This is a genomic window from Streptosporangium sp. OZ121 (assembly GCF_051918885.1).
GTDB lineage: Bacteria > Actinomycetota > Actinomycetes > Streptosporangiales > Streptosporangiaceae > Streptosporangium.
Map to the genome: position 1 here is coordinate 1 of NZ_JBPXMC010000024.1, position 57671 is coordinate 57671.

Annotated in this window: 45 protein-coding genes; 17 read left to right on the forward strand and 28 right to left on the reverse strand. The window is 71.6% G+C overall.

Going from position 1 to position 57671, the window contains the following annotated elements; genetic code table 11:
• The 6 genes from ACTOQ1_RS31835 to ACTOQ1_RS31860 all read right to left on the reverse strand — a co-directional run.
• Window positions 1–413: hydantoinase B/oxoprolinase family protein (locus tag ACTOQ1_RS31835; RefSeq protein ID WP_440071666.1), on the reverse strand; the 413-nt coding region annotated here is incomplete at its 3' end.
• A complete protein-coding gene (locus ACTOQ1_RS31840) occupies window positions 410–2467 on the reverse strand; it encodes a hydantoinase/oxoprolinase family protein (protein WP_440071667.1) in 2058 nt (685 codons plus the stop codon). The genes ACTOQ1_RS31835 and ACTOQ1_RS31840, both read right to left, overlap by 4 nt.
• An 8-nt stretch (window positions 2468–2475) precedes the next feature.
• Window positions 2476–4581 (reverse strand): dipeptide ABC transporter ATP-binding protein, encoded by a 2106-nt coding sequence (locus tag ACTOQ1_RS31845; RefSeq protein WP_440071668.1) that lies wholly within the window; start codon window positions 4579–4581, stop codon window positions 2476–2478.
• 6 nt (window positions 4582–4587) lie between these two features.
• Window positions 4588–5559, reverse strand: coding sequence for an ABC transporter permease (locus ACTOQ1_RS31850; protein WP_440071669.1), 972 nt, complete (start codon window positions 5557–5559; stop codon window positions 4588–4590).
• Window positions 5559–6569: an ABC transporter permease gene (locus ACTOQ1_RS31855; RefSeq protein ID WP_440071670.1), complete on the reverse strand. Its 1011-nt coding sequence runs from the start codon at window positions 6567–6569 to the stop codon at window positions 5559–5561. Before ACTOQ1_RS31855 ends, ACTOQ1_RS31850 begins: the two co-directional genes overlap by 1 nt.
• Window positions 6570–6572: 3 nt before the next feature.
• A complete protein-coding gene (locus ACTOQ1_RS31860) occupies window positions 6573–8252 on the reverse strand; it encodes an ABC transporter substrate-binding protein (protein ID WP_440071671.1) in 1680 nt (559 codons plus the stop codon).
• A 566-nt stretch (window positions 8253–8818) separates the two neighbouring features.
• On the opposite strand from ACTOQ1_RS31860, the gene ACTOQ1_RS31865 reads away from it, so the two are divergent.
• On the forward strand, window positions 8819–9004 hold the full coding sequence (locus tag ACTOQ1_RS31865) for a hypothetical protein (protein WP_440071672.1): 186 nt from the start codon (window positions 8819–8821) through the stop codon (window positions 9002–9004).
• A 263-nt stretch (window positions 9005–9267) separates the two neighbouring features.
• Here ACTOQ1_RS31865 and araA read toward each other — a convergent pair whose 3' ends face one another.
• The 4 genes from araA to ACTOQ1_RS31885 form a co-directional block, all read right to left on the reverse strand.
• Complete coding sequence (gene araA, locus ACTOQ1_RS31870; RefSeq protein ID WP_440071673.1) at window positions 9268–10764, reverse strand: L-arabinose isomerase; 1497 nt, start codon at window positions 10762–10764, stop codon at window positions 9268–9270.
• Window positions 10761–11429, reverse strand: a complete 669-nt coding sequence (locus ACTOQ1_RS31875) for an L-ribulose-5-phosphate 4-epimerase (RefSeq protein ID WP_362676980.1) — start codon at window positions 11427–11429, stop codon at window positions 10761–10763. The genes araA and ACTOQ1_RS31875 overlap by 4 nt, the downstream gene beginning before the upstream one ends.
• A 115-nt stretch (window positions 11430–11544) precedes the next feature.
• Complete coding sequence (gene araB / locus ACTOQ1_RS31880) at window positions 11545–13236, reverse strand: ribulokinase (protein WP_440071674.1); 1692 nt, start codon at window positions 13234–13236, stop codon at window positions 11545–11547.
• Between the two features lie 179 nt (window positions 13237–13415).
• Window positions 13416–14405: a LacI family DNA-binding transcriptional regulator gene (locus ACTOQ1_RS31885; protein ID WP_440071777.1), complete on the reverse strand. Its 990-nt coding sequence runs from the start codon at window positions 14403–14405 to the stop codon at window positions 13416–13418.
• Between the two features lie 600 nt (window positions 14406–15005).
• On the opposite strand from ACTOQ1_RS31885, the gene chvE reads away from it, so the two are divergent.
• The 4 genes from chvE to ACTOQ1_RS31905 all read left to right on the forward strand — a co-directional run bounded on the left by chvE (window position 15006) and on the right by ACTOQ1_RS31905 (window position 20309).
• Window positions 15006–16142 (forward strand): multiple monosaccharide ABC transporter substrate-binding protein, encoded by a 1137-nt coding sequence (gene chvE, locus ACTOQ1_RS31890; RefSeq protein ID WP_440071675.1) that lies wholly within the window; start codon window positions 15006–15008, stop codon window positions 16140–16142.
• 99 nt (window positions 16143–16241) lie between these two features.
• Entirely contained in the window at window positions 16242–17771 is a 1530-nt protein-coding gene (mmsA, locus tag ACTOQ1_RS31895) for a multiple monosaccharide ABC transporter ATP-binding protein (protein WP_440071676.1), read from the forward strand.
• 8 nt (window positions 17772–17779) lie between these two features.
• Window positions 17780–19066, forward strand: coding sequence for a multiple monosaccharide ABC transporter permease (mmsB, locus tag ACTOQ1_RS31900; protein WP_440071677.1), 1287 nt, complete (start codon window positions 17780–17782; stop codon window positions 19064–19066).
• A gap of 163 nt (window positions 19067–19229) precedes the next feature.
• Window positions 19230–20309 carry a TerC family protein gene (locus tag ACTOQ1_RS31905; RefSeq protein ID WP_440071678.1) on the forward strand — a complete coding sequence of 360 codons (1080 nt, stop codon included), beginning with the start codon at window positions 19230–19232 and terminating at the stop codon, window positions 20307–20309.
• 189 nt (window positions 20310–20498) lie between these two features.
• Here ACTOQ1_RS31905 and ACTOQ1_RS31910 read toward each other — a convergent pair whose 3' ends face one another.
• Both ACTOQ1_RS31910 and ACTOQ1_RS31915 read right to left on the reverse strand, forming a co-directional pair.
• Window positions 20499–21215, reverse strand: a complete 717-nt coding sequence (locus tag ACTOQ1_RS31910; RefSeq protein ID WP_440071679.1) for a maleylpyruvate isomerase family mycothiol-dependent enzyme — start codon at window positions 21213–21215, stop codon at window positions 20499–20501.
• A 173-nt stretch (window positions 21216–21388) separates the two neighbouring features.
• Window positions 21389–22948, reverse strand: coding sequence for a serine/threonine-protein kinase (locus tag ACTOQ1_RS31915; RefSeq protein ID WP_440071680.1), 1560 nt, complete (start codon window positions 22946–22948; stop codon window positions 21389–21391).
• A 403-nt stretch (window positions 22949–23351) separates the two neighbouring features.
• Between ACTOQ1_RS31915 and ACTOQ1_RS31920 the strand changes: the two genes are divergently transcribed.
• Window positions 23352–23960, forward strand: a complete 609-nt coding sequence (locus tag ACTOQ1_RS31920) for a flavin reductase family protein (RefSeq protein WP_440071681.1) — start codon at window positions 23352–23354, stop codon at window positions 23958–23960.
• A 128-nt stretch (window positions 23961–24088) separates the two neighbouring features.
• Here the strand turns inward: ACTOQ1_RS31920 and ACTOQ1_RS31925 are convergent, their stop codons facing one another.
• On the reverse strand, window positions 24089–24658 hold the full coding sequence (locus ACTOQ1_RS31925) for a dihydrofolate reductase family protein (RefSeq protein WP_440071682.1): 570 nt from the start codon (window positions 24656–24658) through the stop codon (window positions 24089–24091).
• Between the two features lie 40 nt (window positions 24659–24698).
• The gene (locus ACTOQ1_RS31930; RefSeq protein ID WP_440071683.1) at window positions 24699–25286 is read right to left on the reverse strand and encodes an NADPH-dependent FMN reductase; all 588 of its coding nucleotides are present in this window, start codon (window positions 25284–25286) and stop codon (window positions 24699–24701) included.
• 150 nt (window positions 25287–25436) lie between these two features.
• Here ACTOQ1_RS31930 and ACTOQ1_RS31935 point away from each other — a divergent pair, with 150 nt between their 5' ends.
• From ACTOQ1_RS31935 to ACTOQ1_RS31945, 3 genes are all read left to right on the forward strand, one after another.
• Window positions 25437–28895 (forward strand): BTAD domain-containing putative transcriptional regulator, encoded by a 3459-nt coding sequence (locus ACTOQ1_RS31935; RefSeq protein WP_440071684.1) that lies wholly within the window; start codon window positions 25437–25439, stop codon window positions 28893–28895.
• Window positions 28896–29065: 170 nt separating this feature from the next.
• Window positions 29066–29797, forward strand: coding sequence for a TetR/AcrR family transcriptional regulator (locus ACTOQ1_RS31940; protein ID WP_440071685.1), 732 nt, complete (start codon window positions 29066–29068; stop codon window positions 29795–29797).
• Between the two features lie 36 nt (window positions 29798–29833).
• Complete coding sequence (locus ACTOQ1_RS31945; protein ID WP_440071686.1) at window positions 29834–32137, forward strand: SDR family NAD(P)-dependent oxidoreductase; 2304 nt, start codon at window positions 29834–29836, stop codon at window positions 32135–32137.
• A 139-nt stretch (window positions 32138–32276) separates the two neighbouring features.
• Here ACTOQ1_RS31945 and ACTOQ1_RS31950 read toward each other — a convergent pair whose 3' ends face one another.
• From ACTOQ1_RS31950 to ACTOQ1_RS31965, 4 genes are all read right to left on the reverse strand, one after another.
• Window positions 32277–33170 carry a hypothetical protein gene (locus ACTOQ1_RS31950; protein WP_440071687.1) on the reverse strand — a complete coding sequence of 298 codons (894 nt, stop codon included), beginning with the start codon at window positions 33168–33170 and terminating at the stop codon, window positions 32277–32279.
• Window positions 33167–35782 carry a DUF7824 domain-containing protein gene (locus ACTOQ1_RS31955; protein WP_440071688.1) on the reverse strand — a complete coding sequence of 872 codons (2616 nt, stop codon included), beginning with the start codon at window positions 35780–35782 and terminating at the stop codon, window positions 33167–33169. The genes ACTOQ1_RS31950 and ACTOQ1_RS31955 overlap by 4 nt, the downstream gene beginning before the upstream one ends.
• A gap of 292 nt (window positions 35783–36074) precedes the next feature.
• Window positions 36075–36758 carry an ArsR/SmtB family transcription factor gene (locus ACTOQ1_RS31960; RefSeq protein WP_440071689.1) on the reverse strand — a complete coding sequence of 228 codons (684 nt, stop codon included), beginning with the start codon at window positions 36756–36758 and terminating at the stop codon, window positions 36075–36077.
• 5 nt (window positions 36759–36763) lie between these two features.
• Entirely contained in the window at window positions 36764–37252 is a 489-nt protein-coding gene (locus ACTOQ1_RS31965; RefSeq protein ID WP_440071690.1) for a cupin domain-containing protein, read from the reverse strand.
• A gap of 307 nt (window positions 37253–37559) precedes the next feature.
• On the opposite strand from ACTOQ1_RS31965, the gene ACTOQ1_RS31970 reads away from it, so the two are divergent.
• The gene (locus ACTOQ1_RS31970) at window positions 37560–39608 is read left to right on the forward strand and encodes a hypothetical protein (protein WP_440071691.1); all 2049 of its coding nucleotides are present in this window, start codon (window positions 37560–37562) and stop codon (window positions 39606–39608) included.
• A gap of 106 nt (window positions 39609–39714) precedes the next feature.
• Here ACTOQ1_RS31970 and ACTOQ1_RS31975 read toward each other — a convergent pair whose 3' ends face one another.
• Complete coding sequence (locus ACTOQ1_RS31975; protein ID WP_440071693.1) at window positions 39715–40689, reverse strand: GNAT family N-acetyltransferase; 975 nt, start codon at window positions 40687–40689, stop codon at window positions 39715–39717.
• A 73-nt stretch (window positions 40690–40762) separates the two neighbouring features.
• On the opposite strand from ACTOQ1_RS31975, the gene ACTOQ1_RS31980 reads away from it, so the two are divergent.
• Window positions 40763–41962, forward strand: coding sequence for an SMI1/KNR4 family protein (locus tag ACTOQ1_RS31980; RefSeq protein ID WP_440071694.1), 1200 nt, complete (start codon window positions 40763–40765; stop codon window positions 41960–41962).
• A gap of 97 nt (window positions 41963–42059) precedes the next feature.
• Here ACTOQ1_RS31980 and ACTOQ1_RS31985 read toward each other — a convergent pair whose 3' ends face one another.
• The 4 genes from ACTOQ1_RS31985 to ACTOQ1_RS32000 all read right to left on the reverse strand — a co-directional run bounded on the left by ACTOQ1_RS31985 (window position 42060) and on the right by ACTOQ1_RS32000 (window position 44970).
• Entirely contained in the window at window positions 42060–43283 is a 1224-nt protein-coding gene (locus tag ACTOQ1_RS31985) for an MFS transporter (protein WP_440071695.1), read from the reverse strand.
• A gap of 486 nt (window positions 43284–43769) precedes the next feature.
• Window positions 43770–44111, reverse strand: coding sequence for a VOC family protein (locus tag ACTOQ1_RS31990; protein WP_362677032.1), 342 nt, complete (start codon window positions 44109–44111; stop codon window positions 43770–43772).
• A gap of 62 nt (window positions 44112–44173) precedes the next feature.
• The gene (locus tag ACTOQ1_RS31995; protein ID WP_440071696.1) at window positions 44174–44527 is read right to left on the reverse strand and encodes an ArsR/SmtB family transcription factor; all 354 of its coding nucleotides are present in this window, start codon (window positions 44525–44527) and stop codon (window positions 44174–44176) included.
• Window positions 44524–44970: an SRPBCC domain-containing protein gene (locus tag ACTOQ1_RS32000; protein WP_440071697.1), complete on the reverse strand. Its 447-nt coding sequence runs from the start codon at window positions 44968–44970 to the stop codon at window positions 44524–44526. The genes ACTOQ1_RS31995 and ACTOQ1_RS32000 overlap by 4 nt, the downstream gene beginning before the upstream one ends.
• A gap of 78 nt (window positions 44971–45048) precedes the next feature.
• Here ACTOQ1_RS32000 and ACTOQ1_RS32005 point away from each other — a divergent pair, with 78 nt between their 5' ends.
• The 3 genes from ACTOQ1_RS32005 (at window position 45049) to ACTOQ1_RS32015 (ending at window position 48719) form a co-directional block, all read left to right on the forward strand.
• Window positions 45049–46128, forward strand: a complete 1080-nt coding sequence (locus ACTOQ1_RS32005; RefSeq protein WP_440071698.1) for a hypothetical protein — start codon at window positions 45049–45051, stop codon at window positions 46126–46128.
• A 115-nt stretch (window positions 46129–46243) separates the two neighbouring features.
• Window positions 46244–46807 carry an N-acetyltransferase family protein gene (locus ACTOQ1_RS32010; protein WP_440071699.1) on the forward strand — a complete coding sequence of 188 codons (564 nt, stop codon included), beginning with the start codon at window positions 46244–46246 and terminating at the stop codon, window positions 46805–46807.
• 382 nt (window positions 46808–47189) lie between these two features.
• Window positions 47190–48719: an RICIN domain-containing protein gene (locus ACTOQ1_RS32015; protein ID WP_440071778.1), complete on the forward strand. Its 1530-nt coding sequence runs from the start codon at window positions 47190–47192 to the stop codon at window positions 48717–48719.
• Between the two features lie 105 nt (window positions 48720–48824).
• On the opposite strand, the gene ACTOQ1_RS32020 is transcribed toward ACTOQ1_RS32015, so the two are convergent.
• Entirely contained in the window at window positions 48825–49061 is a 237-nt protein-coding gene (locus ACTOQ1_RS32020) for a hypothetical protein (protein ID WP_440071701.1), read from the reverse strand.
• 87 nt (window positions 49062–49148) lie between these two features.
• Between ACTOQ1_RS32020 and ACTOQ1_RS32025 the strand changes: the two genes are divergently transcribed.
• Window positions 49149–49739, forward strand: coding sequence for a hypothetical protein (locus tag ACTOQ1_RS32025; protein ID WP_440071702.1), 591 nt, complete (start codon window positions 49149–49151; stop codon window positions 49737–49739).
• 93 nt (window positions 49740–49832) lie between these two features.
• On the opposite strand, the gene ACTOQ1_RS32030 is transcribed toward ACTOQ1_RS32025, so the two are convergent.
• The 3 genes from ACTOQ1_RS32030 to ACTOQ1_RS32040 form a co-directional block, all read right to left on the reverse strand.
• Window positions 49833–50075, reverse strand: a complete 243-nt coding sequence (locus tag ACTOQ1_RS32030; protein ID WP_440071703.1) for a DUF397 domain-containing protein — start codon at window positions 50073–50075, stop codon at window positions 49833–49835.
• The gene (locus ACTOQ1_RS32035; RefSeq protein WP_440071704.1) at window positions 50072–50929 is read right to left on the reverse strand and encodes a helix-turn-helix domain-containing protein; all 858 of its coding nucleotides are present in this window, start codon (window positions 50927–50929) and stop codon (window positions 50072–50074) included. The genes ACTOQ1_RS32030 and ACTOQ1_RS32035 overlap by 4 nt, the downstream gene beginning before the upstream one ends.
• A gap of 652 nt (window positions 50930–51581) precedes the next feature.
• A complete protein-coding gene (locus tag ACTOQ1_RS32040) occupies window positions 51582–52733 on the reverse strand; it encodes an HNH endonuclease (protein WP_440071705.1) in 1152 nt (383 codons plus the stop codon).
• A 310-nt stretch (window positions 52734–53043) separates the two neighbouring features.
• On the opposite strand from ACTOQ1_RS32040, the gene ACTOQ1_RS32045 reads away from it, so the two are divergent.
• Both ACTOQ1_RS32045 and ACTOQ1_RS32050 read left to right on the forward strand, forming a co-directional pair.
• The gene (locus ACTOQ1_RS32045; RefSeq protein ID WP_440071706.1) at window positions 53044–53295 is read left to right on the forward strand and encodes an AbrB/MazE/SpoVT family DNA-binding domain-containing protein; all 252 of its coding nucleotides are present in this window, start codon (window positions 53044–53046) and stop codon (window positions 53293–53295) included.
• A 3-nt stretch (window positions 53296–53298) separates the two neighbouring features.
• Complete coding sequence (locus tag ACTOQ1_RS32050) at window positions 53299–53709, forward strand: type II toxin-antitoxin system VapC family toxin (protein WP_440071707.1); 411 nt, start codon at window positions 53299–53301, stop codon at window positions 53707–53709.
• A 135-nt stretch (window positions 53710–53844) separates the two neighbouring features.
• Here ACTOQ1_RS32050 and ACTOQ1_RS32055 read toward each other — a convergent pair whose 3' ends face one another.
• Window positions 53845–57339: a BTAD domain-containing putative transcriptional regulator gene (locus ACTOQ1_RS32055; RefSeq protein WP_440071709.1), complete on the reverse strand. Its 3495-nt coding sequence runs from the start codon at window positions 57337–57339 to the stop codon at window positions 53845–53847.
• Window positions 57340–57671 lie beyond the last annotated feature (332 nt).

Below are 57671 nucleotides of genomic sequence, written 5' to 3' on the forward strand. Positions count from 1 at the left end.
TTCCAGTACGGATAATTCAACAACACCACATCACCCGGACACAGATTCTCCCGCCCCACATACTCCACACCCTTGCGCAGGGAGAAGTCGTTGGCGCCGAGGAAGAAGGTGAGCCCGGTGGCCTCGGCGATCAGCCGCAGGTCCGCGTCGTACATCGACATCCCGAAGTCGTGGACCTCGTAGATGACCGGGTTGAACGACGTGCGGATCAGCGTGGCCCGCATCTCCTCCGCCGCCGCGAGCAGGTAGCTGCGCACCACCTCGGCGGTCGCGCCGTCCAACCGAGCGTCGTCCGGCCGAGCGTCGTCCGGCCGAGCGTCGTCCTGCCGGGCGCCTTCCTGCCGGGCCCCGTCCGTGCGCGGGCCGTCCGGGTTCCCGTCGTCCTGCCGCCCGCCATTCAGCCGCTCCGTCATGACGCCGCCTCCACAAGCCGTACCAGCAGGTAGCCGTGTTCCTCGACCTCGACCCGCTGCCCCGAGGGGACCACGGTGGTCGAGGTGCCCTCGTCGATCAGGGCGGGCCCGTCGAACGCGTCGCCCGGCTCCAGCAGCGCGCGGTCGTAGACGGCGAACGAGGCCGTGGCACGGGTGCCGAAGTCGTAGGCGTCCCTGCGGGCGAGCAGCGCCCGGCTCGCGTCGCCGTCGCCCGGCGGGCGCACCACCAGCTCGGGCCTGTCTGTACGGCCGACGCCGCGCACCCTCAGGTTGAGGATCTGCACCCGGTTGTCCATGGCGTGCCCGTACCGCGCCGTGTGGGTCTCCTCGAACGCCCGCCTGATCGCGTCCCGGTCGAGGTCGCGGCCCGCGGTGACGATGAGCGAGTGCTCCTGTCCCAGGTAGCGCAGCTCGAACTGGCGCTCTAGGACCATGCGCCCGGCCGGGACCCGCTGCGCCTCCAGGGAGGCGACCGCCTCGGCCTCGACGCCCTTGAACACCGCCTCCAGCCCGTCGAGGTCGGCGTCGTCCAGGGTGGCCATCACCGTACGGGAGAAGTCGTCGACGATGTCGGCGCTGAGCATGCCCCAGGCGGAGAAGCCCGACGGGGCGAACGGCACGATGACCTCGCCGATGCCCATCTCCGCCGCGAGCAGCGGGGCGAGCAGCGGCCCGGCCCCGCCGAACGCGAGCAGCGAGAAGCCGCGGGGGTCGTGTCCCCGCTCGACCGTGATCTGCCGGACCGCGCCGACGGTCCTGGCCAGCAGCACGTCGAAGACGCCCGCCGCCGCGGCCTCCGGGCCGAGCCCGAGCGGCCCGGCCACCTGCTCGTCGAGCGCCGCGCGGGCGGCGTCGGCCCGCAGCTCCATCGCCCCGGCCAGGAAGCGGTCCGGGTCCACGTAGCCGAGGACGACCGCCGCGTCCGTGACAGTGGGGCGGGTGCCGCCCCGGCCGTAACACACCGGGCCGGGGTCGGCACCCGCGCTCTGCGGCCCCACCTTCAGCAATCCCCGCTCCAGCCACGCGATCGAGCCCCCTCCGGCGCCGATCGTGCGGATGTCGTAGGTGGGGATCAGCAGCGGGAAGTGCTCCAGCTGCGCCTCGTAGGCGGCCACCGGGGACCCGTGCTCGATCACGCACGCGTCCAGGGAGGTACCGCCGATGTCGAAGGTCAGAAGGTCCCGGCGACCGAGGGCGGCGGCGATGTGCGCCGCGCCCACGATGCCGCCCGCCGGGCCCGACAGCACGGTGTGCGTCGGGGAGGTCTTGGCCACGGCCGACGTCATGGAACCGCCGCCGGACCGCATGATCAGGAATCGTCCGCCGAACCCGCGCTCGGCCAGCCCGCGCTCCAGCCGGTCCACGTACCTCTCGAAGATCGGCCGGATGTAGGCGTCGAGGACGGTCGTGCTGGTCCGCTCGTACTCGCGGTACTCCCTGACGATGTCGGTGGAGACCGAGACCGTCACGTCCGGGTACGCCTCGCGGATGATCCGGGCGGCCTCCCGCTCGTGGGAGGGGTCGAGGAAGGAGTGCAGGAAGCAGACGGCGATCGACACCACGCCCCGCTCCTCGACGAGGACCCGGGCGGCCTCCCTCACCCCGGCGGCGTCGAGCTCCTCGACCACCCGGCCCCGGTGGTCGAGGCGTCCCCGCACCCCGGCGGTGTGGCGGCGCTGGATGAGGCTCTCCGGCCGCTCGTACTGGAAGTCGTACATGTGGTCGGCGGGCACGTTGCCCCTGCCGATCAGGAAGATGTCGCGGAAGCCGTCGTTGGTGAGAATCCCGGTGGGCTCGCCGCGCCGCTCCAGGACGGCGTTGAGACCGAGGGTGGTGCCGTGGATGAACAGTTCCACCCGCGACAGGTCGGTGCCGAGCGCGGCGACCGCGTCGAGCACGCCCTCCCAGGGGCGGGCCGGGGTGGTCGAGGCCTTCCTGAAGCGCACCTCGTGGGTGCGCGTGTCCAGCTCCATCGCGTCGACGAAGGTGCCGCCGATGTCGACGGCCAGCCGGAGGTGCTTGGGGTCGGGCATCGCGGGTGTCACCTTTCGATCAGCGCGGGTATCTCGGCGGCGCGCCGGCAGGCGACCAGGCTCGCGTCGTACGGGCGGAGTTCCTGCTCCTGCTCCCGGCACTCGCCGGTCGCGAAGGGGCAGCGCGGCGCGAGGGCGCAGCCCGCGGCGGCGTCCGCCTCCTCCAGGTCCCTGGTCAGCTCGACCCGCGGGCCGCCGTACCCGGCGCCGAGACTGGGGGCGCCGGCCAGGAGTGCACGGGTGTAGGGGTGCAGCGGGTTGCCGAAGACCTCCTCCACCGGCCCCTCCTCGACGATCCGCCCCAGGTAGAGAACCGCGACGCGGTCGCAGAACCCCCGGACGGTGGCCAGGTCGTGGGAGATGAAGACCGTGCCGCGCGAGCGGTCGCCGCTCACCTCGGCGATCACCTTCAGGATCTGCGCCTGCACGGTGACGTCGAGCGCCGAGGTCGGCTCGTCGAAGACGATCAGGTCGGGGTCGCCGACGAGCGCGCGGGCGATGCCGGCGCGCTGCGCCTGCCCGCCGGACAGCTCGTGCGGGCGCCGCCCGAGGATCGACGGGTCCAGTTCCATGCGCTCCAGGACGCGGGCGACGCGTGACGCCCGCTCGGAGGCGGGCACCCCTGCGGCGCGCAGCGGCTCGCCGATCGCGTCCGCCACGGTCCGCCGGGGGCTGAGCGATCCGACGGGGTCCTGGAAGACCAGCTGGACGCGGGTGCGCAGGCGGCGCAGCTCCCGGCCGCGCAGCTCGGACAGCACCCTCCCGGCGACCTCGACCCGCCCCCGGGAGGGCGGCACCAGGCCGAGCATCAGCCTGGCCAGCGTGCTCTTGCCGCAGCCGCTCTCCCCGACGATGCCCAGGGTCTCGCCCGCGGCGACGTGGAGGCTGACCCCGCGCAGGGCGTGGTGGCCCCCGCCGCCGAAGCGGGCACGGTAGAGGACGTGCGCGTCCTCGACGCGCAGCACCTCCGCACCCGTCCCCGCCCCGGAGCCCGCCCGCGCGCGGGGCGAGGCGACCGTGCGCACGGGCGGTGCCCCCGTACGGCCGGGCGGCTCCGCGTCCACGGGCGCGGTCTCCGGGAAAACCGGCGCTGTCTCCGCGAGAGACGGCCGGGGAGGCGCGTCGACGGGCGGGGGCGTGCCGTCGGGTTCGGTGAGGGGCCCGGAGCGGGGGTGGAAGCAGGCGGCGCTCCAGTCGGAGGCCAGTGCCTCGGCGCGCGGGAGCTCCGTCGTGCACAGCTCCGTCGCGTGCGCGCAGCGCGGCGCGAACGGGCAGGAGGACGGCGCCTCCACCGGCAGCGGCATCGCGCCGGGGGTGGCGGTCACCGGGCGCCCGTCGATGTCGGGCACCGAGCGCAGCAGCGCCCGCGTGTAGGGGTGGGCGGGCTCGTCGAGCACCTGCGGCCCGGGGCCGCTCTCCACCACCGTCCCCGCGTAGAGCACCACGACGCGGTCGCAGACCTCCGCGATGGAGGCGAGGTCGTGGGAGATCAGCAGGACGCCGCGCCGCTCGGCGTTCGCGGCGAGCCGGAAGCGGTTGAGGATCTCCCTGGTGAGGGTCACGTCCAGCCCGGTGGTGGGCTCGTCGGCGATCAGCAGGCCGGGGGCGCACCCGGTGGCGAGCGAGATCATGACGCGCTGCGCCATGCCTCCGGAGAGCTCGTGCGGGTAGGCGTCCAGGCGACGTCTCGGGCCGCGGATGCCGACCGACTCGAACAGCTCGGCGGCGACCTCCCTGGCGGGGGCGGGTGCCAGGTCCCGGTGGGTGACGAGCCGGTCGACGAGCTGGCGGCCGACGGTCCTGGTGGGGCTGAGCGCGCCGCGCGGGTTCTGGAAGCAGATCGCGGCGCCGCGCCCCCGGAAGGACTCCAGCTCGGCGGCGCCCATCGTCAGCACGTCAGCGCCGTCGAACAGGACCCGTCCGGCCGTACGGGAGCCGCCGGGCAGCAGGCCCACGATCGAGCGGGCCACCATGCTCTTGCCGCCGCCGCTCTCGCCGACCAGGCCGACCACCTCGCCGGGCTCGACGCTCAGGTTCACCCCGCTCAGCGCGGCGACCCGGCGTCCGGGGCGGTGGATCACGACGGAGAGGTCCTCGATCGACAGGAGGGGCATCGTCCGTCACCTCCTCGTGGAGTCGGCGCGTTCCTGCAGGCCCTCACCGAGGAGGCTGAAGCCCAGGACGCAGATCAGCAGGAAGAGGCCGGGAGGTACCGAGGTCCACCACCGGCCGGCGACGACGTCCCCGGTGCCGAGGCTGATCATGGCTCCCCATTCGGCGGTGGGCACCGGCACGCCGAGGCCGAGGAAGGACAGCCCTGCCAGCGTGAGCATCGCCCAGCCGCAGTTCAGTGGGGCGATGACGCGCACCGGCGTGAGGCTGTTGGGCAGTACGTGCCGCCAGAGCACCCCCCAGAAGGAGGCCCCGGAGGTGCGGGACGCCTCCACGAAGGGCAGTTCCCTGACGGAGCGCACCTCGGCCCGCACCAGCCTGGCGTACGCGGGCGCGTTCACCAGCGCGATCACCGCGATCAGGTTGGCGGTCCCGCCGCCGAGCAGCGCGGCCACCGCCAGGGCCAGGATGAAGGTGGGGAACGCCTGGAAGACGTCGAGCACCCGCATCAGCACGTCGTCGGGCCGGCCGCCCCGGTATCCGGCGACCAGGCCGACGAGACTGCCCGCGACCACGGCCAGGGCGACCGCGGCGACCGCGATGCCGACGTCGAGCCTGGCGGCGTGCAGGACCCGGCTCCACACGTCCATGCCGTTGAGGTCGGTACCCAGGAGGTGGGCGCCGCCCGGCGGGGCGAGGGAGGCGAGGGGGTCGATCTCCTCGGGACCCCACGCGGTCAGCAGCGGCGCGAACGCGACCGCCACGGCGACCAGGGCCAGGATCGCGGAACCGGCCGTGATCAGGGACGACGCGAAGCGCCGGTCCCCGCCCGCCTCCCGGACGCGCCCGGTCCTCGGGGTGCGCGCGTCGCCGGGCTTCCGTACGCGTCCGGCTCCGGCCTCCGGAACGCGTCCGGCCTCCGGAACGCGTCCGGCGTCGGGGGCGCGTCCGGCCTCGGGGGCGTGTTCGGCGTCCGGCATCAGATCCTCACTCTCGGGTCGAGGACCGCGTGGACGACGTCGGCGACGAGGAACACCACCACGTAGAACAGCGCGATCACGAGCACCGACGCCTGCACCACCGGGTAGTCCCGGTAGAGCAGGCCGCGCAGCGCCCACTGCCCGAAGCCCTGCCAGGAGAAGACGTACTCCACGAGGACCGTCGAGCCGATGGAGAAGCCGAACACCAGGGCCGCCAGCGCGGGGAGGCGCACCAGCGCGGCCCGTACCAGGTAGCCGCGCAGCAGCAGCCGGTCCCCGAGGCCGTGCGCGGCGGCGGCCGCGTACGCCTCGGAGGCCAGCACCTCCAGCGCGGAGGCCCGGACGCTGCGCAGCAGCGGCGCGACGATGACGATCACCAGCGTGGCCACCGGCAGCACGAGGTGTTCCAGCGCCGAGACGAACGCGGGGCCGTTGGCCGTCAGCGCCGCGTCGAGCAGGTCGGCGCCGGTGATGAGGCTGAGGTCGGTGTCGGGGTCGACCCGGCCGCTGGGCGCGGGGAACCAGCCCAGGACGCTGTAGCCGACGAGGACCAGCACCAGGCCGAGCCAGAACTCCGGCACCGAGTTGCCGACGAGCGCCGCGACGCGGACGGTGTGGTCGCCGAACCGGCCCGCGTTGCGCGCCGACCAGATGCCGAGCACCGTCGCCAGCACCAGCGCCACGGCCAGCGCGATCACCACGAGCTCCACGGTCGGCCCGACGCGCACGGCCATCTCCGAGCCCACCGGGGCACCGCTCTGGATGGAGGTGCCGAAGTCACCGGTGAACAGCCCCCCGGCGTAGTCGAGGAACTGCCGCCACAACGGCTGGTCCAGCCCGAACCTGGCCCGCGCGGCGGCGGCGTCGGCCTCCGTGGCGTTGGGGCCGAGGATGGTGCGGATCGGGTCGCCCGGCAGGACCCTGACGAGGAGGAAGGTCAGGACGACCACCCCGAGGAGCACCGGGACGAGCTGGAGCAGCCGTCTGAGGAGGAACCGGAGGATGCGCACGGACTACCCGGCGACGCTCAGGTAGCGCAGCCGGGCCAGACCGTCCATCGGCTGGACCCAGCCCGCCACCGCCTCCCTGACGGGGAGATCGAAGTTGGGCTGGCAGACGACGACCCACGGCACGTCCCCGGCCAGGATCTCCTGCACGCGCAGCCAGAGCTTGGCGCGCTCGGCCTCGTCGACGACGGTGTGGGAGTCCTCGAAGATCTTCTCGATCTCGTCGTTGACGTAGTTGGAGTAGTTGAGGCTGGCGCCCTTGGTGAAGCTGGTCCCGAGCATGTACTCCACGTCGTTGACCCAGAGCTGGCCCACGGTGATCTGCAGCGGGATGTTCTTCTTCTCCCTGCGCTCGGCGAGCGTGGCGGGGTCGAGCGGGGTGAGCTTCAGCTCGATGCCCGCCTTCCTGGCCTCGCTCTGCACCAGGACGGCGATCTGCTGCTGCTCCTCGCTGTCGGTCTGGAAGACCAGCTCGGAGGTGACCGAGGTCCTGCCCGCCCCGGCCAGCATCTCCTTGGCCTTGGCGACGTCGTAGGTGTAGGGGTAGCCGGTCTCGGAGTAGCCGGGCATGTCCAGCGGGACCACACTCCTGGCGGGCCGCGCGTCGCCGCCGTAGACATTGGCGATGACCTGCTCGTACGGGACGGCGTGGGCGAGCGCCTTGCGGACCGCGGGGTCGTCGAAGGGCGCGGTGGTCACCGACATCTGGATGGCGACCTGGCTGTTGCTCGGCGCGGAGATGACCTTGATGCCCGGGGTGTTCTTGAGGTCCTTGATGTCGCGCCGGCCGATCCCGAAGGCGATGTCGATGTCGCCGTTCTGCAACTGCAGGCGCTGGTTGGCGGCGGCGGGCACCACGGTGAGCCTGATCTCGGGGCTCTTGGCGCCGTCGGGGCCGGGATAGCCGGTATTGGCGGTGAGCAGGATCTCCTGGCCCTGGACCGCCTTGCCGACGTTGAAGTAGCCGCCGCTCGGGGGGTTCTTGGCGAACCACTCCTTGGCCCAGGGGTCGTCGTCGGTGGCGTGCTTCTTGGCCTCCTCGGAGTCGAAGACGTACAGCGAGATGGCCTGGATCTGCCGGGTGAGGGCGCTGGGAAACGCCTGGGTGAACGTCACGGTGTGGTCGTCGACCACCTGGACCTGGTCGGCCTCGGTGAGCCCGATCAGCCGGTAGATCCCGGCGACGTTGGCCTTCGCGGCGAAGGCGCGGTCCTTGGACCACTTGACGTCCCTGGCGGTCATCTCGTTGCCGCTGGCGAACTTCACGCCCTTGCGCAGCTTGAGGGTCCAGACCTTGTTGTCGGCGTCGGGCTCGAAGGACTCGGCGAAGGTGGGGGCGACGGCCTCGGTGTCGAGGATCCGGCCGTCGCCGACCGAGGTGACCCCGTAGTCGACCATGTAGGGGAAGACGTTCTTGTAGAGCATCAGCGCGGTCAGGTCGAATCCGACGAAGTCCTGGTCCCAGCTGCTCAGGTAGCTGCCCACCGCGATCCGCAGCGCCGAGGCGGCCGGGGCGCCGCTCCCGCCGGGGGCCGCGCTCGCCGCCGGGGTGTCCGAGCCGCCCGCCTTGGTGCCCGCGGCGCACCCGGTCGCGAAGAGGAGGGCGACCCCACCCCCGAGGTGCAGGATCGAGCGACGGGACAGCTCGGGGGACACCGGGCCGTGGGAGTGAGGCAAACCGGGCATCGCAGTCCTCCAGGGGCCATGAGGGATAGGCCGCGAGGTGGGCGGATCGCGGCACTGACGGCCCACCCGACCTACATGTGCCGTTTGTTCTATCAGACCTGAGTTTGGTGAACAAGAGACCGATGCTTGTTCACACACAAAACCCGTGTTCAACCAGGTGAATGGGGAAATGGGAGGTCGACTCGAGTGGTCATGTTCACTGAATTTCACACGAACGACGCCCAGACGTGACCGGCGCTTCCTACCCTCTCGGCAGGGCCGGGCCCACCGGCGCCCCGCACCGCCCGGCCCCGCCGCCGGTCGCGGCACGTCCGGTTCGTGATCACCACACCCGGGACGGGTGGGACGCGCCGGGGCCGTCGGGACGGGTGCGGGTCCGCCCGGTTCATGATCACCGCGTCCGGGATGGGCCGGAACGTATCAAGACGAGTAAGGATTTGCCCGGTTCGTGATTACCGCGCTCAGGATGGGCAGGACGTATCGGGGCGAGTACGGGTTCCACCGGAGCCGGTCCTCGACCACAGTGCCGCCGGAACCCCGGCGGCGCCCCCTGCGGGAGTGAGCCGATGTTCTCCGTACCTGTACTGCTCGTCGTGGCCGCCGCGGCGGTGATCGCGACGCTGGCCTGCGCGCTCGCCCTGGTGGCCGGGTCCCCCTGGCCGCTCTCCCTGCTCAGCGGCGTCGCGGCGGGCGCGGCCACCCTCGGCGTGCTCTCCCGCCTGCTGGACGACGGCCACCGGATCCGCCCTTGACGTCCTCCCCGCCCTTCCCGCATGCACGTCAACGTGACGACCCCCGAGGGGCCGGAGAGGGCGCTCCGGCGCGTACGCAGACCCCGCCCTTCCCGCCCCCGCGACGAGCCGCGTGCGGCACGTCACGTACGGCGGGCCGCGCACGGCGGGCCGCCCGCGACGGCACGTCCCCCGGCGCCCTCCGAGCGGCAGGGCACCGGAAGCCGGCGGGAAGGGGGGTGGACGGGCGGGGTCCGGTCGATCAGAGGCGGATCAGAGGCGGATCAGAGGCCGCGCGCCAGGTGGTAGTAGGCCTGGTTCCAGCGGATCTCCTTGGCGAACTGGCGGGCGGTGGTGTCCGCGTCGATGACCAGGAGCTCGACACCGAGCATCTCGGAGAGATCGGTGAGCTCCTCGGTGGTCAGCGCCGACGACAGGACGGTGTGGTGCGGGCCCCCGGCGGTCAGCCACGCCTCGGCGGAGGTGCTCAGGTTCGGGCGGGGCCTCCACACCGCGCGGGCGACGGGCAGGCTGGGCAGCGGCTCGGCGGGGGCGACCACGTCGATCTCGTTGGCCACCAGCCTGAACCGGTCCCCCATGTCGGACAGGCCGATCACCACGGCGGGGCCCGGCTCCGCGTCGAAGACCAGCCGGACGGGGTCCTCGCGCCCGCCGATGCTCAGCGGGTGGATCTCGCACGAGGGCACCCCGGCGGCGATCGTCGGGCAGACCTCCAGCATGTGCGCGCCCAGGATGACCTCCTGGCCGGGGGTCAGGTGGTAGGTGTAGTCCTCCATGAAGGAGGTGCCGCCCTCCAGCCCCTGCGACATCACCTTCAGGGTGCGCACCATCACCGAGGTCTTCCAGTCGCCCTCGCCGCCGAAGCCGTAGCCGTCGGCCATCAACCGCTGCACCGCGAGCCCCGGCAGCTGCCGCAGCCCGCCGAGGTCCTCGAAGTTGGTGGTGAACGCGCCGAAGCCCCCCTCGGTGAGGAAGTGGCGCAGCCCCAGCTCGATGCGGGCGGCGTAGCGCAGCGAGTCGTGGCGCTCGCCTCCGGCGCGCAGTTCGGGGGCGACCTTGTAGGTGTCCTCGTACTCGGAGATCAGACCGTCCACGTCGGCGTCGGCCGCGGCGTCGACGGCGGCGACCAGGTCGTTGACGCCGTAGGTGTTGACCGAGACGCCGAAGCGCAGCTGCGCCTCCACCTTGTCGCCCTCGGTGACCGCCACGTCGCGCATGTTGTCGCCGAAGCGGGCCAGCCGCAGCGAGCCCAGCTCGGCGCGCCCGGCAGCGGCCCGCGCCCAGGCCCCGATGCGCGCCGCCACCGCCGGGTCGCTCACGTGCCCGGCGACGGTCTTGCGGGCCACGCCCAGCCGGGACTGGATGTAACCGAACTCGCGGTCGCCGTGCGCGGCCTGGTTGAGGTTCATGAAGTCCATGTCGATGGAGCTCCACGGCAGCGCCACGTTGGCCTGGGTGTGCAGGTGCAGCAGCGGCGTGCGCAGCGCGTCCAGCCCGGCGATCCACATCTTGGCCGGGGAGAAGGTGTGCATCCAGGCGATCACCCCGACGCAGGCGTCCGAGGCGTTGGCCTCCAGGCAGACCCGGCGGATCGACGCGGCGTCGGTGAGCACGGGCTTCCACACCACCCGGAACGCCAGCGCCTCGTCGAGCCGCTCTGCGATCTTCCGGGACTGCTCCGCCACCTGGGCCAGCGTGTCCTCGCCGTACAGGCCCTGGCTTCCGGTGAGGAACCAGATCTCTCGCTCGTGGAGGGTCACCGCGGACTCCTTTGCCCGTAGACGTTCTGGTAGCGGTCGTACAAACTGTCGATGTCGGGCTGCGCGATGGGCAGCGGCTCGCCCAGCTGGCGGGCCACGTGCACGGTGCGGGCGACGTCCTCGCACATCACCGCCGCCTTGACGGCGGCGCGGGCGTCCGCGCCGATGGTGAAGACGCCGTGGTTGCGCATCAGGACCGCCGGGGAGCGGTGGCCCTCCAGGGTGGCGACGATTCCCTTGCCGATGTCGTCCCCGCCGATCAGCGCGAACGGCCCCACCGGGATCTCGCCGCCGAACTCGTCGGCCATCGCCGTCAGCACGCACGGGATGGCCTCGCCCCGCGCCGCCCAGGCGGAGGCGTACGTGGAGTGGGTGTGCACCACCCCGCCCACCCGCGGCATCGTCCGGTAGACGTACGCGTGCGCGGCGGTGTCGCTGGACGGCGCCAGCTCGCCCTCGACCAGCTCGCCGTCCAGGTCGCACACCACGATCGACTCCGGGGTGAGGTTCTCGTACATCACTCCGGACGGCTTGATGACGAAGAGGTCCTCGCCGGGGACCCGGCCGGAGACGTTCCCGGCCGTCCAGGCGACGAGGTTGTAGCGGACCAGTTCCTGGTGGAGCGCGGACACCGTCTCCCGCAGCTTCCTGACGACGGCGCTCATCCGGCCGCCCCCTTTCGGTGCGAGCCCGGGTGCCCGGTCACGCGCGGCGCCGGATGCCCGGCCACGCGCGGGGGCGGGGGCAGCGCCCGCCCGTTCAGATGTTCCTCGCGCCCGGTCACGCGTCCTCCTTGTTCGTCGACGTGCTCTTCTCGTTCTCGCCGGCCTGGTTGCGCAGGGCCCGCAGGCCGTGCAGCATCTCCCCGTCGGCGAAGTGGTCGTGCAGGCGGCGGTACTCGGCGTACAGCCGGTCATAGGTGTCCGCGCGCCCGGCGTCGGGGACGTAGACGGCCTCGCCGCGTCCGCCCATCGCGGCCGAGGCCGAGGTGATGTCGGGGTAGGCCCCGGCGGCGACCGCGGCGTGGATGGCCGACCCCAGGGCGCACCCCTGCTCGGAGCCGATCACCGAGATCGGGCGGCGCAGCACGTCGGCGTAGACCTGCATCAGGAAGTGGTTCTTGATCAGGCCTCCCGCGGCGACGAACTCGGTCACCGGCACCCCGGAGCTCTCGAAGGTCTCCACGATCGTGCGGGCGCCGAACGCGGTGGCCTCGATCAGCGCCCGGTAGGTGTCCTCGGGCTTCGTCGCGAGCGTCTGGCCGACGACCACGGCGGAGAGGTTGTGGTCGACCAGCACCGAGCGGTTGCCGTTGTGCCAGTCGAGCGCCACCAGGCCGTGCTGCCCGACCCGCTGCGCGGCGGCGCGCTCGGTGAGGAGGTCGTGCACGGTGATCCCGCGCTCCTCGGCCTCGCGCTCGTAGGAGCCCGGCACCGAGGTCTCGACGAACCAGCCGAAGATGTCGCCGACACCCGACTGGCCCGCCTCGTAGCCCCACAGGCCGGGCACGATGCCGTCACGCACCACGCCGCACATGCCGGGTACCTCGGCCAGGGCGTCGGAGGACATGACGTGGCAGGTGGAGGTGCCCATGATGGCGACCATCTGGCCGGGCCGCACGGCGTCGGCGGCGGCGGCCGTGACGTGGGCGTCGACGTTGCCGATCGAGATCGCGATGCCCTCGGGCAGCTTCGTCCACGCGGCGGCGCGGGCGTCCAGCCGTCCGGCGAGGCCGCCCAGGGGGGACGGCTCCCCGCCGAGCTTGGCGGTGAAGCCGGTGAAGGCGGGGTTGAGCTCGGCGAGGAACTCCGCGGAGGGGTAGCGGCCGTCCTGGCGGATGGCCTTGTACCCGGCCGTGCACACGTTGCGCGTCTCCACGCCGGTGAGCTGCCAGACGATCCAGTCGGCGGCCTCGATCCAGCGTTCCGCGCGGCCGTAGACCTCCGGGTCCTCCTCCAGCACCTGGAGGCCCTTGGCGAACGCCCACTCCGAGGAGATCTTCCCGCCGTAGCGGGGCAGCCACGCCTCTCCCCTGCGGGCGGCGACGGCGTTGATCCGGTCGGCGTGCGGCTGCGCCGCGTGGTGCTTCCACAGCTTCGGCCACGCGTGCGGGCGGTCGGCGAGCCCGTCGACCTCGCACAGCGGGGTGCCCTCGGCGGTGGCGGGCAGCACGGTGCAGGCGGTGAAGTCGGTTCCCAGGCCGATGACCTGCGACGGGGAGATCCCGGCCGCCGCCACCGCCTTGGGCACCGCCTGGCGCAGCACCTCCCGCCAGTCCTCCGGCGACTGCAGCGCCCAGTCGGGGCCCAGGCGCACGGCGGTGCCCGGCAGCCGTTCCTCGATCACCCGGTGGGCGTACTCGTGCACGGCGGCGCCCATCTCGGCACCGTCGCCGACCCGGACCACCACGGCGCGGCCCGACAGCGTACCGAAGTCGACACCGACCACGTAACGATCGTTGTTAGCGTTCACATCATCTCCAGGACATCGGGACGTTGGGACCTCGGTACGGGGAGTCCGGCACGGACGACCGCGCCGGATCCGCGGGGTTCAGGCGCGGCGCGGCACGCCGGGACGGCGCGGACCCGGGCCGGGAAAGGCACCCGGACCCGGCCGCGACCTCGGGCGCGGCACCACCACGGTACGCGGATTCAGGCGCGGAACGGTGCGGTGCTGGCCCTCGCCACGAACCGCGGCGGGACGACGTGTCGCTCGTGGGACCATTCCGCTCCCGCCTCCATCTGCCTGAGCAGGACCTCGATGCTGTGCTTCCCGACCGCTCCGAAGTCCTGCCTGATCGTGGTGAGCGGCGGGGTGAAGAACTCGGACTCGGGGATGTCGTCGAACCCCACGAGGCTGATCTGCTCGGGCACTCGCACGCCCAGCTCGGCGAAGGCCCGCAGCGCCCCGAGCGCCATCTGGTCGTTGGCGACGAACACCGCGGTGACGCCCGGCGCCGCCGCCAGGCGCAGCCCGGCCTCGTAGCCGGAGCGCGGGCTCCAGTCTCCGGACAGCAGCTCGGGGACCGGACGGCCCGCGGCGGTCAGCACCTCGCTCCAGCCCTCGATCCGCCCGTCGGCCTCCAGCCAGTCCGACGGGCCGGCGACGTGCCACACGGTCTCGTGGCCGAGGTCGAGCAGGTGCCGGGTGGCCAGGCGGGCGCCCTCGACCTGGTCGACGCTGACCACCGAGACGTCGCCCGCGTGGCTGCCCTCGACGGCCACGACGGGGATGTCGGTGGGCACGTCGGCCAGCGCCGGGGCGGCCGAGCGCTGCGGCGCGACCACCACTATGCCGTCGACGGACTGCTCGGCCAGGTAGCCGAGCGCGTCGCGCACGCCCGCGGTGTCGATGGTCTTGAGGCTGACCATGCTGACGAAGTATCCTGCCGCCCTGGCCGCCTGCTCGATCCCGTAGACCGTGCTCGCGGGCCCGTACAGGGTCGTGTCGAAGCTGACCACCCCGAGGGTGCGCGTGTGTCTCGTGACCAGGGCGCGGGCGACCATGTTGCGCCGGTAGCCGAGCTCGTTGATCGCCTCCAGCACCCGGGCCCGGGTCTCGGCGCGGACATTGGGATGATCGTTGAGCACGCGCGAGACCGTCTGGTGTGACACGCCGGCCCTCGTGGCGACGTCCGCCATCACCGGCGGACGTCGTTCGAGACTCGGGCTCAAGGGTCGGCTCCTTCAGGATGGCTTGGGACAGACTGTGAGCGCTAACAATGCCTCTCGTCAAGCACCCCCGAGATTACGTTCTTATTACTCAGAGATCATCCGTTAACGCCCACTTGACGTTGCCGTCATCACGCCCTTAACTGGCGCGTACTCTCTTGTTAGCGTTCACATCTCCTGCGAGAAGGTCTCCATGGTGCGAGAACTCCTGACCGCCCGGGGGTTGACAGTCGGCCGACTCGGGCATTTGATAGCTCGTCACACAGCCGGACGGACCCCCACTTGGTCTGACGCCGCTGGTGTGAACGCTCACAGCGAGGCTCACGACGACGTCCGTGAAGACGCTCACGGTCACGTTCACCAACACGCTCACGGACACCGGAGCGGGCCGCCTCCCGGCCCGCTCCGGTGTCGCCGTGGGCGCGGCTCGGACGGGACGCGCCCCGGCGGTGGCACGCCGGAAGCCGGGACGCGCCGCCACGGCACCCTCTACTCCCGGGACGCACCGCGTCCCACCGCCCTCCCGGCCCGCCCCCGGGCCCGGACAGGCTCCCACACTGGAGGTATTCGATGAAGTTCGCGAAGCTGGCCACCGCCGCGGTGGGCCTGGCTCTCGCCATGGGAGTGACGGCCTGTGGCTCCAGCGTCAAGACCGTCGATCAGGGCGCGTCGGGAGCGGCCTCCGCGGCGCCCGCCGACACCCTCGTCGGCGTCACCATGCCCACCAAGTCCTCCGAGCGCTGGATCCACGACGGCAACAACGTCAAGAGCGCCCTGGAGAAGCTGGGCTACAAGGTCGACCTGCAGTACGCGGAGAACGACATCCCCACGCAGGTCAACCAGATCGAGAACCAGATCACCAGCGGCGCCAAGCTGCTGATCATCGCCTCGATCGACGGCACCGCCATCACCACGCAGCTCCAGCAGGCGGCCGACAAGAAGATCCCGGTCATCGCCTACGACCGGCTCATCCGCAACTCGCCGAACGTCGACTACTACGCCACCTTCGACAACTACAAGGTGGGCGTGCAGCAGGCGACCTCGCTGCTGGTCGGCCTGGGGCTGAAGAAGGAGGACGGCTCCGACGGCGACGCCAAGGGCCCGTTCAACATCGAGATCTTCGCCGGCTCCCCGGACGACAACAACGCCACCTTCTTCTACAACGGCGCGATGGAGACCCTGAAGCCGTACATCGACAACAAGACCCTGGTCGTCAAGAGCGGCGAGACCGACTTCAAGACCGTCGCGATCCTGCGCTGGGACCCCGCCACCGCGCAGAAGCGCATGGAGGACCTGATCACCAAGGCCTACTCCGGCAACACCAAGGTCCAGGGCGTGCTCTCCCCGTACGACGGCCTGTCCATCGGCATCCTGTCGGCGCTGAAGAGCAGCGGCTACGGCACCTCCGACCAGCCCTACCCGGTCGTCACCGGCCAGGACGCCGAGGCCGCCTCGGTCAAGTCGATCATCGCTGGCGAGCAGTACGCGACGATCTACAAGGACACCCGCGAACTGGCCGCCGTCACCGTCGAGATGGCCGACGCCGTGCTCAAGGGCGGCAAGCCCGAGGTGAACAACACCGAGGACTACGACAACGGCGAGAAGGTCGTCCCGTCGAACCTGCTCGACCCCGTGATCGTCTACAAGGACAACTACAAGAAGGTCCTCGTCGACTCCGGCTACTACACCGAGGACCAGCTCAAGTAGCGGTGTCGGTGTCATGACGAAAGGCACCCGGCCGGCGGCGCCCCACCCGCCGCCGGCCCGGTGCCCACGGAGCGGAAAGGCAGTGCGGAGGCGGACGGCATGACCGACGACATACTTCGGATGCGTGGCATCACCAAGACGTTCCCGGGCGTCAAAGCCCTGCAGGACGTCAACCTGGTGGTGCGGCGCGGCGAGATACACGCGATCTGCGGGGAGAACGGCGCCGGCAAGTCGACGCTGATGAAGGTCCTGTCCGGCGTGTACCCGCACGGCTCGTACGACGGTGAGATCCTCTTCGACGGCGAACCGTGCCGCTTCTCCGACATCAGGGACAGCGAGAAGCGCGGCATCGTGATCATTCACCAGGAGCTGGCGCTCAGCCCGTACCTGTCGATCGCCGAGAACATCTTCCTCGGCAACGAGCGGACCAGCCGCGGCCTGATCGACTGGAACCGGACGAACGCCGAGGCCGCCGAACTGCTGGAGCGGGTCGGGCTGCGGGAGAACCCGGTGACGGCCTCGATGGACATCGGGGTGGGCAAGCAGCAGCTGGTGGAGATCGCCAAGGCGCTCTCCAAGAAGGTCAGGCTGCTCATCCTCGACGAGCCGACCGCGTCGCTCAACGACGAGGACTCCGCGCACCTGCTCGACCTGCTGCGCGGGCTGCGCGATGAGGGCATCACCTCGGTGATCATCTCCCACAAGCTGAACGAGATCCGGGCCATCGCCGACTCGACCACGATCCTGCGCGACGGCCGGACGATCGAGACCCTGGACATGAGGAACGACCAGGTCTCCGAGGACCGCATCATCTCGGGCATGGTCGGCCGCGACCTCGAGAACCGCTACCCGCCGCACGAGTCGAAGATCGGCGAGGAGGCGCTGCGGATCGAGGACTGGACCGTGCACAGCCCGAGCCAGCAGGGCCGCGTCGTCGTCTCCGGCGCCAACCTGACGCTGCGCCGCGGCGAGATCGTCGGCCTGGCCGGCCTGATGGGCGCCGGTCGCACCGAGCTGGCGATGAGCGTGTTCGGCCGCAGCTACGGGGTCGGCATCTCCGGCCGCGTCTACAAGGACGGGCGGGAGATCCAGCTCCGCACGGTCGGCGAGGCGATCGGCCACGGGCTCGCGTACGCCACCGAGGACCGCAAGCGGTACGGGCTCAACCTGATCGAGGACATCAAGCGGAACGTCTCGGCCGCGGCGCTGGGGAAGCTGGCGAAGCGCGGCTGGGTCGACGACAACAAGGAGTACCAGGTCGCCGACGGCTTCCGCGAGAGCATGAACATCAAGGCTCCCAGCGTGCTGTCGGTCACCGGGAAGCTCAGCGGCGGCAACCAGCAGAAGGTGGTGCTGTCGAAGTGGATCTTCACCGACGCGGACGTGCTGATCCTCGACGAGCCCACCCGGGGCATCGACGTGGGTGCCAAGTACGAGATCTACTCGATCATCAACCAGCTGGCCGACCAGGGCAAGGCCATCTTGGTCATCTCCTCGGAGCTTCCCGAGCTGCTCGGCGTCTGCGACCGCATCTACGCCATGTCGGCCGGTCGCATCACCGGTGAGGTCCCCCGGGCGGAGGCCACCCCGGAGCGGCTCATGCAGTTCATGACCAAGGAAAAGGAGTAGGGAGCACGATGAGCAGCGGCCAGATCCCGGCGCGTGAAGTCGCCGGACCCGCAGGAAAGACCGGAGCGCCGCCACCGGGCGGCGGCGACCTTCTGGCGGTGCCCGCGAAGGCACCGGGAGGCCGTTTCTCCTTCAACCTGCGGCAGAGCGGCATCTACATCGCCTTCGCGCTGGTCATCGTGCTGTTCTCCGTCCTGACCGACGGCAGGCTGCTCAGCCCGCAGAACATCTCCAACATCATGGTGCAGAACTCCTACATCCTGATCTTGGCGATCGGCATGATCCTGATCATCATCGCCGGGCACATCGACCTGTCGGTGGGCTCGGTGGTCGCGGTCACGGGCGCGATCGCGGCCGTGCTGATGGTCGACATGGACGTGGCCTGGCCGCTGGCCCTCCTCATCACGCTGATCGTCGGCGCGCTGATCGGGGCCTGGCAGGGTTACTGGATCGCCTACTTCGGCATCCCGGCGTTCATCGTGACGCTGGCCGGAATGCTGATCTTCAGGGCGCTCACCCTGACCGTGCTCGGCAACCAGGGCATCGGCCCCTTCCCCGACGAGGTACGGACCATCGCCAACGGCTTCGTGCCCGGCTTCTTCGGCAACATCGGCCTCGGCCCGCTCGGCGGCGCCGACCTGCTGACGCTGCTCATCGGCCTGGCCGCGGTGGCCGGGATCGCCGGCACCCAGTGGCGGGCCCGCCAGGCGCGGCTGGGCTACCGGCAGAAGGTCGACGCGCTGCCGCTGTTCTTCCTGAAGATCGCTGCCGCCTCCGCGGTGGTGATGGTCATCATCGTGCAGCTGGCCAGGTTCAAGAACCTGCCCTGGGTGCTGGTGCTCCTCGCGATCCTCGTCCTGGGCTACACGCTCATGACCAACCGCGCCGTCTTCGGCCGCCACATCTACGCCATCGGCGGCAACCTGCACGCGGCGAGCCTGTCGGGCATCAAGGTCAAGTCCGTCACGTTCTGGCTCTTCGTCAACATGGGCGTGCTCGCCGCGGTCGCCGGGATCATCTTCGCCGGGCGGCTGAACCAGGCGGGGCCGACGGCGGGTAACAGCTTCGAGCTGGACGCCATCGCGGCCGCGTTCATCGGCGGCGCCGCCGTCCAGGGCGGCGTGGGCAAGGTGGTCGGCGCGCTCACCGGCGGTCTCATCATGGCCGTGATCAACAACGGCATGTCCCTGATCGGCGCGCCCAGCGAGCAGGTCCTGCTCTTCAAGGGCCTGGTCCTGCTCGCCGCCGTCGCCCTCGACGTGTGGACCAAGCGCCGCGCGGGCGCGGCCCGCTGACCCGTCTCGTCCGCTTCGTCCCATCCGCCCCCCGCCCGCCGGACACCCCGGCGGGCGGGGGGCGGACCCGTCTGTGGTCACGGGGTCCCTTCGGTGGTCACGGGGTGTGGAGGTCCCCGGCCGGGGTAAAGCGAGTGATCTCGGCCGGTAAGAGGGGACACGGATGGCGATCGACTCGGTGGGCATGTGGATCGCGGTCATCGCGCTGGTGGTGCTGCTGCTCACCCTCGACTTCGTGGTGGCGGCGCGCCGGCCGCACGCCGTGGGCATGCGCGAGGCCACCGCCTGGACGGTCTTCTACATCGGCGTGGCCATCGCCTTCGGCCTGGTCCTGTGGTGGCTGGCCGGGTCGGGGCTGGCGACGGAGTACTTCGCCGGATGGATGGTGGAGAAGAGCCTCTCCGTCGACAACCTCTTCGTCTTCGTCATCATCATGGCGCGGTTCTCGGTGCCCGAGGAGCACCAGCAGAAGGTGCTGCTCTTCGGCATCGCCACCGCCCTGGTGCTGCGCGCCGTCCTCATCGCGGTCGGCGCGGCGGCCATCGCCCTCTTCTCCTTCACGTTCCTGATCTTCGGGCTGCTGCTGATCTGGACGGCGGTCCAGCTCGTCCGGCACCGGAACCAGGACCCCGACGTCGAGAACAACCCGCTGATCCGGCGCGCGAGCAAGGTGCTCCCGGTCAGCGACGACATGCACGGCGGCAAGCTCGTCGCCCGCGAGGACGGCAGGCGGGTGGTCACCCCGCTGTTCGTGGTCTTCCTCGCCATCGGGAGCACCGACCTGCTGTTCGCCCTCGACTCCATTCCCGCCGTCTTCGGCGTCACCAAGCACCCGCTCATCGTCTTCGCCGCCAACGCCTTCGCGCTGCTGGGGCTGCGCGCCCTGTACTTCCTGATCGAGGGCCTGCTCGAACGTCTGGTCTACCTGTCGATCGGCCTGGCGGTCATCCTCGGCTTCATCGGCCTCAAGCTCATCCTGTCGTTCCTGCACGAGGACGTCTCGAAGTCCTTCCCCGAGGTCCCGACCCCGGTCTCCCTCGCAGTGATCTTCCTGGTGCTGCTGGTCACCGTCGTCACCAGCCTGCGGAGGGTGCGCAGCCACCCGGAGGAGCGCGCGCACGCGGGCACCCTGTACCGGATGCGCCGCAAGGACGGGAAGAAGGGCCGGGGCGAGGGCGAGGGCGGCGGTCAGGGCCGGGGCCAGGAGGGTCGTTCCGGCGGGCGAGGATCCACCGGCGACTGAGCGAGAGGGCGGCGGGGAACCGCCCCGGGCAAGAACACGGCGGAGAACCGCTGAGCGAGAGGGCGGCGAAGAGCCGCCCCGGGCACGAGCACGGTGGTGGGCCGCCCGGACGGGCGGCCCACTCAGCCGTGCGTCTGGAAGGCGTGGTCCACCGCCTCCCACGCGAGCCACCCGGACGGGTGGCCCCGCTCAGGCCAGGCAGCGCAGGGCGGCCTTGAGCCTGCGGTCGAGGGGATGGTCCTCCGGCAGGCGGCCGACCGTCGCCTCCACGAACGCCGGGGCCGGCAGCAGCTCGCTCGCCCCGTACGCGTGCACCCGGACGCCGTCGGCGGTCAGCTCGACCTCGGCCTTCGAGTCCTGCTCGGCGAGCACGAACGCACCCACCCGAGCCCGCCACCAGGCCCGCTCCTCCGCCTCGTCCTCCGTGACCGGCGCGCCGACGTCGTCGGCGTGGGTGGCGTACTCGGAGGCGTAGTGGAAGGCCTGCAGCCCCGCCGGGTACGGCCCGGCGAAGGTCGGCAGCGGGGCGTCGTAGCCGAGCGCGCGCATCCGCTCGCGCGTGTCCCCGTTCTCTCGCCGCCACTCCTGGAGCACCGTCTCGACCGGAACGCCTCGGCGCCTCTCCACGCACCACTCGTTGAAGCCGTCGAAACCACCGCCCACCCCCTCGCGCCGGAGCATCGCGGTGAAACCGTCGATGTCGTCGTCCAGGCAGGCGTGGTTGTACAGCTCCTCCCCCGCCAGGTGCCCGAGCACGTCCCGGACCGACCAGCCGGCCGCCCGTGAGGGACGGTTCCAGCCCCGCGCGTCGAGTCCCCGGAAGAAGTGGTCGAGACGTTCCGCCTCGGCGTCGAACAGGTCGAACGGGTCGAGCCCCACCAGGGGGTCCTTCGCTTCGTTGGTCATGCCTCCGCCGTACCCGAAGAACGGCGAACATCTCCCTGGGCGGTGGGCACCGCGCCCGCCGCCCCGCCCGGCGGTGGTTCCGGCCCGGTGGGGGCGGGCCCGTTCCCCGTCGGGACTCCGGCCCCTCTCCCACCGGCCGGTCGCTCGGTCAACGCCCGGAAACGGGCCACCGATCAGTCGTCGTCGTCATCGTTTTCCCCGGAGTGCCGGCGGCGGGGCCCCGGGTCCCGGTCGTCCTGCGGGAAGACGAGGCCGGAGTCGCGCAGGAAGGCGATGAGCGGCCCGTCGGAGGCGAGCCTGCCCCTCCGCCGCGCCTCGGACAGGTCCCGGCCGAGCTTGCGCAGCTCGTCGCGCGCCTTCTCACTCTCGCCCTTCTGGAGGGCCCGGGCCACTTTGACGATCCTCTCGCGGATCTCGCGAGCCGCCCTGTGGTCGATCTTCCCTTCCCGCTCCTGGTCGGTGACCGCCCGGTGGAAGGCCGGCAGGAGTTCCGGCCATCCCCGTGCCGCCGGTGGCGACCGCACCGGCACCGGGGACGGCGCCGCGGACGCGCTCCGCGACACGGCCGGTGTGGGTGGCGGTGCCGAGGACGGCGTCCCGGAGGACGGCGCCACCGCGGTGATCGCGGACGGTGCCGCCGTGCCGGTCTGCCGCGCCGGATCCGACGGCACCAGCGCCCAGAGAGCCGTCGCCACCAGCACGACCAGCACGGCCACCACGGCCACCACGCCCAGCGCGATCGCGGCGGACCGTCCGGGCGAGCGCCCCCGCGTGAGCGCGGAGAGGACGCCGGACACGGACGCCGACACGGACGCCGACACGGACGCCGACGTGGATATCGGTCCCGGCCCGGCCGCCGGCGGCACGGTGTCGTACGCGGACGTCGGCATCGGCGGCGGTGGCGGGGGCGCGAGGTCGCGGGTGGGCGGCGCGTGGCGGGCCGTCGCGGTGAGCCGGCGGACCACCTCTCCCCCGGCCGGCCGCGCGGCGGGATCCTTCTCCAGCAGGGCCAGGACGAGCCTCTCCAGCTCCACCGGGACGTCGGGCCGGTACCGCCTGAGCGGGTCCGGCCGGTCGTGGACGTGCCGGGAGATCACCTCCGTGGCCGGGCCGGCGAACGGGGGCCGCCCGCACAGCAGCTCGTAGCAGACGCAGCCGAGCGCGTACAGGTCGGAGGCCGCGTCTCCCGGCTCGCCGAGGATCTGCTCGGGAGACAGGTAGGCGGCCGTGCCGATGACGCTTCCCGCCGAGGTCAGCCGCGTCGCGGCCTCGGTCGCGACCCTGGCCGTACCGAAGTCGAGGACCTTGAGCACGCCGCCCGCGCCCAGGTGCAGGTTGGCGGGCTTGACGTCGCGGTGCACGATCCCGGCCCGGTGCGCGGCGTCCAGCCCGAACGCCGCCTGCCCGACCAGGTGGCACGTCTCGGACACGCCCAGCGGCCCCCGCCCGGCCAGCTCGGCGGCGAGGTCCCTGCCGGTCAGCAACTCCATCACCAGGTACGGCCGGCCCTCGTGCTCACCCATGTCGAGCACCGTCACCACGTTGGGATGGACGACGCGCGCGACGGTCCTGGCCTCCCGGGCGAACCTCTCACGCGTCGCGGCGTCGGCCACCGCCGGTGACAGGATCTTGACCGCCACCGCCCAGCCCGGCCGCAGGTCGTAACCGCGCCAGACCTCGCCCGTACCGCCACGGCCGATCAGCTCGTCCAGCCGGTACCGACCGGCGAGCACGGTCGCCTTCCCCTCCCGATCCCCCACGATCCCCCGCCAACGATTCCGAGCCCGACAATTGGCACCCAACTATAGGAGGGGACTCTCCGCCCCGCGGAAACGCGATCGGCGACGGGCCGGCGAACGAGAAGCGCCACGGCCCCGCTGCCCGGAGAGCGCCTTGCCGGTGAACGACCACCGTTCGCGTCTGGGTTTCCGCGCACCGTCGCGAACGGGCTCTCCTCCATCGCGTCGACCCCCGCCGTGGCCTCACACATGCCGACTTCCGTGTCGTCAACGACTGGTTGGCGCGCCCGTAGACGGCCGACCGGACGGACTCGGGGTCCGGGGAAAGCGGCAACAACGTACTCACCTGCCGCGTGGCGGCCGGTACGGATCGTGAGCGCGATGAATACTGGCAGTCATGCGTGTCGACTTCGATCCCGAGACCATGGGGGGAGCGGCCTTCTTCCGGTTCATGACCTCGGTCGTCGTTCCGCGTCCGATCGCGTGGGTCTCCACCGTCACCCCCGACGGAGCGGTGGAGAACCTCGCCCCGCACTCCTTCTTCAGCATCGCCAGCACCGATCCGCCGATCGTGCAGTTCACCTCGATCGGCCGCAAGGACTCCCTGCGCAACGTCGAGGACACCGGGGAGTTCGTCGTCAACTTCGCCTCCGAACCACTGCTGCACCTGATCCGCGACACCGCCACCGACTTCCCCCGGAGCGTCAGCGAGTTCGGCGTCGCGGGAATCGAGCGCGAGGCCAGCCGCCACGTGCGACCACCCAGGGTGGCCGCCTCCCCCGTCGTCCTGGAGTGCCGTTCACACACCACCCTGCGCATGGGCAACTCCACCCTGGTCTTCGGCAGGGTCTTCCTCGCGGCGGTGCACGAGGACTACCTCGTCGACGGCCGGCCCGACTCCAGGCGGCTGCGCCCGCTGACCAAGCTCGGTGGCGACGAGTGGGGAACGCTGGGCGACGTCCTGCACCTGAACCGCATCCCCTACGAGGAGCCGCACCACGGATGACTCCCCGAGCCCGGTCCCCCCGCCCCGGCCTCCGGTGACCTGGAGGACACCGGGAACGACCTGGAGAGCGCCGGGAAACCCGGAAGTCCCGGAGGCGGCGTGCGCCTCCGGGACCCAGGCCGTGCCGCTCAGCCGGCGTTCGCCCGGTCCCCCGCCGCGTTCACCGGACGGTAGCCGAGGACGACGAGGCCGGTGCCGAACGTCGTGTTGTCCACGAGCTCCAGGGTCGCCTTGACGTTCTCCCCGCGGAACAGCCGCTGCCCCTCGCCGAGGATGACCGGGGAGACCATGAGCCGGTACTCGTCGAGCAGGCCGTGCTCCATGAGCGTGTCCGTCAGCCGGCCGCAACCCCAGATCATGATGTTCCCGCCGGGCTGCTTCTTCAGCTCGGTCACCGTGGCGACGAGGTCGTCGCCGTGGACGATGGTCGAGGGCTCCCAGTCTGCCTTCTCCAGGGTCGAGGAGACCACGTACTTCTCGATGCGGTTCACGTGGTCGGCGTAGGGGTTGCTCATCCCGGGCCAGGCCTGGGCCATGCCCTCGTAGGTGACCCGTCCCAGCAGCAGGGCGTCGCAGCCGAGCGTGAGGTCCATGGCGTACGCCTCCGACTCCTCGTTCGAGTACGGCATGGACCACAGGTGGGGGTTGTCGATGAAGCCGTCGAGCGTGGTGTGGGTCATGGCGATGATCTTGCGCATGGTTTCCTCCGTGTCGTTCAGGTTGGGTAAGGGAAGGCACTCAGGTGACGTACGGGCTCCTGGCACGGGCGTCGCGCAGGGCGCGGGCCCACCAGGCCAGCCGATCGAGCGTGGTCCGCACCGCGGTGTTGCACTCCGCGCCGGCCCTGGGCCAGGTGCCGTCGGCGGCGAAGAGATCCCAGTAGCGGGGAAGGGTGACGGCGTCGCGGATGGCCACGGCGTGCAGTTCGGTGAAGACCTGGCGGAGCTGGTCGACCGCGTGCAGGCCGCCGGAGTCCCTGCCGTAGGCGACGAAGGCGACGGGCTTGGCCTGCCACTCCTCGTAGTACCAGTCGATGGCGGTCTTCAGCGGAGCCGGGAAGCTCCGGTTGTACTCGGGGGTGACCACGACGAAGGCGTCGGCGGCCGCCAGCCTCGGCGCCAGGGCGGCCACCTCGGCGGGGACGGGACCCTCCTGGTCGTTGAGGGTCTGCGGCAGGCCGGTCTCGGCCAGGTCGATCAGGTCGACGTCCAGATCGCCGCGCCTGCGGGCCCGGCCGGTGAACCAGCCCGCCACGGTGGGCCCGAACCGGCCGTCGCGGGTGCTCCCGATGATGACCGCCAGCCGCAGCCGGTCGTCCTGCGACATCTCCGTACCTCCCTCGCGTCCGTCCCCGGTTCGACGTGTCCCACGATGCCGCACCCCTCTTACGGAAAAGCTCCCGTCGTTTTACGGCCGGGCCTGGGAACGCGAGAATCCGCGGTAAGACGATGAGCGCGCGGCGTTATCGTGGCCTTCATGCGTTTCGGGGTGCTTGGGCCACTGGCCGTGTGGACGACCTCCGGCGAGCCGGTGGCGATCCCCGGGCTGAAGGTCCGCACCCTGCTGGCCGACCTCCTGGTGCACGAGGGGCGCCCGGTGCCCGCCGACCGGCTGATCGACGACCTGTGGGGCGACGATCCGCCCGGCAACCCGGCCGGCGCCCTGTCGGCCAAGGTCTCGCAGCTGCGCAGGGTGCTGGAGGACGCCGAACCCGGCTGCCGGGACCTGATCGTCCGCCATCCCGCGGGCTACGTGGTGAGGGCCGACACCGACGTCGCCGGTTTCCTGCGCCTCCTCGACGAGGCGGCCCTGACCGGGGACCCGTCGGTCAGGGCGGCGCTGCTGGCCGACGCGCTGGCGTCGTGGCGCGGTCCCGCGTTCGCCGACTTCGGTGACGAGCCGTTCGCGCGTCCCGCGATCGCGCGGCTGGAGGAGCGGTGGCTGACCGCGCAGGAGGACCGGGCGGAGGTACGGCTGGAGCTGGGCGAGCATGTCCTGCTCGCCGGGGAACTCGGCGACCTGCTCGCGGCGCATCCCCTCAGGGAGCGGCTGCGCGCCGCCCACATGCGTGCCCTGTACCGGTCCGGGCGGCAGAGCGAGGCGCTGGACAGCTACGAGGAACTTCGCGTGCTGCTCGCCGACGAGCTGGGCCTGGACCCGGGCGCCGACCTGGTCGCCCTGCACCGGGCCGTCCTCGCCCGGGACCCGGCGCTGGCCGCGCCCGGCGTTCTCCCCGACAGGCCCGGCGGCAACCTCCCGGCGCCCCTCACCGGCCTGATCGGCAGGGAGGAGGCCGTCGCCGGGATCCGCGCCCTGGTGGAGGCAGAGCGGTTGGTGACGCTCACCGGTCCCGGCGGCGTGGGCAAGACCCGGCTGGCGCTCGAGGTCGCCAGGCACCTGACCCGCCCTGAGGCGGCCCCCTCCGGCGCCGCCCCCCGCCCTTCCGCCGGTGCCTCCTCGGGCGGTGTCCCCTCGGGCAACGTCTCCTCCGGCGGCGTGCGTGACGGGGTCTGGCTGGTCGAGCTGGCCGCGCTCGACCGCCCCGGCGACGAGGACGCGGTCCACCGGCTGGCTGAGACGATCATGGCGGTGCTGGACGTCCAGGACACCGCGGGCGCCGCGGGGCCGGTGACCGCCGCCGACCGGCTCACCGAGGCACTGCGCCCCCGGCGGCTGCTGCTGGTGCTGGACAACTGCGAGCACGTCGTCGAGCCGGTCGCCGAGCTGGCCGGGCTGCTGCTGCGCGCCGCCCCGGGGCTGCGGATCCTCGCGACCAGCCAGGAGCCGCTCGCCCTGCCCGGCGAGGTGGTCTGGAGCGTCCCGCCGCTGGAGGTCCCCGGCCGGGCCGCCGACGACATTCCCGCGCTGGAGCGGACGGGTTCCGTACGGCTGTTCGTGGCACGCGCGTCCGCCGCGACCCAGGGGGCCCAGGGGGCCCAGGGTGCCCGGGGGGCCCGGGGGTTCGCCCTCGACGCGGACACCGCCCCGGCGGTCGCGGCGCTGTGCCGCAGGCTGGACGGCATCCCGCTGGCGCTGGAGCTGGCCGCGACGAGAGTGCCCGCCCTCGGGGTGCACGGTCTCGTCGCCCGCCTGGACGACCGGTTCCGGCTGCTGGCCACCGGGCACCGGGGCGTCCCGCCGCGCCAGCAGACCCTGACGGCGATGATCGACTGGAGCTGGGAGCTGCTGACCGACGCCGAGCGCGCCGTCCTGCGCCGCCTCGCCGTGCACGCCGACGGCTGCACTATGGAGGCCGCCGAGGCCGTCTGCGCGCAGGACGACGTTCCGGCCGCGGACGTGCTCGACCTGGTGGCGCGGCTGGTGAACCGGTCGCTGGTGGTCATGGTGGACGGCGCCGACGGGCCGAGATACCGGCTGCTGGAATCGGTGGCGGCGTACTGCGTCGAGCGTCTTCAGCGGTCCGGGGAGTACGAACGGGTGCGGCTGCGGCACCTGCGCCACTACACAGGCCTCGCCGAGCGAGCCGCGCCGCGCCTCTACGAGGCGGATCAGCGGCGCTGGCTGCGGCGCCTCGACGCCGACGCCGCAAACCTCCGCGCCGCGCTGAACGCGGCCGTCAGGAACGGCGACGCGGACGGCGCGCTGCGTCTCGCCGGCGCGATGGCCTGGTACTGGTTCCTGCGCGGCCGGCTGGCCGAGGCCCGCCGATCCCTGGCGGCGGCACTGGCCGTTCCCGGCGAACCACCGGTCGCCGTCCCCCGGGACCGCGAACCGGGTACGACCGGGAACCCCGAGCCGGACACCGCCGGCGGCTCCGGGGGCGTCTCGTTCGCCGCGCTCCGGGCCAGGGCCCTCACCTGGAAGACCGCGGTCGAGTTCCTCCAGGGCGAGGTGGAGGTCGCCGGCCGGGAGAAGCTTCGCCGGGCGGCCCTGGAGGCGTACGAGGACGCGGGCGATCCCGGCGGGCGAGCCAGGGCGTGGTGGATCCTCGCCTACGCGGGGCTCGACCTCGGCGACCTGTCCGCCGCCGCGGACCTGCTGGACCGGGCGCTCCCCTCCTTCGAGGCGCTCGGCGACCGGTGGGGGACGGCCGCGGCCCTCGCCCTCCGGGCCAAGCTCGCGCACGTACGCGGCGACATGGAGGGGCTCGAGCGCGACGGCGAGCGCAGCGCGCGGATCTTCGGCGAGCTCGGGGAGCGCTGGGGGCAACTGGAGGCCGGCGGCTGGCTCGGCGCGCTGGCCGAGATGACCGGTGACCTCGACCGGGCCGAACGGCTGCAGCGCGACGGCATGCGCCTGGCCGAGGAACTCGGGCTGTGGACGGAGTTCGCCGGGCGGCTGGGCTGGCTGGGCTGGATCGCGCTGCAGCGCGGCGACTACGCGCGGGCGGCGGAGTCGAGCGAGAGGTCGCTGCGGCTCTCCGTGGAGCAGGGCCACCAGGCGGGGCAGGTCTTCGCCCGGATGGGACTGGCCTTCGCCGCGCGCAGGGCCGGCCACCTCGACATCGCGGAGACCCACCTGCGCGAGGTGCTGGACCGCACCCCGCCCGGCTCCGAGGAGCCGCCGCCGTACCTGCCGATGATCGTGGCCGAGCTCGGCTTCGTCGCCGAACAGCGCGGCGACGCGGCGACGGCCCTCACCCTGCACCTCTCGGCCCTGGACCTCTCGGCCAGGCTCGGCGGGGCCCGGGAGATGACGGTCGCCGTGTACGGCCTGGCCGGAGCCCTGGCCGTCGCCGGACACCACGACCGCGCCGCCCGGCTCCTGGGCGCGGGCACCGTGGCCCGCGCGTCGAACCCCGTGCCCCCGGCCCCGTGGGAGGGCGGCGACGTCGACCGGATCACCTCGCGGATCCGTGACGCGCTGGGCGAGGAGCGCTTCGCCGCCGAACACGAACGCGGCACCGCGCTCACGCCCGATCAGATCAGGTCCACGGCCGTCATACCGGACACCGCCGCGTCCGCGCCGGACTGAACACGCCTCCCCGCCGGGCCGGGAGGAGGGGGCGCGCCGGGTCGGCGGTCACCGGACCCGGGAGGGCCGCCCCGGAGCACGCCGCCCCCCGGATCCGGTGACCGCCCAGCGCAGGTAAATCAATTTCCTGATGGATTATCAGGGCCGGCGATCCTGGCAGACTGTCCGGCATGAGGAAGAACGAGGAGAGCGGGGAAGACGTCCCCGCGCCCCGGGCACGCCGCAGGGGCCGCCCGCCCAGGGACCGCTCCGCGCCGTCCGCGCCGTCGACGCCCGACCGCATCCTCGCCGAGGCGACGGTCCTCTTCGCCCGGCACGGGGCCGGCGGCGTCTCCGTGCGCGACATCGCCGCCCGGGTCGGGATCGACGTCTCCAGCGTGCACCACCACTTCCCGTCGAAGGCGTCGCTGTACGACGCCTGCTTCGCGCGCGTCTTCGAGCTGGAGCAGGCGACGCTCACGCCGCCGGTGCGCGCCTTCCTCGCCGCCGTGCGCTCCGACCCCCCTGGCGACGTCGCAGGCGCGATGCACGCCCTGGTGGACGCGTTCGTCGACTTCCTCGACGAGCATCCCCAGACCACCTTCCTGTGGCTGCGGCGGTGGCTGGACCCCACTCTCCACCTGTCCCTGGACGAGGCGTACTCGCTGCCGATCTACGGCGAGATCGAGCGCGCCCTGCTGGAGGCGGCCACCCGCGGCCTCGTCGTCGAGCCGACGCCGCACATCACCGTGCGCAGCCTGGTCTGGGCGGCCCACGGCCACGTGACCGCGCTGAGCGCCCTGAGCTCCCACGGCGGCGACGCGGTGAGCGCGGACCGCGAGAGGCGTGAGTTCCGCGCCTACGCCCACCGCTTCGTCGACCGGCTCTACGCGACCCCTGGCGCGGGCGCCTCCGACGGCTAATAATTCCATCATCTGATGGAATATGGGAGGCAGCGGATGGGCGCAAGCGAAGCGGGCCGGGAAGCGGCCGTCGGCGGCGGCACCGTGGCGGGCCAGGGGGCGACCGCCGACCGCGAGGGCCCGGCGGACCGGAGCGCGGCCGACGCGGCCGGCGGCATGCCGGGCCGGAACGCGACCGACGCGGCAGGCGGTACACCGGATCGGAGCGCGGCCGACGCGGCAGGCGGAACGCCGGGTCGTGGTGGCGTGACCGCCGTCGTCGGCGGCGGCGCGGCGGGCATAGCCGCGGTCAAGGCCCTCGTCGAGGCCGGTCTGCCCGTCCTCGGCGTCGAGCGCGCCACCTCCCTCGGCGGCCTGTGGCGGCTGGACGCCGACACCGCGTCCTACGAGGGTCTCCGCCTCAACACGAGCAAGCCGCGCACGGAGTTCTCCGACTTCCCGATGCCCGCCGAGTGGCCCGACTACCCGGACCGCGCCCAGATGCTCGAATACCTGCGCTCCTACGCCGACCGCTTCGGGGTCGGCGAGCACTTCCGGTTCGGCACGACGCTCGAATCGGCGCGGCGCACCGGGGACGGCTGGGAGCTGGAGCTGACCGGCCCCGAGGGGCCCTACCGCGAGACGGTGGAGCACCTGGTGGTGGCCAACGGTCACAACCACGAGCCCCGGCTCCCCGAGCCGCCGTACCCGGGGACGTTCACCGGCACCGAGTCGCACGCGCACGACTACGTCACCCCCGCCGAGCTGGCCGGCAGGCGCGTGCTCGTCGTGGGCACCGGCAACTCCGCGATGGACATCGCCGCCGAGCTGGCCGGCCACGCGTCGGCCGTGCTGCTGTCGGCCAGGCGGGGTGTCTGGGTGCTGCCCAAGCGGCTGCTGGGCCGCCCCTCCGACCAGCTCAACGGCGCCCTCGCGGCCCTGCTGCCCTGGCGGGTGCGGCAGGTGGTCTCCCAGGCGGTGCTCAAGGTCGCCGACAGGAGACCCGCCGGGCCGCGCCTGCCCGCTCCCCGCGAGGGCGTGCTGCAGGACCACCCCACCCTGAGCGACTCCGTCCCCCGGCTGATCGCGGAGGGAAGGGTGCTCGCCCGCCAGGGCGTCGCGCGCCTGGACGGCCCGCGGGTCCACTTCGCCGACGGCCGGATGGACGAGGTCGACCACATCGTCTGGTGCACCGGCTACCGGGCCGTGACACCGTTCCTGGACGCCGCCACGATGCCCGACCCGGCGAGCGCGCTGCTCTACCGCCACGTCTTCCCCATCGGCGACGACTCGATCAGCTACGTCGGGCTGATGCAGTCGACCGGATCGGCGCTGCCCGTCGTCGAGGCGCAGAGCCGCCTCGTGGCCGCCGTACGCGCGGGAACCCACCGGCTGCCCGACCCTGAGCGCGCGCGGCGGATCGCCTCCGCCGAACTCGACGCCGCCCGCGACCGCTGGGGGCACCGCAGGCCCCACATGCGGATCGACGTCGACCAGTACCTCCGCGTCATGGACCGCGAGCTGCGCGCCGCCCCGTCCCGCGCGCTGGCCGGGCGCCGGATCCTGGTCACCGGCGCGGCGGGCACCTTCGGCAGGGCGATGAGCGCGCGGTTCACCGCCCAGGGCGCGCACGTGGTCGGCCTGGACATCGTGGACACAGCCCGCCCCGGCGACTCCGGCATCCCGATCATCGCGTGCGACATCACCTCCCAGGAGTCCGTCGACGCCGCGGTGGCCGAGGCCGCGGCCCTGCTCGGCGGCATCGACCTGCTGGTCAACAACGCGGGGCGCGGCGGGCCCGCCCCGGCCGAGCTCGCTCCCGGAGAGGAGGTCGAGGCGCAGCTGCGGCTGAACCTCCTCGGCGCCTGGCGCGTGACGGCGACGGTCATGCCCCACCTGGTGCGCGCCCGCGGGCGGGTGGTCTTCATCGCCTCGCGGATGGCGCTCCTGCCGCTGCCGCTGGCGGCGGCGTACGGCGTCTCCAAGCGCGCGCTCGCGGCCTACGCCGACGCGCTCCGGCTGGAGGTCGGCACGCACGTCGGCGTGACGACGGTCTACCCGAGCATGGTCCGCAGCCCGATCCACGACAGTACGCGGCAGGCGGGACTGTCCCTGGACGCGGTGTCCAGGCCGGAACCCGTGGAGGGCGTGGTCGACGCGATCGTCCGCGCCGTCACCGCCCGCCGCGCCCCGCGCGACGTGGCGACCACCGTCCGGGGACGCGTCGAGATGATGGTCGGCAGGCACGCCCCCTCCCTGGCCGACCGCCTCGTACGCCGCACCGTCGCGGCCCGCGTGGCGGCCGGCGACTTCGCGAACGCCCCCCTCGCGGCGGGGATGGTGAGCAGGCACCGGAGGTAGAGGACCGGCGCCCACCGGGCACGTCCGAGGGCACCCCGCCCGTTCGCCCCGGTCGGCCCCGCCCGGCCGGTGCGTCAGAACGGGCAGTTCGGGAGCACCCCGCCCGCTCTGACGCACCGGCCCCTGCCCGGCCGGTGCGTCAGAAGCCGGTGAGCGAGGGCATCCAGTCGGACGATCCACCGTGGAAAACCCCGCTGAGAACGGTCCGCAGCCGCTCCGTCTCGGCGGGCGTCAGGTTCAGGTCGACGGTGAGGACGGTCTCGGTCTCCATGTCGTCCGCCGCCCTGGGGGTGAGGTGCAGGACGAGGCGCCGGTCGTCGAGCACGCAGGCGGTGATGCCGCCCCCGGTGCCCCGCATGCCCTCGCGGGCCACCCAGTAAGGCTGCTCTCCCCCGCCTTGTCCGCCGAGGAAGAGGAGGTGGTCACCACCTCCACCGGTCTCCCCGTGCAGGAAGGCGGTGGGCCCTTCGCGCTCCTCGCCGAATCCGGAACCGCGGACGACCATGTGCTCGATCGGCGTGTAGGCCAGCTCCCCGGAGACGACCGGCTCGGGATCCGGTGGCACGCCTGAATCGCCGAAGTGAGGCCAGGAGTCCTCGGGCTCGCGGAGTCCCATCGGGACCGCGGTCGGGAGGGCGTCCCGCAGCCAGCCGGGAACGGTGTCGCGAGGAAACACCACCAGTTCTTCCAGCGGCGCGAGGTCGGGGATGTCCGTGCCGTCGGGGAAGGGAAACCTCTCGGCGTCCACGTGTCCCCGGTACGACCTGCTCCCCGGCGTGAAGCGCAGCTCGCAGGAGAACCACGTGCCCTCGCCGTCGCGGTAGGCCAGCTCGCGGAGTCGCCGGACCTGCTCCTCCAGCCCATGAACGCCGACCTCTGCCCCGTCGCAGTCCACGACGACGCGGGTGAATCCCCCGACCTGGCCGCAACGGACCGTGGCGTCGCTCCAGCCGGGAGGCGCGGCGGCACGGACCAGGTCGCCGATCGCCAGCCGCAGGCGGCGCTCCTCGTCGTACTTCGAGCGCATGGTCATCCTTCCTTCGCCGTCAACAGCCCGTGCAGGCGGCGCGCCTCGCGGAGCAGGCCGCTCGATCCCCTGCGCGCCGCCATGGCCTCGATCTCGGGGATCGCCCCGCGGGCGCGACACCACGCCGCCGTGGTGGCGGCCAGCTCCATGAACCCGGTCAGCCCGTGGCGCGGCCGGTCACCGGCCTGGGGCAGGAGCGCCGGCAACGCCGCGGCGACCGCCGTCCACACCTCCTCGTGGGCGCCCTGGCGGGCCGCGGACTCCAGGGCCACCGTCAGGTGGACGAGCTTGATCTGGTCGTATTCGACCAGCGCCGCAGCCTGCCCGCCGAGTTCGGCGGCCGGCAGGTCGCCGCGTCCCGCCATCTCCAGCAGGATCTCGACGGCCTCCGGCGTGTCCGGGTTTCCCAGCAGGCGGGCGAGGACGAGCGCCACGGCGGCTCCCGGTGGCCCGTCGAGCCGGGCGAGCTCGCGCAGCCGGCCCGGTCGTACCGCCATGTGGTGCCACTGGTCGTGCCGAAGCTGGCGTGACAGGTAGGCGGCGGCCACCTCGCGGTGGGACGGGAACATCGACGGCCACCAGGCCGGCTGGATCCCGTCGCCATACCGCGGGGAGTCGACGAACATCCGGTCGACGAGGGGCAGCCCGGTGGCCGGCGCGCGCAGCGACGGGACGGGCTTCGCCTCCCCGTACCCGTGTTCCGGGTGGGACCGGCCCATCTCCACCACCGGGTCCGCGAGCCCGGCACCGGACAGCCATCGGGCGACCAGGCGACCGGCCGCCGAGGAGAGCCGGCCGGCGCGTTCGGCCGCCTCCCCGTCCCGCTCTCTCGGCAGCCGCAGGAGCGCCTGCTGCAGGTCCGCGGCGAGCGGCTTCGCCCCGGCGGCCTCGATGACCTCCAGCCTCGTCACCAGCTCGGCCGCCTCCACGTGCCCGGTCGTGAGGGTGGGGGTGGCCAGCAGCAGGGGCGGGACGACGTCCTCCTCCACGGCCCTCTGGATCTCGGCGGCCCGGTGCAGCAGGAGCAGGCGTGGCGGAGGGAGGCGGCGGGTGTCGGGGAGCCTGCTCCTCCAGGAGCCGCGCTCCGGCGCGACGCCGGTGAGGGAACACGCGGCGCCGACCAACCACTGGTGGACCCGGTTCCAGTGATGCACTCCGTACAGGTGCCCGTACCCGCCCGGCAGGTCGGCGGCCATGCCCTCCCGGTTCCAGTGATGCACTCCGTACAGGTGCTCGGACCTGCCTGTCAGGTGGGGCTTGAACGCGGCGGCCGTGCCCTCCCGATCCTGATGCACGAGGGTGACGAAACCGGCGAGCAGCCGCTCCCACGCCTGCCAGTCGTCGGAGTCGTCCAGCAGGGGCACCATCTCGGCCACGGAACCGATCGGTTCCGGCATCCGCCGCGGGGCGTCGGGCCGAGGGAGCGCGGGCGGATCGAACCCGTCCCGCGGATCGGTCCCGGCCGGCTCCTCGCCGCCGAAGACCGCGAAGGCACGCCGTCCGAGGTCGGGCGGGAGCGTGCCGAGCGCGTCGCGGACGACGGCAAGGCCCTCGTCGTCCATCAGGTCCGCGTACTTGATCGCGAGCGCCAGCGCCCTTTCCTGCAGCTCGGCGGAGTCGGCGGCGAGCGCGAGCGCCAGCGGTCCGGCGATCGAGGTCGCGAGGCCGGGCGAGAGCCGTACCCGCTGGTCCAGCCAGGTGAGTCCGGCGCGGACGAGCTTGCGCTCGGGCCGGAAGAGCACTGCCTCCCATCCCTCCAGCAGGTCGAGGGGGTCGAGCCCGTCGAGCCCGCGCAGGTGCCGCAGCGCCAGCTCGGCGACCGGCCCCGGGGCCGCGGGCAGCAGCCGCAGGTAGTCACGGGCCTGCGGCTCGATCTCGTGCGGCACGGGCTCCAGGGCCTCGTGCAGGCGGACGAAGAACCGCAGCTCCGTCACCGAGCCCCCCAGCAGGAACCGCCTGACGCATCCCTGGAGCAGCTCCTGCCGTCTCGTCACGTCTCGGGCGGCCAGGGTGCGCAGGGCACCCAGCAGCGACCGGGCCGGGTCGCTCTCCCACTGCAAAACCCGCCCCACCCCCTGGGCCTCGAAGAGGCGGGGAAGCATGACGTCGAAGAGCGGGTCCTCGTGCGGAGCGGGCAGGGCGCCGGCCGCGCTCGCCCATCCGGCGACCACCGGATCGTGGTCCGGCACCTCGATCCCGGTCGCGCGGAGCAGGGCGAGCGCCAGCTCCAGGCCGCGGTCCTCCCACGTCCGGAGCCTCAGCACGAGCCGCCCCGCCAGGTCGGCCCGCCACTGCGCCGGCCGGGCCGCGAGAATCGTCATGATCCGCTCGGTGTCCTCGTACGGCGGGCTCCAGCGGGAGGTGAAGTCCCGGCGGTTCAGCCAGGTCACCACGGCGGCCGCCCCGGGAAGGACCCCGGCCCCGGCGGCGCGGAGCGCCTCGGCGTGGTCGTCGAGCCCCTCCCAGGATTCGCGCCGGCCGCGCAGCGTCTTCAGGTGTCCGGGAAGGCGGCGGGCGACCTCCTTGCGCGCCTCCTCGTCCAGCCCGGCGAGCCGGGCCGCGACGGCGTCGGCGTCCCGGCGGTCGATGAGCCCGCGGATCTCCTCCCAGGCGGTCATGCGCCGGCCTCTTCACGGTGGCCGGCCTCTTCACGGTGGCCGGTCTCTTCGCGGCGGGAGGTGGGAGGGAGTTCGCCGGGAACGGGGACCTTCGTCCCGGCCGGCGAGGCAGCGTTCGGGTGGGGGGTGGACATGCCGCGAACAGTAGTGATCCACTCCGACAATTCGGCCGCGGACCCGTCACGGGGCCGGGACCCGCGACGAGTCCATGGCCTTGTCCCAGGACCACGTACCCGTCACGGAGCCGGGACCTGCGACGAGTCCGTGGCCCTGTCGCGGAACCACGGACTCGTCACAGGGTCACGGGGGTGGGACCGGCCTGCAGCCGGTTGCCCGTGCGCCGCCAGCGGGCGAGCCCGCCGTCCAGCGGGCGCGCGTGAAAACCCCGCTCGCGCAGCAGCCGCACGGCCTCCGGAGAGACCGCGCAGTAGGGTCCGCCGCAGTAGGCCACGATCTCGGCGTCCCGGGGGAGCTCGTCGAGACGATCGCGCAGCTCGGCCAGGGGCACCGACAGCGCCCCCGGCACATGACCGCGGGCGTGGTCGGCCGCGGAACGGACGTCGACGATCACGACGCCGGATCCGGGGTCGGCGAGACGCGCGGCGAGCTCGCCGGCGGTCACCGGCTCCAGCGCCGCGGGGTCGCCGAGGTGTTCGGACACCGCCTCCCGCAGGTCGGCGAGCCTTTCCCCGGCGAAGTCCTGCAGCTCGCCCAGGAACCGGGAGACCCGCTCGTCGGCCAGCCGGTAGTAGATCCGCGTACCGTCCCTGCGGCTCGTCACCAGGTGGGCGGCGCGGAGCTGCTGCAGCTGGGCCGAGGTGTTCTTCAGCGGGACGCCGGCCGCCTCGGACAGCTGCTCGACGGTGCGTTCCCGCTGGTCGAGCATGTCGAGCAGCCTGAGCCGCACCGGGCTGGCCAGCGTCTTCCCGATCCGCGCCAGCTGCCGGTAGATCGGTTCCTCGCGAAACTCCGCCATGGCCGTCAGACCATGTACTGGTCGTGGCGAAGATAGAGATCCGTCCACTCCGCGTCGCTGAGCTCACGTCCCTCGGCCACGATCGCGCCGAGTTCCTCGAAGTACGCCTCGCGCGGTGCCCCGGGGGCGAAGAGCAGGAGCATCGAGGCCGGCTCGCCGGACTCGTTGCGGAAGCTGTGCACCCCGCCCGCCGGGACGTGCAGGAAGTCTCCCTCCGTCGCGTCGATCTGGCTCCGCCCGTCGAACAGCCGCACCGTCCCCGACAGGACGAAGAAGGACTCGGAGATCGTCCGGTGGAAGTGGGGCGCCGGACCGGACGGCTTCGGCCCCATCTCCCAGCGGTACAGGCCGAACTGCTCGTTCGTCGAGGCGCCGGTGCCCAGGTAGTGCACCGCCGTCCCGCCGATCATCAGATCCGGACCCGCGCTCGCCGGCCGGAAGATCCCGCTGCTCTCGCCCGCCTCGTCCAGGTAAAGCGCCTCTGGATACGACATCGCATACTCCATCCCTGTGAACCAATATTCCCAAGAACTATAGAATATAGGGATAAAGCGCGAAAGACACGACGCGAGCGACGGGATCCGTGACGCCACACGGGCTCGGTTGGCCCCCGCGTTGTCGGCGATGCTGTCACGATGGATCACGTGCGTGTCGAGGAGGGACCTTCCCTCAACGAGCTCCTGGCCACCGACCCGCACACACCGTCCCTGCGGAAAGGGATGGCCGGTACATGACACGGACGGCGAGGGCGGTCGGGAAAGAGCGACTCGACCCGGTCCGGTGATATGAGCGTGGGAGTTCATGGTGCGGACGCATTTCGATCCGGAGGAGGTCGAGGAGTTCGAGTCGGCGAAGGACCTGCTGATCCGCCGTTGCCTCGCCTGGGCGGGTGAGCACGGCGCGCGGGCCGACGAGGCGATGCTGGCGGCGGCCCTGAACGCGCGGCACCACAGCCGGGACGGGCGGCTGGCCTGCTGGGACGCGCGACAGGTGCGGCGTTTCCTCCTGGAATGGATTCCCCGGCACCTCGCGGCCGAGCGCGATGTCCTCGCCACCGCGCCGGAAAGCCTGCTGACGCTCGTGCGCTACCTCACCGCGTCCGGCCTGCGCGACCCTCGGGGCGCCTCCCTCGCGGAGCTGGAGGCGGCCGTGGCCGAGGCCGCGGCGGAGTATCCGGCGGCGCTGGCCGACCCGGCCCGGCAGGGCGTCGGGAAGTTCTGGACGCAGACCGCCCTCGACAACGGCGTCGTCCTCGACGACGAAAGGGCCGTGGCCGGATTCCGGCGCGATGTCGACGCGGGCCGGATACGGTTCGACGCCGACGTGCTCGACAGGCTTCTCGAGGCCGAGTTCGCCGGCGCGGGGCCCGACGACGAGCGGGCCTTCCCCCAGTGCCCCGTCGCCCTCCCCCCGGCCGCCGAGCTCGCCGCCGAGGCCGCCCGGAGCGAGATCGTACGGCAGCTGGCCGCCCTGCCCGACTGGGTGGGGAAGGACGGGCGGCCCCTCACCAAGACCGGGAACCTGCGGCTGGCCGACGCCCGCGAGCTGGCGGAGCTGCTGGGCACCGGGGAGCGGGACCTGCGGGTGCGCGGCTCCGCCGAGATGCCCCGGGTGAGCCTCCTGCTGGCGTGGGCGAAGAAGGCGGGCCTGGTGCGGGTGCGCAAGGAGCGCCTGGTCCCGGTGGCCAAGGCCGCCCCGCTCCTGCGTGACCCGGAGGCGCTGTGGCGGCGCGCGTTCGAGGCGGCCTTCGAGCTGGGCACCGCGATCTGCGCGCCCGCCTCCGGGTGGTCCGGCTCCTCGATGCTCGTCACGGCGTTCGACGAACTGCTGCCCGACGTGCTGAACACGCTGTACAGCCTGCCGGCCCCGATCCCCGTGGCCCGGCTGCAGGAGACCGTATGGCTGGCCTGCCAGGCGTACTTCCTCCTCGACCCCGAGGAGAACGGCGTCCGTCAGGACATCTGGCGCCGTCAGGTCGACGAGGACCTGCTCGCGGTGTTCGACGCCCTCTCCCGCCTCGGTGCCGTCGAGACGAGTCACGGCATGGCCGACGAGCTGTACTCCAGCGACCTGCGTCCCGGAGTCGTCGAGGGGATCGGCGAGCTCACCGAGGACGACCTGCCGCTGCCGCCCGAGGCGTGCGCCCGGCTCCTGTCGCGCCTGGCGGAGCCGGGCCCGCTGGTACGCCTGACGCCCCTGGGCACCCGAGCCGTACGGGAGCGGCTGCTCGCCGACGGGCGGGACGCCCCGCTGCTCGGGGAGCTGGCGGCCGCCGAGCCGGGCGAACTGCTGGGGGTGCTCGCCCAGCACTACACCCAGGAGACGGCCGCGGCCGAGCTCGAGGGCTGGCTGGCGGCGCACGGAGGTGACATCGAGCCGCTTCTGGACGCCGTACGCGCCTGCCCCTTCCGTACCCGCGCCTCCGCCATGCTCTCCACCCTGGTGGAGGCGCTCCCCGACGGCCGGTCGACGCAGGCGAGGCTCCGGCATGACCCGGCGCTGGGATCCCTCGTCCTGACCGCCCTCCTGGAGGCGGGAGAGCTGAGCCCCGAGGATCTCACCGCCGACGAGCACCCGCTGCTCCTCGCCGAGAGTTTGATCATCCTGCTGGAACTGGGCGGCCCCGAGGCCGTCGCGGAGCAGCTCCGCGAGTCGGCGGGCAGGAACGCGCCGGAGTTCGTCGCGGAGGTGCTGGACTCGGGGCATCCCGCGAGAGCGGCCCTGGAGGATCTGCGCGTGCTGGTGTACGAGCCGATGCTTGCCACGAGCGCCCGGCTCCGCCTCGTGCCCAGCCCGGCACCGGGCTCGCGCGGCCGTCCCAGTGGCCGCGGCAGGAAGCGCAGGCACTGACGCGGCCTCGCCGGTGCCACCGTCCACCGGGACGTTCGGTCCCCGGTCCACCTGACCACCGGTCCACCGGTCCACCGGTCCACGGGACGTTCCTCGACGGCGGTCGTCACGCCGTCGAGGGAACCAGCGCGATCCCGTGGTAGGCCGCACGGCGCGCGATCTCGAACCCGGCACGGGTGTAGATGCCGAGGGCCCCGGTCGGGTTGTCCGCGTCCACCCCCAGCCCCGCCGTGTCGTACCCCTGCGCGCGGAACTCGCCCAGCGCGTGCGCGAGCAGCGCGCTCGCCACCCCGCGCCCCCGCCACTCGCGCGGGGTGCCGATGATCTGGATCCACGCCTCGCGGACCCCGGTCGCCGCGGTGTCGGCCTCGAAGTAGTGGGTGAGCAGGATGCCCACGCACTCCCCCGACGCGTCCAGCGCGACGAAGGACCCCTCCGGCCGGAACGCCCGCACCCCGACGATGGTGCTCCGCCAGGACTCCGGGGTGTGCCGAACACTCCCCCAGTGGTCGACGAACGAGCGGTTGCGCACCTCCCTGGCGGCATCCTCCAGATCGTCCCGGTAGGTGATGACCTCCACCCCTTCCGGCGGCGAGACCTCCGGCAGTTCGGCGCCCAGGTCGAGGTTCATCTCGTAGAACCACCGGACCGGCTTCATCCCCGCCCTGGCGACCAGCGCCCGCAGGCCCTCGTTGCGACTGTCCACCTCGATGTGGAGTTCGAGCGGCTGCCCGGGAAAGCGGCGCTCGTGCAGCACCGGGGTGTTGCCGATCGCCCACTCCAGCAGACGGCCCCCCAGCCCCCTGCGCCGGTACTCCGGATGCACCCCGCCCCACAGGCTCATCCGATGGATCGGCTCGGCCGCGGACCGGGACATGGTCATCCCGTACGCGACCAGCCGGCCGGACTCCCACGCTCCCAGCGTGCCCTCGACGGGGTCGAGCAGCGGGTTGGCGAGATCCTCGGCGAGTGCCTCCGCGGTCTCCCTCCCCCCGACCTGGTCCACCTCGCCGATCGCCGCCAGCAACTCCGCCCACGCCCCGACGTCGTCCTTGGTCAGCGGAGCCCACTCGAAGGTCATGGTTGTCGAGCGTAGAAGCACGCCGCTTTCGCCGGCCACCCGTTTTCCCGCCGCCTGCGGGTAGGGTGCCGCCGTGGATCTGGACGTCATCCGGCGCGGCATCGACGCGCTCCGCGAGTACGACGCGGACCTCGACCTCTTCGGCGCCCGCGAGCACCGCTACCGGTTCGAGCCACCGCTCGACGAGGCCACGCTGGAGGACGTCGAGACGCGGATCGGGGTGCGCTTTCCCGCCGACTACCGCACGTTCCTGACCCGGCTCGGCAATGGCGGCGCCGGTCCGTACTACGGGGTGCACGGTGTGCGGCCGGACAGGTCCTGGAAACGGTTCGGCGCGTTCCCGTTCACGGAGGAGTGGGAGCCGCCCGCGGACGACGAGGGCTACGACGACGTCATGGAGGCCGCCTTCAAGGGGCTGCTGCCGGTCGCCGAGCACGGCTGCGGCTACCGCTCCCACCTGGTCGTCAACGGCTCCGCCGCGGGCCAGGTCTGGGGCGACTGGACATGCGTCGGCGAGGCGCTCGCCCCGCAGGCCGAGTCGTTCGGCGCGTGGTACCACGACTGGCTGGAGGTTTCGCTGCGCGAGGTGCTGAGCGAGCGGATCGAGGACACCGTGCGCGACGAGACCGGCTGGCGCGTCGACCGGCGGTTGCTCGGCCTCCTGCCGCCGCCGCTCGCCGACGGTGACGAGCGGCCGGAGGTGAAGGTCCTGCGGCTGGCCCGCCGGGCCTGCCTCGCCCTTTACGAACGCCGCGCCGGCGACGCCCGCGACCTCCTCGCCCAGGCCCGCGCGGCCGGCGCCGAGGGGGACCACGAAGCGGTGCGCCTCGCGCTCGCGGAGGCCGTGCTCCTGCGCGAGGAAGGCAGGATCACCGACGCCCTGACCACAGTGGAACACGCGATCCCGCGGAACGGCTGGTGGTACGACAGGTCGTGGCTGCACCGCCTGCGCGTCGAGTTGCTTCTGGCGCAGGGCCGGCTGGACGACGCGTACACGGCGACCGAGGAGCACATCGCGCGCTGTCCCGACGACGACTTCGGCTACGTACGCCGAGCTCTCCTTCGGGTGTTGACCGGTGACCCCTCGGCCGCCGAGGAGGTCCTGCGCGCCGACGCCCCGCTCGGGAGGGGAGTTCGGTCGGCAGGCCACCCACGTCCCGCCGACCGCGCCCCCGTCGCGCTACGGCTCCGCGCCCGGCGCCTGGCCTGGGAGTGCCGCCGCTGGGGACACGCCACCGACGCGCCCCGCTTCGACGCGATCGCCACCGCCTGACCGGGCTCCGACGACGGTCCCCGGCCGTGCGCCCCGTGATGTCATCCTCATCTTGCAGGTGTCTTAGTACGTGCGAGAAGTGGTCCGACGGGTTGTCTTATGCGGGTTCGCGTACGGATTGGGCGGTGGCCGGAAACGACTCCTCGACCACCGGCGGCTTCAGGAGGCTGGTCCCCCAGGCGACCGCGACGGCGACCAGGGAGAGGATCAGACCGATGATCACGGTGGCGGAAACGCTGTAGTTGTTGATCGCGACACCACCGGCGAACGCGCCGAACGCGATACCGACGTTGGCCGCGGAGACAGGCAACGACTGCGCGAGCTGGCCACCGGGGCCGGCCAGAACGATCACCCGCACCTGCAGCGAGGGCACAATGCCATAGAAGGACAGCCCCAGGGCGAGCAACACGAGCGCGACGAGCCACGCGATCGAGCCGGCGAAGTAGAGCGCCAGCAGGGAGACCGCGATGCCGATGGACCCGATGATCAGGGTGCCTCCGGCGTTCCGGTCGGCGAACCTGCCGCCGCTGAACGAGCCGACCGCCGTGGCCCCGCCGTAGGCCAGGAGGAACACACTCAGCATGGCTCCGGAGATGCCGGTGACCCTCTGCAGGAACGGCACGAGGTAGGTCAGCGCCGCGAACACCGCCGAGAACACGATGAAGTTCAGGAACAGCACGGCGAGCACCCTGGGGGCGAAAGCGTACCTGGCCTGGTGGCCTGCACCGGCGCCGGCGGACGGCACGGACGGGATCAGTGCCACGGTGCCGATCAGTGTCACCACGGCGCCCGCGACGATCGCCATGAACGAGCCGCGCCAGCCGAGGGTCTGACCGACCAGTGTGCCCAGCGGCAAGCCGAGCGCCCCCGATATCGCGACACCGGAGACGACGATCCCGATCGCCTTGCCCATGCGCTCCGGAGGGACGATCGACATGGCCGCAATGAACGCACCCGCGATGAACAGGCCCTGCAACGAACCGATGAGGAAGCGCAGCAGGAGGAACAGGCCGTATACGTGGGTCAGTACCGCGACCAGGTTGCACGCGATGAACAGCGCGACCGCGCCGATAAGGACGATCTTCTTTTCCAGCTTGATCGTCAGCGCGGTCAGGATCGGACCACCGAGGGCAAGGCCCAGCGCGTACACGGTCACCAGGTGGCCGGCCGAGGGGATGGTCACCTGGAGATCGGCGGCGATCCGGTCCAGCACGCCGACTACGAGCAGTTCGCCACTGCCCAGTACGAACATTCCCAAGAACAGCGTAGCCAGGGCCAGGTTGGTCCTGGCTGGGCTCAACGCCGTTTGCTGGATGCTCATGTGCGCTCTTCCTTATGTCGTGTTGAGTGGAGTCGTCGCGGCGAACGGGTCGGCTGACCCGTGTGCCCGACGTGACCGAGGATTGCCACGTCCTGTTCCTCACCGAACGAATGAGTCCAAGGGATTTGGTCACGTTCAGCGGCCATGGGTGATCAGAGTTCGTTTGATCGGCTGGCCGGTTTTGTCGTTAACACCGGGGTGAATGGGCAGTAGCCGTATTCGGCCCACCCGACTGTCTCCCGCGACCGGCCGTACTCGGCCCACCCGGCTGTCTCCCGCGACCGGCCGTACTCCACCGGGCGCGACCGGCCGCGCTCCACCGGGGTGGAGCACGGCCTACCCGTAACACATCGGTGATCATGAAATACAGTGCCGTTACGGGGTGCTTCAGATCGTTCGTCACACATCGATACGGGGCGCCATCGCCCTATTGCCGCGGGGGTCCCTCGGACCCGTTCATCGAGAGGACGTCTGGCCTCAAGGGCCCTACTTCCACTCGATGACCTGGAGGTAGTTTCCGTCGAGGTCGGCGAACGTGCCGAATTTTCCCTTCTCCCGGTCCTCGACCGAGATCCACTCCACGCCGGCCGCATTCAGCTGAGCCTCCACGGCGTCGAAGTCGTCGACGTGGAAGTTGATGATCGCGCGGCCCGGTTCGCTGTTCTTCGCCTCGACGTCGTCGCGCCCGTCGACGACCAGCAGGAAGCCGCCCAGGTCGATCGGGCCGTCGCCGGTGAACTCCGGCGCCAGCGCCTTGATGTACCAGGCACGCAGCTCGTCGGGACGGGTCGTGCCGAGCAGCATGCTTCCGGGCTTCAGCGTCGTCATGTCGAATCTCCTTGCTGTGTGATCACAGGTCGCGGCAACGGCTGTCGCCGCGCGTTCCGGTGCTACGTGAAATCGCGTTCCGCTGCCTCAGCGGTGCGCTTGATGGCCGCCAGTCGACGGTCCCAGTCGGCCGCGAGCGAGGACATCCACCGCGTGGCGGCGTCCAGGCTCTCGGGTCTCAGCGAGTACCTCACCTCGCGCCCGACCCGGCTGCCGGTGACGAGTCCGGCGGCGTCCAAGACGGCGAGGTGCTTGACGATCGCCTGCCGGGAGACGGGGAACTGCTCGGCGAGCGTCGTCGCGGTGGCCTCGCCCAGCTCGGCGAGGAGGTCGAGCAGTCCGCGACGGATGGGGTCGGCGAGCGCGACGAGAACGCCGCTGACCTCCTCTCCCGTGTCATCGGATTCCGCCCTCACACGGTCGACTCTTCGACGCGCTTCTTCGTCGCGCTGAGGACCTGCGGCCAGCCGCTGGAAAGGTCCTCGATCGTCTTGGCGCGCACCTCCTCGGACACGGCCAGCGCGGCGAAGCCGCTCTCGACCACGGTGAGGCGGGTCTTGTCACCCTCGGCGGACAGCGTGAACTCCACGAGGGTGCTGTTGCCCTCGGTCAGCTCCTGGCCAGGGGAGGCGGGAGCCCAGCGGTAGGCGATGTACGACTGCGGCTCGACCTTCACCACGCGTACCGGGAAATCGCCGTGCTCCGAGTTCCTGGCCACCGTCGACTCGCCCTCGACAGCGGTGGTGCCCTCGATGCTCTCCGGTTCGGCCACCCAGAAGCCGGGTGCGGAGACCAACGACCAGACGCGCTCGACCGAGGCGTCGATCAGGGTGTCGCGCTCGATCCGATCTTCGAACATGAGAAAACTCCTTCACGCGACGACATTAACGTGCAACCAGATTGTTGCACCTCGATCGATCGTCGTGCAACCTACTCGTTGCACGAGAGTCGAGGACGCCGGACGATCGGGGACGACTGGAGGCGGTCGGGGACGGTCGCCAGGGTTCTGCGTAGTTCAAACGAGGAGAACCTCCCCGAAGCCCACTACCGGCGGCGAGCCGGCAGCCGCCCCGACCGGACCTTCGACCCCGTCTCCGTCAGGGCGGCCGAAGCCGACGTCGAGCACTTCCGGCGATCACTCGCCGCGGAGCGGCGCTGCACCGTCACCGAGGCTTCGGCCAGGCTCGGCGTCTCGATCGACCGCTTCAAACGGATCGTCACCGCCGCCGGTCTGGCACCCGTGGCCACCGAGGAGATCCGGAAGTACGGCCGGATCCTCACCATCCGCTACTACCGCGCCGCTGACGTGGACGCTCTGGCCGACCACGCCCACGCGGACACCGAGCTACGCGCCGCCGCGCGAGCGGTCTCCCGCTCCGAAGCCGCGAGAAAGGCCGCCCAGACCCGCAAGCTGAACCTCGCGCGCACCGTCGCGGCGCGCGCGGAGATAGAGGCGACCAAGCCCACCCCCGACGCGGACTGCGTGCGGGTCCTCCTGTGGACCGCTGCGCTGATGGTCGCCGCCGGCGTCTGGCCGGGGCCTCTCAGACCCCTTCACCGCATGGCGGACCCCCGCGTCCCACCACTCACCGAGATCCTGCGCGATGCCCGCCTCCCTCGCGCCGAACTGGAGACGATGCTCGCCGAACTCACCCCGAGGTCAGCGGAGCTTGTGCGTCTCCTGGTCTCGCCCCAGGACGCGGAACGGGAGTCGGGTGTGCCCATCGAGATGATCCCGGCCGAGCTGCCCCGGTTCGGCGACCACCTACTGGCTCCCCTCCTCCGCGAGGCGGTCTCCTCACCCCCTCCCTGGCTGCTGCGGGCGCGGGCGGAGGTGGAGTCGCGACGAGCCGTCCACGCGGAGGAGCGGCGTGCCGTCGAAGAGGCGTCCCAGCGGCGCCGAGCCGAGCGCGCCCCCGTCGCGCTACGGCTCCGCGCCCGGCGCCTGGCCTGGGAGTGCCGCCGCTGGGGACACGCCACCGACGCGCCCCGCTTCGACGCGATCGCCATCGGTTGACCTGGGCTGACATCAAAGGATGCCGCGATATCCGATGGCTCGTTCATATCCGGACATGTCACAGTATGACGATGTCCGAAAAGGTGAACGCCCGCGAAGTCGTCCGAGCGGCATCATGAGCTTCGGTACCTACGCTCGCCAGGTCCGGAACCAGGATCTGGCGCACGGCCTGCGCTACGTCATGGCCGAACTCACAGCACACGAAGCGCTGCCCCTCGTACGCCGGGCGTGGCACGGCGACGCGGAGCGGATCGCGGACGTCTTCCTGGCCGCGCGTGGCCAGATGACCTACCTGCCGCGCCTGCACACCGACGAGGAGACCAGGGCCTGGATCGCCGGGGTCGTGGTCGCCCGCCACGAGACATGGGTGGCCGAACGACACGGCCAGGTCGCCGGGTTCGCCGCACTGGACGACCGGTGGCTGGAACACCTCTACGTCGCGCCGGAGGCACAGGGCCACGGCATCGGCTCGGCCCTGCTCGCCCAGGCCGGGAAGGTACGGCCCGGCCCGCTCGACCTGCACGTGTTCCAGCAGAACACCGGCGCCCGCCGCTTCTACGAACGGCACGGCTTCGACCTGGTGGCGCTGGGGGACGGCGGCGACAACGAGGAGAACCTCCCCGACGCCCACTATCGACGGCGAGCCGCGGCGGTCACCCCGGCTGACATCGACCGGTGAAACCGCCGGCGCGCCCCGCGTGCCCTGGCCGTCGCACTCGGCACCCCGGACGACACGCGTCGGCGAAACCGGTGGTGGTGATACGCCCCGGATGCGCGGCGCGCGGCGCGAAGCAACCGTCGAAGCCACCTTCCCGCCCGGCTCCCCCTGAGCCCTCGGCGCGGGGACGGGAATCTTCGACAGCCCTTCGCCGTGAAACGTGTCGCGAGTAAGAGGGAAACACCGAACCCGATCCGAGTGATCTTCTCGGTCCTCCGTGAAGTCACTTTGCCCGGCATCAAATACGAGAGGCGTTATGATCTTGAGCTTTCAATGCGATTTGACCGTATGCCCGCGAGAATGACGCCTTCCAAGCGATCTTCTAGGAGAGATCTTGCACAAGATGTTCCTCCGGTCAGCGGCTCCCGTCGCGGCGCTGCTCATAGTGACTGGATCCCTCTTAAGCGGAATATCCGGTATCACCCCAGGCGAGGCGTCGGCCGAAGCGGCTCGACCGCCTTCGCGACCGGCGCAGGCGGCTCACGCGCCGGCCAGTAACGCCAATGCCGTACCTCCCGGATTCGTCTACCGGGTCGGCCGGAACCTGATGCTCGACGGCAGCGCGTATCGTTTCGTAGGTTTCAACGCCTTCGGCATGACCGGCTGCGCGACCGGCACGCCATGGACGCAGACACAGCTCAACACCTACTTCGGCGGGCTTCCCGCGGCGGCCATGAGCCGCACATGGGCGTTCGAGGCGTACGGCTTCAACACACTCGACCTCATCGTCGAACGGGCGGAGGCCCACGGCCAGAAGCTGATCCTCTCGCTGGCCAACCAGGGGAGTGACTGCGGAGAGGCGGCCAAGGACGCCGCCTGGTACGCAGGAGGCTTCCGTGACGCCTACCTTTCGTGGGTGCGAAGGGTCGTCACCCGCTACAAGGACTCCCCGGCGATCGGCATGTGGGAGATCATCAACGAGCCCGGGCATCAGACCACCGGCGTCTCCACAACGATGATCAAAACGTTCCTCGACGAGACCGCCGCGGTCATCAAGGGGATCGATCCCCATCACCTGGTCGAGAGCGGAACCATGGCCGCCTTCACCACCGGGACGGGGACGCCCGCGAACTACGGCCTGCTCCACAGCGGGCCGGACATCGACGTCGGCAGCCTGCACGAGTACGACCAGGATCACAGCGACCAGGTCGTCTCCCGGCATCTCGCTCCGACCCTGTCCCAGCTCTACCAGCTCAACAAGCCACTCATCGTGGGAGAGACAGGAATAGTCGCGGGACCGGGCTGCACTGTCACGACACAGCAGCGCTCAGCCATGTTCACCCGGGAGTTCAACGGCTACTTCCTGTCCGGTGTGAGCGGCGTGCTCATCTGGACCTATAGCCCGAATCCCCGCAATTCCACGAATCCGGAGGATGCCTGTATGCACCAGGTCCGCCTCCCCGATCCCGACCCGGCCATCGCGATGGTGCGCGGCTACACGATGCCCACGCCGGTGTCGGCGCCGACCGGTGAGCGGCGGCTCGAACTGCTCAGTACCGGAAAGTGTGTCGCGGTGCCGAATACGGCGAACGGCACCGTGGCGGTTCAAAGTACGTGCAGCACGACGGCCACCAACCAGCGGTTCACGTTCCGGCCCACGACGAACGGCTTCTTCAAGGTCGTCGCCAAGCATTCCGGTAAGTGCCTCGACGTGCAGAATCAGAGCCTCACGCTCAGAGCGCTGGTCCAGCAGTGGGACTGCTGGACCGACGCGGCGAACCAGGAGGTCCGCCTCGAAGCCAAGGACAACGGCTACCACCTCCTGATCTTCCGGCACAGCGGACAGTGCCTGACCCTGAACGCGTCGGGCCAAATGCAGCAGTTCGACTGCAAGACGCCGGCCCTGACCAACCAGCAGTGGAAGATCAAATAACCTTCACCCACCGTCGCGCGACGAACCCAGGCCGACGCCCCGCTGCCGGCCTGGGCCGCTCTCCCGCTCAGCCCCAGAGCCGGCCCTCCGGCGGAGGGCCGAAGCTCAGCCCAGGTAGAGGCGTTCGAAAAAAGCCCCCCGCTCCGCGCGCTTGACCTCCGCGACCTTCTCGATGTCCCACCACTCGTACCCGTGGACATGGGCGACGGCCCGCAGCACTTCGAGCACGTCGGCGATCTCCTCCGCCACCCCGGTCGCCGAGGCCTCGCGCAGCTCCGCCGCCTCCTCGAACAGCTTCTCCAGCAGCGCCTGGCGATAGTCGGCGTCCCCGAGAACGGTCACCACCGGCTCCCCGCCACCCGCACGAATGATCTCCGGAATCCTGTCCCGCACGAGTTTCCCCACCTCAGACCGCCCCTTCGCGCACGTATGGTTTGGCTGAGCAAGGAACTCCGCGATATCGCCCGGTCAGAGCAGGCTCCGACCCTGCGGGGCGAGCTGTCAGCCCGCTGGAGCATCGTGGAGACGTCCTTCGCCGCCAGGATCGGCCGCAGCCTGATCGATGAGGGTGTCGCCGTGGACATGACCACCCTGCAGATCACCGACAGGCGGCGCCGCCGATCGGTCACCGGCGTCACGGACGCGGTCATCGGCTTCCAGCACGGTCTCTGCATGATCTGCGCGGAACCCATCACCCTGGGCATCGACGTCATCGCCGTCGACCACGTGTTCCCTTACTCGTTCATGAGGCTTCTCCGCCCCGGAGGCGGGGGCACGGCACCGGACCTGGACGCGGTCTGGAACCTGGCCCCCACACACGCATGGTGCAACGGCCAGAAGAGCAACCGGCCACCTGCTCCAGCGGAAATGATCAGGCTGGCTCAGCGAAACGAAGCCATCATGCGGTCACCGCACCCACTCAAGAAGACCCTGAAGTTGACCTTGGAGCGCAACGGATTCAAAGGAGCCCGGCCGGGCCAGTGGTTCACGTTCATCCAACACGTACGCGACCTTCTCTGACGCGCCCGTCCACGTTGAGGGGCCGGCCGTCCAGGGCTTCCCCGGCTGGAGCCCCTCTCGCGGGTAGCACGCCGGATCACGGGCAACGACCTGTCACGTTCGAGGACGTCGGAGTTCCCCGCGTTCGATGCCTCCGGTGAAGGCGTCGTACTCGGCGTCGGTGAACAGGTGCGGAGCCTTCTCCGGGTTCTTGGAGTCGCGCAGGGCCACGATGCCCTGGTCCAGGAAGGCGATCTGGACGCAGTTGGTGCCGCCACTGCTGAGGCTGCTGGTGTGCCAGCGGGCGTCGCGAAGCCGGGTTGCGATCCAGTCGGGGTCGAGGGTGTTCTTGTTCATGAGGGGTCCTTGGCGATCGCGGTGAGGAGCGGTATCGATGCCTTCGGGGAGAGTGCGTCGGACTTCAGCAGGTCGCTGGTGGTGCGGTAGAGCTCGACGGTCTCGGGTTCGTTCAGGTGCAGGGAGGCGCGCAGGGACTCGATGCACACGAGGTCGCGACCAGTGGGAAACGACATGAACATGAACGGGCCGTCCATTCCCGCGTGGGCTCCGGCGGAGAACGGCAGGACCTGGATCGTGACGGCGGGGTCGGTGCGGGCGAGGTGGATCAGGTGCTCGATCTGGGCGCGCATGCAGGCCCGTCCGCCGACTTCCTGACGCAGCAGGCCCTCCGGAAGCACGACCCAGATCTTCAGTGGAGGTCGGCGCTCCAGCATGGTGCGCTGATGCTCCAGCCGTAGTGCCACGAAGCGGTCGATGTCCTCCGGCGTCTTCCAGACTCTGCTGCCCTCGGTCACCGCGCGGGCGTAGCCCGGGGTCTGGAGAAGGCCGTGGACGGCGAGGGGGTTGAAGACGAACAGGGCGTCGGCGTTCTCCACCTGGGAGAGATAGTCGCCGAGCGGGTCGTCGACCACGCCTTCGTAGCGCTGCCACCAGTCGGCTTCACCGGCTCGGCGTACGAGGTCGCGAAGTGCTTCCCTCAGGGCGGTGTCGGTGATGCCGAAGACCTCGAAGAAGTGCGGAAGCTGCTGGATCCTGAGCCCTTGCAGTCCGTTTTCGATCTTGCTGACCGTCGAGAGGGACTGATAGCCGAGGCGGCCTGCCGCCTCCTCCTGGGTCCAGCCGAGAGCCTCACGGATGCGTCTGAGTTCCGCGCCCAGGCGTCGGCGTCGTGGCGTGGGTTCGACGGGCATGGTCACCTCCTTCCTCGTGGGGAGCGTAGTGCTCAGGACGGGGCAAGGAAATGCCATCCTTCCTGGAGGAAAGACTTTCTATGAAGCGGCAACGCCCAACCTGCACGTAGAAAGCTTTGATGGCCCGCGCCACGCGGCCGGTGTCAATGACAGCTCGGGCAAGTTCATGACGTACGCGCGCGGCGTGCGGAAGTATGACGCCGGACGACTGGACGTACGGTGAACTTCGGAGAACCACGCATGTCGCAACCTGGCTACTGGCGCGTGTCCGACGGCACTCCCGTGACGGCGGCGAGCAGCACGCCGCTCGCGCCCGGCTGGAGTGCTACCGGCGCTTCGGTGCGGCCCTGCCCGCCGATGGCGGCGTTCCCGCACTCGCCCCGCTGTATCAGGCCGCTGTCGAGCGTCGACGCGTACGCACCGAGAGTCCTCCCCGGCTCTGTCCCCGCTGTTTCGTGCAGCTTCCGTCGACCGGCGCCTGCGACTCGTGCGACTAGCGGCGGCCGAGCCGTGAGGAGCCGGCTCTCCTCCGTCGTTCGCGCACGACAAAGCCCTCGCCGACTCTCTCGGGTTGTCCTCAGAGCGGGGCGGACCGGCGGGTCACATGGGTGTTCGTCGCCTCCGCCTCGGCACGGAAAGGAAGAACCCCGGCTCAGCTCTGCTTCGCGATGACCTGCCGGTGGTAGTCGAGGTGATCCTGGCTGATCCCGTGATCCTGGATGACTCGGAGACGGCCGAGCGAGACACCGGATGCCGTGTCCGTCGTCGTGAGGTCGGCCTGGATGGTGATCATCCCTCGGTCGAACAGGACGTGGTGGTTGGGGCAGAGGCAGAGCAGGTTGCCGGGCTCGTCGGGGCCGTTGTGCGGCTTTCCGAGCGGGCGGATGTGGGCACCCTCGGCGTAGAAGCCCCGGTGGAGGGCGAGACGGTCGCCGCAGATCTGGCAGTGGAAGTCGTGCGCGCGCTTGATCTGCTCGGCGAGCAGGGAGTCGCGGATGACGCGCTCCACGACGGCCTCGCGACGGCTGGGCGAAGAGGACACCGCGTCCAGTCCGACCCTGGTGAGAAGCCTGTCGTGGTCGACGCCGTGGAAGTACGCGCTGAGCAGCCTCACGACGATCCGGGCCCGGATGTCCTCCCGGTCGGTGATGATCTCGTACGCCCACGGCCGCAGCCCGCTGTCCGGCTGGTGCTCCTTCATCCACTTCCGCGCGTGCCGACTACTGGCGGTCGGTACGTCGATGTGGCCGGGCAGATCCCAGAGGCCGTGGTGGTGGAGCCACAGCACGGGAGACTCCGGGTTGGGCCGGTCCTCCTCGAGACCGAACTCCTCGATGAGCCGCCCGAGTTCGCGGTAGGTGCTCTCCCACCGCCGCAGGCGTGGCTTGCCCTGGGCCGCGCGGCCGATCACCCAGAGCAGCGTCAACGGCTGATGCCTTTTCTGCGCACCGGTCGCGGGAGACACGGCGGGCTTGAGCGACTCGACCTTCCGCAGGAGGTCTTCGACAGAGGACACCTTGGCAGCCTGCCCCGGTTTCGTCACCTCGAAGCCCAGGCCGCCGAGCACCCGGGCGACGGTGGCGTTCCCGCCCGAGAACTCGTCAGGGCGCAAAGGCCTGCCACCGACTCCGCGGTGAGCGACTCCGGCGATCGCCTTGAAGTCGTACCGCCTGCCGCCGTGAAGGAGGAAGTAGCCGAGGGCGGGCCGGTAGCCGTACTCCTCGAGAAAAGCGTCGCGGCCCAGCTTGTCGAACTCGTCGATGGCGGCGAGCACCATCTCACGTCGAAGATCGGAAAGCGCCACCCCACGAGCCTATGCAGGTATCGCCGAAACTGCCGCTGATTTCGTGTGAAATCGGACTTCAAGTCGGCAGGAACACTGCCTGAATCCTTCGGCGGGTACCAGCCGTTCCTTGAGAGGTGCGCTTCGCCAGCAGCCACGTTCGCCAAGGACCCGGGATCGTCCCCACCGGCAGAGTTGAATCCGGTAGCTCGCGTATGGCGCGTTTGACGAGTCGGCAAACGCCGGCGAAGAGGCGGTGACTTCATGGAATCACCCGCGCGCTTTGAGTGACACAATTTAATCTTTACTCATGCTGGCTAAAGTAAAGGTTATGGAGCGCGAGAAGAGGACGCGTGCCAGGCGTACGGGGCCGGCGCGCATCTCCAGCAAGAACCAGGTGACCCTGCCTGCGGCGGTGTTGCGCAAGCTCGGTCTTCACGCGGGAGACTCGGTCGACATCACCGAAGATGACGGCCAGATCATCATCCGGCGGCACCGCAGCCGTCTCGACGGGGTGGTCGGCACCATCCCAGGCTTCGCCGAAGCCGTGGACGTCGAGGCGAGCCGCGAGAGCTGGGGATGACGGGTGCCGACCGTGATGCTCGACACCAACGTCATCGTCGGTCTGCTCGATCCCGACGACGCGCTGCACAGCCAGGCCCGCGACGCCGTTCGCCGCTGGGAGGACAGGACGGCCTCGTTCGCCATCTCTGTGATCACCTGGGGCGAGCTGCGGATGGGTGCGGTCCGCAAGGGTGTCGCGGCCGAGAGGATGCTCGAGGCGTTCCGTGCCGCCGTCGTCGATCGGATCGTCGGGGTGGACGAGGCGACGGCCGAGAGCGCTGCCCTGCTCAGGGCCGCGGATTTGACGATTCGGGTACCGGACGCCCTCATCATCGCGACCGCCCGTGGGGCGAAGGCCGACGCGCTGCTCACCACAGACCTGAAATTCCCGGCCATCGCCCCGGAACTCGTCGAACTGCTACGGCCGGGCTGATTCGGTGGAACATCCGCCATCCCCCGGTCACTGACCTGGTCCAGACCGCTCCGGTGATACAGGCTCTTCGACGTCACGCGAGGTGAGGATGCCCCCGATCGTTCCGGCCGCCGGGGCAGGCGCACGAGGCCGGGACTAACGGGTCTCCGCCTGGGCGGCCAGCACGGCCTGGCGGAGGGGCCGGGCTCCGCACAGGTCGGCGAGTTCCAGGGCCGCCTTCAGCCGGGAGCCCGAGTCCTGGAGGCGGCCGGAGCGTCGCAGGGCCTCGCCGAGCCGGTACAGAGAGGTGGCGTGTTCGAGGCGGGCGTCGGTCGCTTCGAACAGCCGGACCGACTCCGCCAGCATGTCGAGCCTTCCCGGCCCGGTCACGGTGGCGGCGGCCGACCTAAGGGCCCTGCCGACCGCCCTGGGCGTCCCCCACCCGGCCGCGGCGGCGAGCAGGTCCTGGGCGACGGCGTGCGCCTCCTCCCGCTGTCCTCGCAGGAGCAGGCAGCGTACGAGCGGCGTGCGCCAGTCGAGGATCTCCGGGTTGGTGATGCCCATGGTGCGGCAGTGGTCCCTGGTCGCCCGCGTCATCTCCGTCGCGCGCCGGATGTCGCCCTGGGCGAGGAGTAGGTCGATCTCGCCGTTGGCGTAGATGTGGTGGTTGAGCTCGGGGCCGTGGGCGGCCTTGATCTCCTTGAGGACGGATCGCGCCTCTTCGAGGTCGCCGCGTGCCAGCAGGGCCGAGATGAACGGGTTCCCGACGAACACCAGCCCGAGGCCGAGGCCGCCGTTCCTGGCCGCCTCCACGGCCAGCCGCCCGTCGTGGACGGCCTCGTCGAGGTTGCCCTTGGCGTGCATGACCATCGACCTGTAGGTGAACGCGGGGGCGGTCCCGCGCAGTGAGCCGGCCTCGCGGCTGTACTCCAGCATCGCCTCGACGGACGTCAGGAGTCGCGGGTTGTCGCAGGGGCTCAGCGCGTACCACGCGCACGTCAGCAGGGGGAACGCCAGCGGCTGCCCCATCAGGCGGTCGCCGGTGACGGCCCGCAGGGCGCGCCGCTCGGCCGATTCGCGTCTGTTCCGCATCGCGTCGTGGAGCGCGAGGCTGCATTCGAGCATGAGGCCGCCGAAGGAGGCGTCGGGCTCCTGCGCGCCGAACTCGTCGAGCGAGGCGACGAGGTCGGTGCCGTACGGCGTTCCGTAGGCCACCATGCCGATGCAGGCCTGCAGCGCCCTGCGCGCGGTGACGGAGATGTCGCTCTCCCCGCCGAGGACGGACTGGCAGGCCAGCGCCGCCTGCCGGGGCCGGCCGATCGTCCAGGTGGTGCAGCCGAGGATGAAGGCGATCTCGGCGCGCCGCTCGGGGTCGGGTTCCAGGGTGAGCACCTCGGAGAGGCGTTCGACGGCCTGCGGCATGTTCACGAGCGCCTCGGTCATGCCGAGCCGGGTCAGCACGCCCAGCCGCTGGTCGGCGCGGGCCTCGTCGAGCTGCCTGCGCAGGAACGCGACCGCGCCGTCGACCGAGCCGCGGGCCAGGCTGAGATCGACGGCCTCGCCGAGGATCGCCGTCGGATCGTAATCGCCCATGCCGGGAGGGACATCGTGGTCGCCCATGCCCGGAGGGACCCGGAGCAGGTGGGTCGCCGCCCTGATCGGGTCGTGCCCGGCCATCGCGGCACCGGCGGCACGCAGGTGGAGGTCGGCCAGCCTGCTCGCCCTGATCCCTGAGTAGACGGCGGCCTGGATCAGCGGGTGGCCGAACGAGAACCGCGCGGGCACCCCGTGCGAGGTGACCAGGTCGTTGACGACCAGCGAGGACACCGCGTCGAGCGCCTCCCGCGACGAGAGCCCGGCCACCTCGCCCAGCGCGCGGGCACCGGCGCCGTCGCCGAGGACGGCCAGGGCGTGCGCCACGCTCGTGGCGTGCGCGGGCAGGTGGCGGAGCTGCCCGGCGACGAAGCGCTCGATGTTCGGCGAGCCCTGGAGCAGGGCGGGTGCGCGGCCCCCCGGCGCGGTCAGCTGGCGGCCGAGCTCGCGTACCAGAAACGGGTTCCCGCGTGTCGAGTCGTAGCACCGCCGGACGAGTTCCTCGTCGGGCGGGGCGGCGGTGAGGCCGGCCAGCAGCTCGGCGCAGCCGCCGGGGGTGAGCGGGGTCAGCGTGGCCGTGACGGCCAGGGGCAGGCCGGCGATGACCGAGACGATGTGGTCGACGCGTTCCGAGCCCGGTCGCAGCCCGGCCACGACCACCGCGGGCAGCCCGTCCAGCCGCGCGGCCAGGTAGGCGAGGAACTGGGCCGAGGCGGCGTCGCTCCAGTGCAGGTCGTCCACCACGATCAGGAGCGGGTTGCGCGACGCCAGGTCGTGGGTGAGCCAGAAGAGGGAGTTGATGATCGAGTACTCGCCCTGCGGGGTGGCCGGATCGGCACCGGCCGGTCGCAGGACGGCCGGAGTCGGCACCGCGGGGTCCCTGGCGAACGGCTCGAACAGCTGCCGGACGCAGCCCCAGGCGTAGCCGACCTCAAGGTCGGTGCCGCGGGCGCCGGCGACCGTGAAGCCCAGCTTCTCCGCCCGTGCCCGGGCGTGCTCCAGCAGGCTCGTCTTCCCGATCCCGGCCGGTCCCGCCAGGAGCAGGAGGCCGCCCTGCCTCCCGGTCATCGCGGTGTTCAGGATCCGGTCGATGAGGCGCGTCTCCGCCGCCCGCTCCACCAGGGCGGGGATCGGGGAGACGCTTCCGGCCCCCTGGGACCTGAACGCGACCGCTTCGGCTCTCCAGGGCTCGGACCCGGCCGCTTCGGCTCCCTGAGCCCCGGACGCGCCCCCTTCCACTCTCCGTGCCCCGGACGCGACCGCCGGGCCCGGGGCGAGCAGGTCGAGGCTGGGGTCCTGCCGGAGGATCGCCGTCTCCAGTTCGCGGAGCGGGAGCGTGGGGTCGATGCCCAGCTCGTCGAGCAGCCGGTCGCGTAACCGGCGGTAGACCGCCAGCGCGTCGGTCTGCCGCCCGCTGCGGTACAGGGCGACCATCAGCAACCCGTGCAGGTCCTCGTCGTAGGGGTGCGGCTCGACCATGCCCTCCAGCTCCGGCACCAGCTCCGCGTGTTCGCCGAGCGCCAGCCTGGCCTCGGCCAGCCCCCGCCGCGCGCCGTGGCGCAGCCGCTCCAGCCTGGCCGCCTGCTCCTTGAACCAGGACAGTCCCGCCACGTCCTCCAGGGGGTGCCCGCGCCACAGTTCCAGGGCGGCCGTGAGCGTGGCCGCCCGCGCGGCGGGATCGGCCGCCCTCTTTCCCCGCTCGACGAGGGCCTCGGCCCTCCGGACGTCCGTGTCCACCGCGCCGGGGGTGAGCACGTACCCCGGCGGGCGGGCCACGATCGCCCCGGGCACCCCCAGCAGCCTGCGCAGGTAGGACATGTGGCTCTGCAGGGTGTTCGTCGCCGTCGCGGGCGGCCTGCCGTCCCACACCGCGTCGATCAACCGTCCGGCGTCGACCACGTCGCCGGCCCGCAGCGCCAGGACGGCCGCCACCGCCTTGCGGCGCAGCCCGGAGACCGGCAGGACGGCGTCTCCCGCGACGACGTCCACCGGGCCGAGGAGCCGCACCAGGACGGGCCGCGGACCACCGTCGTGATCGTGATCGTCGGGGACGGTCATCGCCACATCACCCCCGGACCGTACGCCGCCTGAGCCGAGACGGATTCAGGCTAACCGCCCGGAAGGGGGTTGAACACCGGATGGGCCTGGCGCGTTCCAGCGCCGCGTCAGCCGCGTTTCAGCGCCCGGTGGCAGTGTTCCCGCGTACGGCAGGGCAGCCGGCCCGGCCGTCACGGATCGACACGGGGTCAGGGTGCCGGCGCGCTCACGGGGTTCATCGCCGTCGGCGAGGGCGCGCACGCGCACTGCCTGACCACTTCCGCGCGGTGCTCAGAGGTTCGAATCGGGGACTTCGGAGTCTGGCTCGCGTGACCATCACCACCGATTCAGGA

Coding starts and splice junctions, on each gene's coding strand:
- ACTOQ1_RS31840 (WP_440071667.1), bottom strand. CDS start 2,467: ATGCCCGACCCCAAGCACCTCCGGCTGGCCGTCGACATCGGCGGCACC.
- ACTOQ1_RS31845 (WP_440071668.1), bottom strand. CDS start 4,581: ATGCCCCTCCTGTCGATCGAGGACCTCTCCGTCGTGATCCACCGCCCC.
- ACTOQ1_RS31850 (WP_440071669.1), bottom strand. CDS start 5,559: ATGCCGGACGCCGAACACGCCCCCGAGGCCGGACGCGCCCCCGACGCC.
- ACTOQ1_RS31860 (WP_440071671.1), bottom strand. CDS start 8,252: ATGCCCGGTTTGCCTCACTCCCACGGCCCGGTGTCCCCCGAGCTGTCC.
- ACTOQ1_RS31865 (WP_440071672.1), top strand. CDS start 8,819: ATGTTCTCCGTACCTGTACTGCTCGTCGTGGCCGCCGCGGCGGTGATC.
- ACTOQ1_RS31875 (WP_362676980.1), bottom strand. CDS start 11,429: ATGAGCGCCGTCGTCAGGAAGCTGCGGGAGACGGTGTCCGCGCTCCAC.
- ACTOQ1_RS31885 (WP_440071777.1), bottom strand. CDS start 14,405: ATGGCGGACGTCGCCACGAGGGCCGGCGTGTCACACCAGACGGTCTCG.
- chvE (WP_440071675.1), top strand. CDS start 15,006: ATGAAGTTCGCGAAGCTGGCCACCGCCGCGGTGGGCCTGGCTCTCGCC.
- mmsA (WP_440071676.1), top strand. CDS start 16,242: ATGACCGACGACATACTTCGGATGCGTGGCATCACCAAGACGTTCCCG.
- mmsB (WP_440071677.1), top strand. CDS start 17,780: ATGAGCAGCGGCCAGATCCCGGCGCGTGAAGTCGCCGGACCCGCAGGA.
- ACTOQ1_RS31905 (WP_440071678.1), top strand. CDS start 19,230: ATGGCGATCGACTCGGTGGGCATGTGGATCGCGGTCATCGCGCTGGTG.
- ACTOQ1_RS31910 (WP_440071679.1), bottom strand. CDS start 21,215: ATGACCAACGAAGCGAAGGACCCCCTGGTGGGGCTCGACCCGTTCGAC.
- ACTOQ1_RS31920 (WP_440071681.1), top strand. CDS start 23,352: ATGCGTGTCGACTTCGATCCCGAGACCATGGGGGGAGCGGCCTTCTTC.
- ACTOQ1_RS31925 (WP_440071682.1), bottom strand. CDS start 24,658: ATGCGCAAGATCATCGCCATGACCCACACCACGCTCGACGGCTTCATC.
- ACTOQ1_RS31930 (WP_440071683.1), bottom strand. CDS start 25,286: ATGTCGCAGGACGACCGGCTGCGGCTGGCGGTCATCATCGGGAGCACC.
- ACTOQ1_RS31935 (WP_440071684.1), top strand. CDS start 25,437: ATGCGTTTCGGGGTGCTTGGGCCACTGGCCGTGTGGACGACCTCCGGC.
- ACTOQ1_RS31940 (WP_440071685.1), top strand. CDS start 29,066: ATGAGGAAGAACGAGGAGAGCGGGGAAGACGTCCCCGCGCCCCGGGCA.
- ACTOQ1_RS31945 (WP_440071686.1), top strand. CDS start 29,834: ATGGGCGCAAGCGAAGCGGGCCGGGAAGCGGCCGTCGGCGGCGGCACC.
- ACTOQ1_RS31950 (WP_440071687.1), bottom strand. CDS start 33,170: ATGACCATGCGCTCGAAGTACGACGAGGAGCGCCGCCTGCGGCTGGCG.
- ACTOQ1_RS31955 (WP_440071688.1), bottom strand. CDS start 35,782: ATGACCGCCTGGGAGGAGATCCGCGGGCTCATCGACCGCCGGGACGCC.
- ACTOQ1_RS31960 (WP_440071689.1), bottom strand. CDS start 36,758: ATGGCGGAGTTTCGCGAGGAACCGATCTACCGGCAGCTGGCGCGGATC.
- ACTOQ1_RS31965 (WP_440071690.1), bottom strand. CDS start 37,252: ATGTCGTATCCAGAGGCGCTTTACCTGGACGAGGCGGGCGAGAGCAGC.
- ACTOQ1_RS31970 (WP_440071691.1), top strand. CDS start 37,560: ATGGTGCGGACGCATTTCGATCCGGAGGAGGTCGAGGAGTTCGAGTCG.
- ACTOQ1_RS31975 (WP_440071693.1), bottom strand. CDS start 40,689: ATGACCTTCGAGTGGGCTCCGCTGACCAAGGACGACGTCGGGGCGTGG.
- ACTOQ1_RS31985 (WP_440071695.1), bottom strand. CDS start 43,283: ATGAGCATCCAGCAAACGGCGTTGAGCCCAGCCAGGACCAACCTGGCC.
- ACTOQ1_RS31990 (WP_362677032.1), bottom strand. CDS start 44,111: ATGACGACGCTGAAGCCCGGAAGCATGCTGCTCGGCACGACCCGTCCC.
- ACTOQ1_RS32000 (WP_440071697.1), bottom strand. CDS start 44,970: ATGTTCGAAGATCGGATCGAGCGCGACACCCTGATCGACGCCTCGGTC.
- ACTOQ1_RS32010 (WP_440071699.1), top strand. CDS start 46,244: ATGAGCTTCGGTACCTACGCTCGCCAGGTCCGGAACCAGGATCTGGCG.
- ACTOQ1_RS32015 (WP_440071778.1), top strand. CDS start 47,190: ATGTTCCTCCGGTCAGCGGCTCCCGTCGCGGCGCTGCTCATAGTGACT.
- ACTOQ1_RS32025 (WP_440071702.1), top strand. CDS start 49,149: ATGGTTTGGCTGAGCAAGGAACTCCGCGATATCGCCCGGTCAGAGCAG.
- ACTOQ1_RS32030 (WP_440071703.1), bottom strand. CDS start 50,075: ATGAACAAGAACACCCTCGACCCCGACTGGATCGCAACCCGGCTTCGC.
- ACTOQ1_RS32035 (WP_440071704.1), bottom strand. CDS start 50,929: ATGCCCGTCGAACCCACGCCACGACGCCGACGCCTGGGCGCGGAACTC.
- ACTOQ1_RS32045 (WP_440071706.1), top strand. CDS start 53,044: ATGGAGCGCGAGAAGAGGACGCGTGCCAGGCGTACGGGGCCGGCGCGC.
- ACTOQ1_RS32055 (WP_440071709.1), bottom strand. CDS start 57,339: ATGACCGTCCCCGACGATCACGATCACGACGGTGGTCCGCGGCCCGTC.